This is a genomic window from Pseudomonas donghuensis, assembly GCF_000259195.1.
GTDB lineage: Bacteria > Pseudomonadota > Gammaproteobacteria > Pseudomonadales > Pseudomonadaceae > Aquipseudomonas > Aquipseudomonas donghuensis.
The window spans coordinates 183,219-238,450 of sequence record NZ_JH650760.1; the positions used below are offsets into that span (position 1 = coordinate 183,219).

56 protein-coding genes and 3 pseudogenes (1 of these 59 only partly in view) are annotated in these 55,232 nt (G+C 62.9%); 30 read left to right on the forward strand and 29 right to left on the reverse strand.

The genetic code is table 11. From position 1 onward, the window contains the following. The 5 genes and pseudogenes from UW3_RS29385 to UW3_RS0108645 form a co-directional block, all read left to right on the forward strand. Nucleotides 1–222: pseudogene (locus UW3_RS29385) on the forward strand (GTP 3',8-cyclase MoaA); the annotation flags it as partial. Between the two features lie 172 nt (nt 223–394). After that, on the forward strand, nt 395–2,407 hold the full coding sequence (locus tag UW3_RS0108630; RefSeq protein ID WP_010221952.1) for a ribonucleoside triphosphate reductase: 2,013 nt from the start codon (nt 395–397) through the stop codon (nt 2,405–2,407). Between the two features lie 31 nt (nt 2,408–2,438). Next, a complete protein-coding gene (gene nrdD / locus UW3_RS30070; protein WP_010221953.1) occupies nt 2,439–2,606 on the forward strand; it encodes an anaerobic ribonucleoside-triphosphate reductase in 168 nt (55 codons plus the stop codon). Continuing rightward, on the forward strand, nt 2,603–3,298 hold the full coding sequence (locus tag UW3_RS0108640; RefSeq protein WP_010221954.1) for an anaerobic ribonucleoside-triphosphate reductase activating protein: 696 nt from the start codon (nt 2,603–2,605) through the stop codon (nt 3,296–3,298). The genes nrdD and UW3_RS0108640 overlap by 4 nt, the downstream gene beginning before the upstream one ends. Before the next feature lie 12 nt (nt 3,299–3,310). Further along, entirely contained in the window at nt 3,311–4,930 is a 1,620-nt protein-coding gene (locus UW3_RS0108645) for a methyl-accepting chemotaxis protein (RefSeq protein ID WP_010221955.1), read from the forward strand. Here UW3_RS0108645 and UW3_RS0108650 read toward each other — a convergent pair. The 4 genes from UW3_RS0108650 to UW3_RS0108665 are packed head-to-tail and all read right to left on the reverse strand — an operon-like array spanning nt 4,927 to nt 8,019. Further along, nucleotides 4,927–6,306 (reverse strand): 4Fe-4S binding protein, encoded by a 1,380-nt coding sequence (locus tag UW3_RS0108650; RefSeq protein WP_010221956.1) that lies wholly within the window; start codon nt 6,304–6,306, stop codon nt 4,927–4,929. The genes UW3_RS0108645 and UW3_RS0108650 overlap by 4 nt on opposite strands. Beyond that, the gene (locus tag UW3_RS0108655; protein WP_010221957.1) at nt 6,294–7,148 is read right to left on the reverse strand and encodes an FTR1 family iron permease; all 855 of its coding nucleotides are present in this window, start codon (nt 7,146–7,148) and stop codon (nt 6,294–6,296) included. The genes UW3_RS0108650 and UW3_RS0108655 overlap by 13 nt, the downstream gene beginning before the upstream one ends. Before the next feature lie 19 nt (nt 7,149–7,167). Beyond that, complete coding sequence (locus UW3_RS0108660; RefSeq protein ID WP_010221958.1) at nt 7,168–7,488, reverse strand: cupredoxin domain-containing protein; 321 nt, start codon at nt 7,486–7,488, stop codon at nt 7,168–7,170. Continuing rightward, on the reverse strand, nt 7,489–8,019 hold the full coding sequence (locus UW3_RS0108665; protein WP_010221959.1) for an iron transporter: 531 nt from the start codon (nt 8,017–8,019) through the stop codon (nt 7,489–7,491). A 174-nt stretch (nt 8,020–8,193) separates the two neighbouring features. On the opposite strand from UW3_RS0108665, the gene UW3_RS0108670 reads away from it, so the two are divergent. Next, entirely contained in the window at nt 8,194–8,409 is a 216-nt protein-coding gene (locus UW3_RS0108670) for a DUF3079 domain-containing protein (protein ID WP_010221960.1), read from the forward strand. A gap of 16 nt (nt 8,410–8,425) precedes the next feature. Here UW3_RS0108670 and UW3_RS0108675 read toward each other — a convergent pair whose 3' ends face one another. The 3 genes from UW3_RS0108675 to UW3_RS0108685 form a co-directional block, all read right to left on the reverse strand. After that, complete coding sequence (locus UW3_RS0108675; protein WP_010221961.1) at nt 8,426–8,674, reverse strand: hypothetical protein; 249 nt, start codon at nt 8,672–8,674, stop codon at nt 8,426–8,428. Between the two features lie 105 nt (nt 8,675–8,779). After that, entirely contained in the window at nt 8,780–9,823 is a 1,044-nt protein-coding gene (locus UW3_RS0108680) for an LLM class flavin-dependent oxidoreductase (protein WP_010221962.1), read from the reverse strand. A 94-nt stretch (nt 9,824–9,917) separates the two neighbouring features. After that, entirely contained in the window at nt 9,918–10,403 is a 486-nt protein-coding gene (locus UW3_RS0108685) for a flavin reductase family protein (RefSeq protein ID WP_010221963.1), read from the reverse strand. A gap of 345 nt (nt 10,404–10,748) precedes the next feature. Between UW3_RS0108685 and UW3_RS26695 the strand changes: the two are divergent. After that, nucleotides 10,749–11,993: pseudogene (locus UW3_RS26695) on the forward strand (purine-cytosine permease family protein); the annotation flags it as partial. Between the two features lie 143 nt (nt 11,994–12,136). Here the strand turns inward: UW3_RS26695 and gloA are convergent. Further along, nucleotides 12,137–12,658 (reverse strand): lactoylglutathione lyase, encoded by a 522-nt coding sequence (gloA, locus tag UW3_RS0108695; RefSeq protein WP_010221965.1) that lies wholly within the window; start codon nt 12,656–12,658, stop codon nt 12,137–12,139. Nucleotides 12,659–12,874: 216 nt separating this feature from the next. Next, complete coding sequence (locus tag UW3_RS0108700; protein WP_010221966.1) at nt 12,875–13,234, reverse strand: histone-like nucleoid-structuring protein, MvaT/MvaU family; 360 nt, start codon at nt 13,232–13,234, stop codon at nt 12,875–12,877. A 365-nt stretch (nt 13,235–13,599) separates the two neighbouring features. Here UW3_RS0108700 and UW3_RS0108705 point away from each other — a divergent pair, with 365 nt between their 5' ends. Together UW3_RS0108705 and cobF are read left to right on the forward strand one after the other, a co-directional pair. Then, complete coding sequence (locus tag UW3_RS0108705; RefSeq protein WP_010221967.1) at nt 13,600–14,889, forward strand: OprD family porin; 1,290 nt, start codon at nt 13,600–13,602, stop codon at nt 14,887–14,889. Nucleotides 14,890–14,961: 72 nt separating this feature from the next. After that, on the forward strand, nt 14,962–15,711 hold the full coding sequence (gene cobF / locus UW3_RS0108710) for a precorrin-6A synthase (deacetylating) (protein WP_010221968.1): 750 nt from the start codon (nt 14,962–14,964) through the stop codon (nt 15,709–15,711). Here the strand turns inward: cobF and UW3_RS0108715 are convergent. Both UW3_RS0108715 and UW3_RS0108720 read right to left on the reverse strand, forming a co-directional pair. Then, nucleotides 15,677–16,996 (reverse strand): glycosyltransferase, encoded by a 1,320-nt coding sequence (locus tag UW3_RS0108715; protein WP_010221969.1) that lies wholly within the window; start codon nt 16,994–16,996, stop codon nt 15,677–15,679. The two genes, cobF and UW3_RS0108715, sit on opposite strands and share 35 nt — an antisense overlap. A gap of 52 nt (nt 16,997–17,048) precedes the next feature. Next, nucleotides 17,049–17,420, reverse strand: a complete 372-nt coding sequence (locus tag UW3_RS0108720) for a response regulator (RefSeq protein ID WP_010221970.1) — start codon at nt 17,418–17,420, stop codon at nt 17,049–17,051. A gap of 296 nt (nt 17,421–17,716) precedes the next feature. Between UW3_RS0108720 and UW3_RS0108725 the strand changes: the two genes are divergently transcribed. From UW3_RS0108725 to UW3_RS28670, 6 genes are all read left to right on the forward strand, one after another. After that, nucleotides 17,717–21,199, forward strand: coding sequence for a response regulator (locus UW3_RS0108725; protein ID WP_010221971.1), 3,483 nt, complete (start codon nt 17,717–17,719; stop codon nt 21,197–21,199). Next, nucleotides 21,196–22,017, forward strand: coding sequence for a CheR family methyltransferase (locus tag UW3_RS0108730; RefSeq protein WP_010221972.1), 822 nt, complete (start codon nt 21,196–21,198; stop codon nt 22,015–22,017). Before UW3_RS0108725 ends, UW3_RS0108730 begins: the two co-directional genes overlap by 4 nt. After that, complete coding sequence (locus UW3_RS0108735; protein WP_010221973.1) at nt 22,014–22,589, forward strand: chemotaxis protein CheB; 576 nt, start codon at nt 22,014–22,016, stop codon at nt 22,587–22,589. The genes UW3_RS0108730 and UW3_RS0108735 overlap by 4 nt, the downstream gene beginning before the upstream one ends. Then, a complete protein-coding gene (locus tag UW3_RS0108740; RefSeq protein WP_010221974.1) occupies nt 22,583–23,809 on the forward strand; it encodes a hybrid sensor histidine kinase/response regulator in 1,227 nt (408 codons plus the stop codon). The genes UW3_RS0108735 and UW3_RS0108740 overlap by 7 nt, the downstream gene beginning before the upstream one ends. Before the next feature lie 53 nt (nt 23,810–23,862). Continuing rightward, on the forward strand, nt 23,863–24,240 hold the full coding sequence (locus UW3_RS0108745) for a response regulator (protein WP_010221975.1): 378 nt from the start codon (nt 23,863–23,865) through the stop codon (nt 24,238–24,240). 81 nt (nt 24,241–24,321) lie between these two features. Continuing rightward, nucleotides 24,322–24,570, forward strand: a complete 249-nt coding sequence (locus tag UW3_RS28670) for a PAAR domain-containing protein (RefSeq protein ID WP_145997603.1) — start codon at nt 24,322–24,324, stop codon at nt 24,568–24,570. A 1-nt stretch (nt 24,571) separates the two neighbouring features. Here UW3_RS28670 and UW3_RS0108750 read toward each other — a convergent pair whose 3' ends face one another. The 3 genes from UW3_RS0108750 to UW3_RS0108760 are packed head-to-tail and all read right to left on the reverse strand — an operon-like array spanning nt 24,572 to nt 27,224. Next, nucleotides 24,572–25,165, reverse strand: coding sequence for a TetR/AcrR family transcriptional regulator (locus tag UW3_RS0108750; RefSeq protein ID WP_010221976.1), 594 nt, complete (start codon nt 25,163–25,165; stop codon nt 24,572–24,574). A gap of 11 nt (nt 25,166–25,176) precedes the next feature. Then, entirely contained in the window at nt 25,177–26,025 is an 849-nt protein-coding gene (locus tag UW3_RS0108755; protein ID WP_010221977.1) for a 3-hydroxybutyryl-CoA dehydrogenase, read from the reverse strand. Between the two features lie 14 nt (nt 26,026–26,039). After that, the gene (locus tag UW3_RS0108760; RefSeq protein ID WP_010221978.1) at nt 26,040–27,224 is read right to left on the reverse strand and encodes an acetyl-CoA C-acyltransferase family protein; all 1,185 of its coding nucleotides are present in this window, start codon (nt 27,222–27,224) and stop codon (nt 26,040–26,042) included. Nucleotides 27,225–27,394: 170 nt separating this feature from the next. On the opposite strand from UW3_RS0108760, the gene UW3_RS0108765 reads away from it, so the two are divergent. Further along, complete coding sequence (locus UW3_RS0108765; protein WP_010221979.1) at nt 27,395–28,426, forward strand: AraC family transcriptional regulator; 1,032 nt, start codon at nt 27,395–27,397, stop codon at nt 28,424–28,426. On the opposite strand, the gene UW3_RS0108770 is transcribed toward UW3_RS0108765, so the two are convergent. From UW3_RS0108770 to UW3_RS0108780, 3 genes are all read right to left on the reverse strand, one after another. Further along, the gene (locus UW3_RS0108770) at nt 28,395–29,924 is read right to left on the reverse strand and encodes a catalase (protein WP_010221981.1); all 1,530 of its coding nucleotides are present in this window, start codon (nt 29,922–29,924) and stop codon (nt 28,395–28,397) included. The two genes, UW3_RS0108765 and UW3_RS0108770, sit on opposite strands and share 32 nt — an antisense overlap. Before the next feature lie 160 nt (nt 29,925–30,084). Beyond that, nucleotides 30,085–30,969, reverse strand: coding sequence for a dihydrodipicolinate synthase family protein (locus UW3_RS0108775; RefSeq protein WP_010221982.1), 885 nt, complete (start codon nt 30,967–30,969; stop codon nt 30,085–30,087). Between the two features lie 36 nt (nt 30,970–31,005). Further along, nucleotides 31,006–31,788, reverse strand: coding sequence for an aldolase (locus UW3_RS0108780; protein ID WP_010221983.1), 783 nt, complete (start codon nt 31,786–31,788; stop codon nt 31,006–31,008). Nucleotides 31,789–31,947: 159 nt separating this feature from the next. Here UW3_RS0108780 and UW3_RS0108785 point away from each other — a divergent pair, with 159 nt between their 5' ends. Further along, nucleotides 31,948–32,484, forward strand: coding sequence for a helix-turn-helix domain-containing protein (locus UW3_RS0108785; protein WP_010221984.1), 537 nt, complete (start codon nt 31,948–31,950; stop codon nt 32,482–32,484). 5 nt (nt 32,485–32,489) lie between these two features. Then, the gene (locus tag UW3_RS0108790) at nt 32,490–33,275 is read left to right on the forward strand and encodes an AraC family transcriptional regulator (RefSeq protein WP_010221986.1); all 786 of its coding nucleotides are present in this window, start codon (nt 32,490–32,492) and stop codon (nt 33,273–33,275) included. On the opposite strand, the gene UW3_RS0108795 is transcribed toward UW3_RS0108790, so the two are convergent. Beyond that, nucleotides 33,264–33,851 (reverse strand): LysE family translocator, encoded by a 588-nt coding sequence (locus UW3_RS0108795; RefSeq protein WP_010221987.1) that lies wholly within the window; start codon nt 33,849–33,851, stop codon nt 33,264–33,266. The genes UW3_RS0108790 and UW3_RS0108795 overlap by 12 nt on opposite strands. Before the next feature lie 182 nt (nt 33,852–34,033). Here UW3_RS0108795 and UW3_RS0108800 point away from each other — a divergent pair, with 182 nt between their 5' ends. The 3 genes from UW3_RS0108800 to UW3_RS0108810 all read left to right on the forward strand — a co-directional run bounded on the left by UW3_RS0108800 (nt 34,034) and on the right by UW3_RS0108810 (nt 36,046). After that, nucleotides 34,034–34,744 carry an SDR family oxidoreductase gene (locus tag UW3_RS0108800; protein WP_010221988.1) on the forward strand — a complete coding sequence of 237 codons (711 nt, stop codon included), beginning with the start codon at nt 34,034–34,036 and terminating at the stop codon, nt 34,742–34,744. 85 nt (nt 34,745–34,829) lie between these two features. Further along, the gene (locus UW3_RS0108805; RefSeq protein WP_010221989.1) at nt 34,830–35,441 is read left to right on the forward strand and encodes a hypothetical protein; all 612 of its coding nucleotides are present in this window, start codon (nt 34,830–34,832) and stop codon (nt 35,439–35,441) included. Nucleotides 35,442–35,458: 17 nt separating this feature from the next. After that, nucleotides 35,459–36,046 (forward strand): hypothetical protein, encoded by a 588-nt coding sequence (locus tag UW3_RS0108810; protein WP_010221990.1) that lies wholly within the window; start codon nt 35,459–35,461, stop codon nt 36,044–36,046. A gap of 73 nt (nt 36,047–36,119) precedes the next feature. On the opposite strand, the gene UW3_RS0108815 is transcribed toward UW3_RS0108810, so the two are convergent. Next, on the reverse strand, nt 36,120–36,398 hold the full coding sequence (locus UW3_RS0108815) for a DUF7693 family protein (RefSeq protein ID WP_010221991.1): 279 nt from the start codon (nt 36,396–36,398) through the stop codon (nt 36,120–36,122). A 201-nt stretch (nt 36,399–36,599) separates the two neighbouring features. Between UW3_RS0108815 and UW3_RS0108820 the strand changes: the two genes are divergently transcribed. The 4 genes and pseudogenes from UW3_RS0108820 (at nt 36,600) to UW3_RS26700 (ending at nt 42,073) form a co-directional block, all read left to right on the forward strand. Then, nucleotides 36,600–37,961: a M16 family metallopeptidase gene (locus tag UW3_RS0108820; RefSeq protein ID WP_010221992.1), complete on the forward strand. Its 1,362-nt coding sequence runs from the start codon at nt 36,600–36,602 to the stop codon at nt 37,959–37,961. A gap of 104 nt (nt 37,962–38,065) precedes the next feature. Next, nucleotides 38,066–38,572 carry a sigma-70 family RNA polymerase sigma factor gene (locus tag UW3_RS0108825; RefSeq protein ID WP_026001245.1) on the forward strand — a complete coding sequence of 169 codons (507 nt, stop codon included), beginning with the start codon at nt 38,066–38,068 and terminating at the stop codon, nt 38,570–38,572. Continuing rightward, nucleotides 38,569–39,543: a FecR domain-containing protein gene (locus UW3_RS0108830; RefSeq protein ID WP_010221995.1), complete on the forward strand. Its 975-nt coding sequence runs from the start codon at nt 38,569–38,571 to the stop codon at nt 39,541–39,543. The genes UW3_RS0108825 and UW3_RS0108830 overlap by 4 nt, the downstream gene beginning before the upstream one ends. Before the next feature lie 88 nt (nt 39,544–39,631). Beyond that, nucleotides 39,632–42,073 (forward strand): annotated as a pseudogene (locus UW3_RS26700) (TonB-dependent siderophore receptor). Nucleotides 42,074–42,112: 39 nt separating this feature from the next. Here the strand turns inward: UW3_RS26700 and gcvA are convergent. Beyond that, complete coding sequence (gene gcvA / locus UW3_RS0108840; protein ID WP_010221996.1) at nt 42,113–42,982, reverse strand: transcriptional regulator GcvA; 870 nt, start codon at nt 42,980–42,982, stop codon at nt 42,113–42,115. Between the two features lie 150 nt (nt 42,983–43,132). On the opposite strand from gcvA, the gene UW3_RS26705 reads away from it, so the two are divergent. Further along, nucleotides 43,133–44,077, forward strand: a complete 945-nt coding sequence (locus UW3_RS26705; protein ID WP_010221997.1) for a DMT family transporter — start codon at nt 43,133–43,135, stop codon at nt 44,075–44,077. A 30-nt stretch (nt 44,078–44,107) separates the two neighbouring features. On the opposite strand, the gene UW3_RS0108850 is transcribed toward UW3_RS26705, so the two are convergent. Then, nucleotides 44,108–44,494, reverse strand: coding sequence for a hypothetical protein (locus UW3_RS0108850; protein ID WP_010221999.1), 387 nt, complete (start codon nt 44,492–44,494; stop codon nt 44,108–44,110). Nucleotides 44,495–44,638: 144 nt separating this feature from the next. Here UW3_RS0108850 and UW3_RS0108855 point away from each other — a divergent pair, with 144 nt between their 5' ends. Further along, nucleotides 44,639–45,343, forward strand: coding sequence for an MOSC domain-containing protein (locus tag UW3_RS0108855; protein WP_010222000.1), 705 nt, complete (start codon nt 44,639–44,641; stop codon nt 45,341–45,343). An 84-nt stretch (nt 45,344–45,427) separates the two neighbouring features. Here the strand turns inward: UW3_RS0108855 and UW3_RS0108860 are convergent, their stop codons facing one another. After that, nucleotides 45,428–46,243 carry a gamma-glutamyl-gamma-aminobutyrate hydrolase family protein gene (locus UW3_RS0108860; protein ID WP_010222001.1) on the reverse strand — a complete coding sequence of 272 codons (816 nt, stop codon included), beginning with the start codon at nt 46,241–46,243 and terminating at the stop codon, nt 45,428–45,430. Between the two features lie 366 nt (nt 46,244–46,609). On the opposite strand from UW3_RS0108860, the gene hpaR reads away from it, so the two are divergent. Then, nucleotides 46,610–47,032: a homoprotocatechuate degradation operon regulator HpaR gene (gene hpaR / locus UW3_RS0108865; protein ID WP_010222002.1), complete on the forward strand. Its 423-nt coding sequence runs from the start codon at nt 46,610–46,612 to the stop codon at nt 47,030–47,032. Nucleotides 47,033–47,193: 161 nt separating this feature from the next. Further along, a complete protein-coding gene (locus UW3_RS0108870; RefSeq protein ID WP_010222003.1) occupies nt 47,194–47,487 on the forward strand; it encodes a hypothetical protein in 294 nt (97 codons plus the stop codon). A 38-nt stretch (nt 47,488–47,525) separates the two neighbouring features. On the opposite strand, the gene UW3_RS0108875 is transcribed toward UW3_RS0108870, so the two are convergent. The 7 genes from UW3_RS0108875 to UW3_RS0108905 form a co-directional block, all read right to left on the reverse strand. Beyond that, a complete protein-coding gene (locus UW3_RS0108875) occupies nt 47,526–48,680 on the reverse strand; it encodes an acetyltransferase domain-containing protein (protein ID WP_010222004.1) in 1,155 nt (384 codons plus the stop codon). Between the two features lie 198 nt (nt 48,681–48,878). After that, nucleotides 48,879–49,667 (reverse strand): amino acid ABC transporter ATP-binding protein, encoded by a 789-nt coding sequence (locus UW3_RS0108880; protein WP_026001246.1) that lies wholly within the window; start codon nt 49,665–49,667, stop codon nt 48,879–48,881. Between the two features lie 18 nt (nt 49,668–49,685). Then, on the reverse strand, nt 49,686–50,927 hold the full coding sequence (locus UW3_RS0108885; protein ID WP_010222007.1) for an NAD(P)/FAD-dependent oxidoreductase: 1,242 nt from the start codon (nt 50,925–50,927) through the stop codon (nt 49,686–49,688). Between the two features lie 25 nt (nt 50,928–50,952). Next, nucleotides 50,953–51,663, reverse strand: coding sequence for an ABC transporter permease (locus UW3_RS0108890; RefSeq protein ID WP_010222008.1), 711 nt, complete (start codon nt 51,661–51,663; stop codon nt 50,953–50,955). Continuing rightward, nucleotides 51,660–52,379, reverse strand: a complete 720-nt coding sequence (locus tag UW3_RS0108895) for an ABC transporter permease (RefSeq protein ID WP_010222009.1) — start codon at nt 52,377–52,379, stop codon at nt 51,660–51,662. Before UW3_RS0108895 ends, UW3_RS0108890 begins: the two co-directional genes overlap by 4 nt. 104 nt (nt 52,380–52,483) lie before the next feature. After that, the gene (locus UW3_RS0108900) at nt 52,484–53,242 is read right to left on the reverse strand and encodes a transporter substrate-binding domain-containing protein (RefSeq protein WP_010222010.1); all 759 of its coding nucleotides are present in this window, start codon (nt 53,240–53,242) and stop codon (nt 52,484–52,486) included. A gap of 31 nt (nt 53,243–53,273) precedes the next feature. Beyond that, nucleotides 53,274–54,143, reverse strand: a complete 870-nt coding sequence (locus UW3_RS0108905; RefSeq protein ID WP_010222011.1) for a MurR/RpiR family transcriptional regulator — start codon at nt 54,141–54,143, stop codon at nt 53,274–53,276. A 150-nt stretch (nt 54,144–54,293) separates the two neighbouring features. On the opposite strand from UW3_RS0108905, the gene UW3_RS0108910 reads away from it, so the two are divergent. After that, nucleotides 54,294–55,232: the 5' portion of an Ldh family oxidoreductase gene (locus tag UW3_RS0108910; RefSeq protein ID WP_010222012.1), read on the forward strand. 87 nt of this gene lie beyond the right edge of the window; only the first 939 of its 1,026 coding nucleotides appear in the window; its start codon is at nt 54,294–54,296; the stop codon falls past the right edge of the window.

A 55,232-nucleotide genomic window follows, 5' to 3' on the forward strand; every position in this document is an offset into this window, starting at 1 on the left:
AGCTGCAACCGGGTGCGGATGACGGTGGAAGGGCGCTTGTTGCTGTGCCTGGGGCAGGAGGACTCGCTGGATTTACGCGGCTTGTTGCGCCGCTATCCGCTGGATGACCAGCCGATTGTCAGCGCGCTGCAACAGGCGTTGCGGCGCAAACCCTTGCGCCATGATTTCAACCCGCAGGGGGAGGTGCAGATCTTGCGGTTCATGAACATGAGCGGCGGGTGAGGGTGGCCGTCAGGGCCTCATCGCGGGGCAAGCCCGCTCCCACCCTGTAGGAGCGGGCTTGCCCCGCGATTCTTGATATCGATCAATTTCTTCCACCCGCTTTACCCGTAGCCTTCACTGCATATTGTGTCTCTAAGCAAATAAACACCTATATGTAGTGTCTGGAGGGCAAATGCACAGCACGCTGATCAGGGTAGGGCATAACCGGTTGCACAAGCGCGATGGCAGCCTGGTGGCCTTTGACGCGGACAAGATCCGCCAGGCGTTGATCGCCGCCGGCAAGGCCACCGGCGAATACGCCGAAGCCGAGGCGGACGGTTTACTCGATGCCGTGCTCGCCCATCTGGAGGGCTATTCGAAACTGCACGTCGAACAGATCCAGGACCGGGTCGAGCGGGTATTGATGGACGCCGGCCATTTCCTTTCGCTACGCGCCTATATCGTCTACCGCGAACAGCACGGGCGCCTGCGCCGCGATCGCAAGACCCTGGTCGAGGTGGCCACCTCGATGAACGAGTACCTCAACCGCGAAGACTGGCGGGTGCAGGCCAACGCCAACCAGGGTTACTCCCTCGGCGGGCTGGTACTCAATGTCTCCGGCAAGGTCACTGCCAACTACTGGCTCGACGAGGTCTACAGTGAAGCCATCGGCCGCGCCCACCGCGAGGCCGACCTGCATATCCACGACCTCGACATGCTCGCTGGCTACTGCGCCGGCTGGTCGCTGCGCAGCTTGCTGCACGAGGGCCTCAATGGCGTGCCGGGGCGGGTCGAGGCCGGGCCGCCCAAGCACTTGAGCAGCGCCTTGGGGCAGATGGTCAACTTTCTCGGCACCCTGCAGAACGAGTGGGCCGGGGCCCAGGCCTTCAGCTCGTTCGACACCTACCTGGCGCCCTATGTGCGCAAGGATCAATTGAGCTTTGAAGAGGTGCGCCAGGCCATCCAGGAGTTCATCTACAACCTCAACGTGCCGTCGCGCTGGGGCACGCAAACCCCCTTTACCAACCTGACCTTCGACTGGGTCTGCCCGCAGGACCTGCGCGAGCAGATCCCGGTGATCGGCGGTGAGGAAATGCCCTTTGCCTATGGCCAGCTGCAGGCCGAAATGGACCTGCTCAACCGCGCCTACATTGAAGTGATGCAGGCTGGCGACGCCAAGGGCCGGGTATTCACCTTTCCGATTCCGACCTACAACATCACCCATGACTTCCCCTGGGACAGCGACAACGCCGAGCGCCTGTTCGCCATGACCGCCCGCTATGGCCTGCCGTACTTCCAGAACTTCCTCAACTCGGACATGCAGCCCAACCAGGTGCGCTCGATGTGTTGTCGCCTGCAGCTGGATGTGCGCGAGTTGCTCAAGCGCGGTGGCGGCCTGTTCGGTTCGGCCGAGCAGACCGGCTCGCTCGGCGTGGTGACGATCAACTGCGCGCGCCTGGGCTACCTGTACAAGGGCGACATCAGTGGCCTGCTGCAACGCCTGGACGCGCTGATGGAGCTGGCCATGGAGAGCCTTGAGGTCAAGCGCAAGGTCATCCAGCACCATATGGATGCCGGGCTTTATCCGTACACCAAGCGTTACCTGGGCACCTTGCGCAATCACTTCTCGACCATCGGCGTCAACGGCCTGCACGAGATGCTGCGCAACTTCAGCGATGACCAGATGGGCCTGCACACCGCCCAGGGCCGGCGCTTCGCCCTGAACCTGCTGGACCACGTGCGCGCCACCCTGGTGCGTTTCCAGGAAGAAACCGGCCACCTGTACAACCTTGAGGCCACCCCGGCCGAGGGCACCACCTACCGCTTTGCCAAGGAAGACCTCAAGCGCTTCCCCGACATCCTCCAGGCCGGCTGCAGCCAGGCGCCGTACTACACCAACTCCTCGCAGCTGCCGGTGGGCTACACCGACGACCCGTTCGAGGCCCTGGAACTGCAGGACGAGCTGCAATGCAAATACACCGGCGGCACCGTCCTGCACCTGTACATGGCCGAGCGGATCTCCTCGGCCCAGGCCTGCAAGCAACTGGTGCGCAGGGCCCTGGAGCGTTTTCGCCTGCCGTACCTGACGATCACCCCGACCTTCTCGATTTGCCCGGTACACGGCTACCTGGATGGCGAACACGAGTTCTGCCCCAAGTGCGACGAAGCGCTGCTGCTGGCCCAGCAGCAGGGCAGCGTGCACTGACCCCTTACCCTCAACCGCAAGGAGCTTCATCATGACTGCACAGCAAACCCCGGCCGTGGCGCAACGCCAACGGTGCGAAGTCTGGACCCGGGTCATGGGCTATCACCGCCCGGTGTCGGCGTTCAACCCCGGCAAACAGTCCGAGCACCACGAGCGGCTGCACTTCAATGAGGGTGCGGCAACGGCCGGGCATCCATGAATCGAGCGCTACGGGTCGGGGGCATGGTGCCCCTGACCACCCTCGATTACCCCGGCAGGCTGGCCTGTGTGCTGTTCTGCCAGGGCTGCGCCTGGCGCTGTCGTTACTGCCACAACCCGCAACTGATCCCGCCCCGGGGCAGCGATGAACTGCCCTGGGCGCAGGTGCTGACATTTTTGCAGCGGCGTCAGGGCCTGCTCGACGCCGTGGTGTTCAGCGGCGGCGAACCGACCCTGCAAGACAGCCTGGCCGAGGCCATGGCCCAAGTGCGGGCCATGGGTTTTGCCATCGGCCTGCACAGTGCCGGGATCAAGCCCGCGGCCTTTGCCCGGGTGCTGCCCGGCGCCGACTGGGTGGGCTTTGACGTCAAGGCGCTGGCCGAGGACGGCCAGACGGTCACCGGCGTGCGCGGCAGTGGCCAGGCCAACTGGCGCAGCCTCGACTACCTGCTGGCCAGCGGCGTCGACTACGAATGCCGCACCACGGTGCACTGGCACCTGATCGATCCCCCCCGACTCATCACCCTGGCCCGGCGCTTGAACGCGCTCGGGGTCAAACGCTTCGTCGTGCAGTTGGTGCGCACGGCACGCATGCTCGATGCGCAATTGCCCAGTGCTTCGGCACAAAGCTTGCTGCCTGAGCTGTGGGGCACCCTCCACGCGCTGTTTCCCGCGTTCGAAGTACGCGACTAGTAAGGCTTTGAAATGACCAGATTGACCACAGCACAACGTATCCTCATCGGCTTTGCCATCGCGCCCCTGGCGCTCCTGGGCCTGGCCTTCTATGCACTGCACGACCTGGCCACGCTCAAGGAGCAGGCGGTAGTGATCGTCAAACAGGATTGGCCGAAGATCGAGCCGATCATGGTCATCGCCACCGGTGTGCGCGACAACGCGCGCAACACCCGCGACCTGTTGCTGGACAAGGACAACCTGCAAGTACAGCAGGCCATCGACACCACCAAGCAGCGCATCACCCAGGCCCTGGCGACGCTCGAGCCGTTGTTCTACCTGCCCGAAGGCAAGGCCGCCTATGCCGCCTTGAAAGCCAGCCGCGAAGCCTATGTCGCGGCGTTCACCCAGGTGCAGACGCTGATTCGCCAGGGCGACGCGCAGGCGGCAATGGCCCAGCTCAAGCAGCAGGTGGTGCCCGCCGAGCATGAGGTCTACAAGAACCTGGAAAGCCTGATGGCCCTGCAGGGGCAGATCTTCGTCGAGCGCGAACAGGCCGCCCAGTCCCTGTACAACGATGCCCGGCTGAACATGCTCGGGCTGTTCGTGCTGTGCCTGCTGGCGGTGATCGCCGCCGCGTTGCTGGTGACCCGCAGCGTTACCCGGCCACTGGGCGGCGAGCCGGATACCGCCGCGCGGGTGCTCAGCCAGATCGCCCAGGGCGACCTGACCATCGAGGTGCCGACCCACGCCAGCGCCGACGGCAGCGTGATGCTCAACATGCACCACATGCAGCAGAGCCTGAACAGCATGGTCAAGCATATCGCCGCCTCGGTGGAGCGGGTGGCCAGCTCCTCCGAAGAGCTCAGCGCGGTCAGCAGCCAGACCAGCAGCAGCCTGCAGTTGCAGGGCCTGGAAATCGAACAGGCGGCTGCGGCGGTCAACGAGATGACCGCCGCAGTGGACGAGGTGGCGCGCAACGCGGTGAGCACCAGCGAGGCCTCGAAAGTATCCGAGCAAACCGCCCAGCGTGGCCGTGAGCAGGTGCGCGAGACGGTCGCCTCGATCACTACGCTGGCCGACGGCGTCAACGATACCTCCGGGCGCATCCAGCAACTGGCCGGGCGCGTGCAGGACATCAGCACGGTGCTGGATGTGATCCGCAGCATCGCCGAGCAGACCAACCTGCTGGCGCTCAACGCCGCCATCGAAGCGGCCCGCGCCGGCGATGCCGGGCGCGGTTTTGCCGTGGTCGCCGACGAGGTGCGGGCCCTGGCCCATCGCACCCAGGTCTCGACCCAGGAGATCGAGCAGATGATCGGCAATATTCGTCAGGACACCGGCCAGGCGGTGACCGCCATGCTCAGCAGCAGCGAGTTGGTACACAGCACCCTGGAGGTGGCGCAGCGTGCCGGTGAAGCGCTGGAGGCGATCACCCAGTCGATCTCGCAGATCAACGAGCGCAACATGATGATCGCCAGCGCCACCGAAGAGCAGGCCCTGGTGGCCCGCGAGGTGGACCGCAACCTGGTGGGCATTCGCAACCTGTCCGAACAGGTGCTGCTCGGTGCGCAACACACCGACACCGCCGGCCATGACCTGGCGCAGATGGCCGGCAGCCTGAGCCAGACCGTGGCGCGCTTCAAGGTCTAGCTCCAGCCCCAGAACTGCAACCACCAGCCATGGCCCACGGCGGCGATGGCCAACAGCAGGCAAGCGCTGGCGCCGCAACGGCGCCAGCCACGGATGCGTTGCGCGGCCAGCAGCTTGCTCGCCAACAGCAGGCTCCAGCCCAAGGCCGCGATCAACAACGTGGCCCTGGCCGGCTGTACCCAGTCCAGCAGCAAGCCCTCAAAGCGCAGCAACTTCACCGTGGTGGCCGACAAGCCAAGGAACAGCCCCGCACCACCCAGGGGCGTCAGGCACAGGCTCAGGGGCCAATACAGGGCAGGATTGCCCGCCAGCCGCGCGGCCAGGCGCAGTAGGATCAGCAGCCCGCCGCCGAGCAGCAGGGCACTGCCACACAGGTACACGACGATGCAGAAACCGTCGAGCCAGCTGAAACTGTCGTTGAGTTGCGGGTAATGGGTCAGCAGCCACCAGGGCGCGTTGTCCTGTAGCGGCCAGAGCAGCTCATGCTCCACCAGCCAGTTGGCCAGCCATTGCTTGAGGGTGATGAACCAGGGGCTGACTGTCCATTGGAAGGCGCCCATGGCCAGGCCGATCACCCCGAACAGCAGCAAGCGGGTGTCCCAGGGCGAGGGGGTGTGGGTGGCCGCTTCAAGTATCTCCTGGTTGCTGGAACGGGCGATCAGCTGCACCGCGCCGCGTTGCCCGCTGCAGCGGCCACAGGCATGGCAATCACGGGCGCCGCGCATCCGCCGGATGTCCAGCAGCGGGGCGCAGTTGGGCGGTGGCAGGCGTGGCCCGGCGTTGGCTTGCCAGCGCTGTTCATCGACCTGAAAGTGCACCGGCGCCAGCCGCGCCAACAGGGCGAAGACGCCGCTGACCGGGCACAGGTAGCGGCACCAGATGCGCTTGCCGCGCACGAACAGCACACCGGCCAGCACCGCCGCCAGGGTCGAGCCACCGAGAATCAGCAGCGCCGCCTGGGCGTAGTCATAGACGCTGATCAATTGGCCGTAGAGGGTGGTCAGGCAGAACGCCAGGGTGGGCCAGCCGCCCCAGCGCACCCAGCGCGGTACGCCCATGCCCTTGCCATACTGGCTGGCCCATTCGCTGAGCGCGCCTTCCGGGCAGAGCACGCCGCACCAAAGCCTGCCGAACAGCACGATCGACAGCAGCACGAATGGCCACCAGATACCCCAGAACAGGAACTGGGCGAACAGCGTCAGGTTGTCCAGCATCCGCGCCTGGCTATCCGGCAAGGGCAGCAGCGCCGGCAGCACCAGCAGCAGGGCATAGAACAGCACTACCGTCCATTGCAGCGTACGAATCACCCCGGCGTTGCGCCGCATGCCATCGCCCAGGCGCTGCAGCCAGCGGTTGCCCAGGCTCAGGCCGGACATGCTTGGGCGCCTGTTCTGCGTTGCAGCAGCCAGCAGCCGACACTCAGCCAGTAGCCGCAGAGCACCAGCAGGGTGAGGGCGCTGGGGCTGGCCCGGTAGCCGGCTACACCTGCGAGAAAACCGCCGACACCATGGCTGTCGCTGAGCCACAGGCTGCTGTCCCAGAGCGCATCACCGACCAGGGTATAGGCCATTTCCGGCAGGTCCATGGCCAGTAACTGGCCGCTGATGCGTTCGCTGGCACTGACCAGCAAGGCAGCGGCGAGCAACAGCAGAACGCCCTCGCTGAGGGCAAAGAAGCGTTGCCAGGACATCCATCGGCGACTGCCCTGCAACAGGGCGATGGTCAGGCCCGAGAGCACCAGCCCGGCAATGCCGCCAATAGCAAACAGGCCCAGTTGTGGCCCCTGCAGACGGGCGCCAGCGCCATACAGGAAGACCACGGTTTCGCTGCCTTCGCGGCTGACCGCAAGCATTGCCAGCAGCAACAGGCCGAGGCCGCCCTGACGCGTCAGTTGCCGGTCGGCCTGGCGCTGCAACTGGCCCTTGAGCGTACGCCCATGGCGATGCATCCAGCCGACCATCTGCACCATCAGCAGGCTCGCGACCAGCGCCAGGCCGGCCTGGAACCATTCGTTGGCGGCGCCGCTCATGGTCTCGCCGGCGTACAGGATCAGCACCGCCAGCAGGCCCGAGAGCAGCACGCCCAGGGCCACGCCCACCCAGAGAAAATTGAACAGGCGCCGGGCGCCTTGTTGCTGGCCGGCCCAGGCCTGGAGAATGCCGATCACCAGCAAGGCCTCGACGCTTTCGCGCCAGACGATGAACAGTGCTTGATTCATGAAGCCTCCTGCACGCGGGTTATTTGGCCAGGATGCCGCCTTCGGGCAACTGCGGATTGAACTCGTCGAAAAACGGATAGTGGCCGGGGCGCAGCGGGTGGATGACGACAAAGCTGGTCACCCCGGACGACAGTACTTTCTCGACCCGCAGCGGCGTGCTTTCGAATTCCGCCGGGCCTTCGCCGAGGTTCTTCAGGACGATCTTGAAACGCTGCCCGGCTGGCACTTCGAGCAGGGCGGGGGTGAAGTGGCCGTCGCGCAGGATCAGCTCGAAGCTCGGCAACGGCGCGGCGCTCAGCGGCAAGGCCGCACAGGCGAGCAACAGGGCCAGGGCTTTCATTCAGTAACCGCCTTTCTTGCCGATCCCGGCATAGACGAACTCGTAGTGCAGTTCACAGCGTTCGAACCACGGCTCGACCCCGGTTTCCTTGTCGGTATGGCGGCCCAATGCACCATGGCCAGCCGGTGGCAGCAGGGTGAAGGTCAGCCGGTACTTGCCCGGGCCCTGGAGCTTGACGTTGTCGCCATAGTGCGGCCCGTCGTTGGCGACCATGGCGTGGAAATCGCCGCGGATGGGCGTGTCGCTGCCTTGCTTTTGCAGGCTGAAGGCGACGTTCAGGTAGGGCACGAAACTGCCTTCCTGAAAGCCCTGGCGATTGTTTTCGGTGGCCCGTACATCGGCTTCCAGGTGGATGTCGGAATCGGCGGTGGCGCGCATCATCCCGGCCGGGGCCATTTCGATCGGCTGCAGGTACACCGCACCGACCTCAAGGCCTGGGCACAATTGCGGCTCGCCAATGGGGTATTCCTTGGCGTGGGCAAGCGGGGCGATCAGGAGCAAGGCAAGAGGGAGCGAAAGGGCGCTACGCATGATGACGTCCAGGGCTGAGCAATGGGAGCCCGAGTCTAGGAAGCTTCTGTGCGAACAATAATGATTATTATCAATTTTACGGGATATCGGTCAGCGTCCTTGATCTGCATCAAGGGCAATGCCTGACCCGCGCAGTAGCGTGGAGGCTCGCCCATTGCCTGCCTGAGGCATTTCATGGCCAAGCCCTTTCCCATCAGCCCCAAGCACCCCGAGCGCATCTGCTGGGGGTGCGATCGCTACTGCGCAGCCAACGCCCTGGCCTGCGGTAACGGTGCCGACCGCACCATGCACCCGGCGGAAGTGTTCGGTGAGGACTGGAACGAGCAAGGTGATTACGGGCTGGCGTTGCCGGAGCAGCAGGGCCCCGCTCAGGATCAGGGGGCCACATAGGTGCACTGTTGTTCAGTCAAAACAGCTGTTGACGCTTATCCAGTTGCTGGTCGACCAGCCATTTGCCGTGCGCCAGTGATGCGTGCTGGGCGTTATCAAGGTCGGCCAGGTAGGCCATCTTCACCGGCAGCGACAAGCGCCGGCTGGTGTGGCCCTCGGGATCGGTAATCAGGCATCCGGCGTTGTAGGGCGTGGGGATGCCCGGGTGGGTTTCGACGCTGGCGGTGATGGTGTGGTTGCGATGCACGCATTGAAGGGTCTTCATCGTCCTTACCTCGCTGCTGTGGTATCGAAAGCGCACCAGTCAGGGCGCTTTTTTGGGTATACCACAGCAGCCGTGCGGCTGGATCCGGGCCGACGAACGTGACCGTCAGCGGAACGCCGGCACCACTTCGTTGATGAACAGTTCCAGGGACTTTTTCTTTTCGGCATGGGGCAGGCTGTTGTCGCACCAGAAGCTGAACTCGTCGACCCCCAGCTCCTGGTAGTAGCGGATGCGCGCGATGATTTCTGCCGGGGTGCCGATCATGGTGTTCTTGCGGATGTTGTCCAGTTCGAACTCCGGACGTTCCTTGAATTTCTCTTCCGGGCTTGGTGCCAGGAAGCCGTTGTTGGGTACCTGCTTGTTGCCGAACCAGGCATCGAAGGTCCGGTAGAAACGCGAGATGGCCTGGGCGCCGACTTTCCAGCCGTCGGCGTCATCCGCGGCATGCACGTGGGTGTGGCGTAGCACCATCAATTGCGGGCGCGGTACCTCGGGGTTGTTGGCCAGGGCTGCCTCGAACTTGTTCGTAAGGTCCAGGACTTCTTCATCGCCTTTCATCAATGGCGTGACCATGACGTTGCAGCCGTGCTTGACTGCGAAGTTGTGCGAGTCCGGATCGCGCGCGGCGATCCACATCGCAGGCATGGGCTGCTGGATCGGCTTGGGCACGCAGGTCGAGGTGGGGAATTTCCAGATCTCGCCATCGTGGGCGTAGTCGCCTTGCCACAAGGCGCGCACCACCGGCACCATCTCCCGCAGGGCCTGGCCGCCTTCGGACGCCGGCATGCCAGCGGCCATGCGGTCGAATTCGAACTGGTAGGCGCCGCGGGCCAGGCCCACTTCCATGCGCCCGTTGCTGATCACATCAAGCAGGGCGCATTCACCGGCCACCCGCAACGGGTGCCAGAACGGCGCAATGATGGTCCCGGCACCCAGGTGAATGGTGCTGGTGCGCGCCGCCAGGTAGGCCAGCAGCGGCATGGGGCTGGGCGAGATGGTGTATTCCATGGCGTGGTGTTCGCCGATCCATACGGTGCTGAAACCGCCGTCTTCGGCCATCAGGGTCAGTTCGGTGAGGTCTTCGAACAGCTGGCGGTGGCTGACCTGTTCATCCCAACGTTCCATGTGTACGAACAACGAAAATTTCATAACGCATTCCTCGGATCTTGTTGTAGGTCGCCTGTCGGATCAGGCGGCATGACTCTCGACCTGCGCCCTGCGCCTGTCGTAAGAATAGTGCGGCTCAGGCGAAGGCTGGCAGTTCGGCCATCTTGCCGCGGCAGTACACCAGCGGGCTGGGGGCTTGCTCGGAGGCGATGAGGTTTTTCACCGCGCCGACCATGATCGCGTGGTCGCCGCCTTCATATTCGCGCCACAGCTCGCATTCGATGATTGCCGTGGCGTTGGCCAGCAATGGATTGCCCAGTGCGCTCAGGGTCCAGTCGATGCCCTGGGCCTTGTCTTTGCCTTTGCGCGCAAAGGCATAGGCTTCGGCCTGTTGGGCACCGGACAGCAAGTGGATGGCGAAGCGCTTGTTGCGGATCAGCACCGGGTAGGAGTCGGAGCTGTAGTTGGGGCAGAACAGCACCAGCGGCGGCTCCATGGACAGCGAGCTGAAGGCGCTGGCGGTCAGGCCGACGACCTGGCCGTCGTCGTCCAGGGTGGTTATCACCGTGACGCCGGACGGGAAGGAGCCCAGGACGTTCTTGTAGACGGTTGCGTCGATCATGGCGTGGTCCTCGGAAGCAGCGGTGGTCCGCGTTTTTGTTTGATGTGTCTGATGGTATACCGTAATACCTGATTTGCAAGTGGAATTTTAAGTCGCGACGAGTGGCCCAGGATTACGCTAAAGGCCAGTAAACACGGGGCTTGCAGCGTTTTTCAAAGGAAAATGGCGAGGTCAAGATCAGATCAGTTGCAGGCAAAATAGCCGGATTAGTCTTGTGGAAAAGATGGAATACCATAATATGGTTCGCAGCTGAGAGGCCGTTTCGAACACTCCGCAAGCGGTTTCCTACAAAGATAAAAACAGAACCTTTCGAGCTTATTGCCCATGTCCCAGCCGTCTTCGCAACTCGACTTTTTCTGGGGAATGCTGGCGATCGTGCTGGGCCATCTGCTCGGGGGCATCGTCATCGCCCTGGCGTCGGCCCAGGGGCCGCAGATGGGCATCCCGCAAATGGTTCAGAGCCGCGGGCAGTTCGGCCGCTATGGCGCGCTGCTGATTGTGTTCTTTGCCGCCATCATCTATGTCGGTTTCTTTATTTCCAACATCGTCCTGGCTGGCAAGTCGATCCACGGCATTGCCCCGAGCGTGCCGATGCCGGCGGCAATCGTCATCGGCGCCCTGAGTGCCACGGCCATCGGTGTGATCGGCTATCGCTTCATACATACCCTCAACCGCATCGGTACCTGGGTGATGGGCTCGGCATTGCTGGCGGGCTTTTTGATGATCTTCGCCCAGGAGCTGCCGGCCGACTTCTTCAGCCGTGGCGGTTTCAACCTGTCGGGCTGGGTCGCAACCCTGTCGCTGGGGGTGATCTGGCAGATCAGCTTTTCCCCTTACGTGTCCGACTATTCACGTTACCTGCCGCGTGAAGTGGGCATCGCACGGCCGTTCTGGGCTACCTATTTTGGCGCGACCCTGGGCACCATCCTGTCGTTCGGCTTTGGTGTCGTTGCTGTGCTGGCCGTGCCAGAGGGGACCGAGGCGATGGCGGCGGTGGAGCAGGCCACCGGTTGGTTGGGGCCGATCCTGATGGTGTTGTTCCTGCTCAACATCATCAGCCACAACGCCCTTAACCTGTATGGCGCGGTGCTGTCGATCGTGACCTCGATCCAGACCTTTGCCAGCCGCTGGACGCCGAGCATCAAACTGCGAGTGGTGCTGGCCAGTGTGATTTTGCTGGGTTGCTGCCTGGTAGCGTTGAGCGCCTCGGCGGACTTCATCGGCCAGTTCATCGGCCTGATCCTGGCACTACTGCTGGTACTGGTGCCCTGGGCGTCGATCAACCTCATCGACTTCTACCTGATCAAGCGCGGCAACTATGACATTGCCTCGATCTTTCGTGCCGATGGTGGAGTCTACGGGCGCTTCAATGCCCATGCGATCATCGCGTATGCCTGCGGGATTGTGGTGCAACTGCCGTTTGCCAATACGTCGTTGTATGTCGGGCCGTATGCCAATTTGGTGGAGGGTGCGGACTTGTCGTGGCTGATCGGGCTGCTGGTGACGTGCCCGTTGTATTACTGCCTGGCGACCCGGGGGCGGGGTCAGCTGGTACAGATCCAATGCAGGAGCGGGCTAGACCCGCGATGAGGCCAATACAGCCAGCACATCAAGTGTTGCCTGGATTGCGACCGCTGCGCGCTCGATCGCGGGGCAAGGCCCGCTCCTACAGGGTCGGTGCTGTTCTCTGGATGGATACAAGACCTGTGGGAGCTAGTATCGAAAGGCCTTGATCAGAACTCGGTCGGCTGAATGATCTCGACCCAGTAATCATCCGGGTCCTTGATAAATGCCAGGTGCTTCATGCGGCCGTCGCTCAGGCGCTTCTGGAAGGCGACGCCCAGTTGCTCGAAACGCTCGCACGCTGCACGGATATCCGGCACCGAGATGCAGATATGGCCGAAACCGCGCGGGTCGGTGTTGCCGTTGTGGTAGGCAAAGTCGGCATCGTTCTCGGTACCGTGGTTGTGGGTCAGCTCGAGGATGCCAGGGATCGACTTCATCCACTCGGTGCGCTTGGCAGCATCCGCCGGAATCTGCGCCTTGTCGACCAGGGCGAGGAAGTACAGGCTGAACTCGGCTTGCGGGAAGTCGCGCTTCTCCACCAGGCTGAAGCCCAGGACGCGGGTGTAGAAGTCCAGGGACTTGGCAACGTCCTTGACTCGCAGCATGGTGTGGTTGAAAACGAAGTTGTGGGTCGCGGCATCCGGTTGCGCGGTGACACCGGGGAGGGTGTCGAGATGGTTCAGGCTCATGGGCTCTCCGCATTTGAGGCTGGCAACAGCGCTGCCAGCAAAACAGTCAGGGCGTCATGATACGGAACTGAAGCGATTGCGCAAACGATTTGCGCCCCGCCTTTGTGGGGCGGGGCGCAAGAATTAGAAGCCCGCCGAAGCGGGCGTATGGGGCGCTAGTCCGTTAGCAGCCTTCATCCTGATCCAGTCGATGTGAAAAATGTGTGAAGGTGTTTTCTACTTGCGCAACCAGCTGTCGACTGTCTTGGCACCGTACTGTTCCTTCCAGGCTTTCAGCCCGCGGTGGTTGCCGCCTTTGGTCTCGATCAGCTCGCCGGTGTGCGGGTTTTCATAGACCTTTACCACCCGTGCGCGACGCTGTTTGGGCGCGCTGACCGCGCCTTTATGGGCGGCTTTGGGGTCGAGGATCGCAATAATATCGCGCAGGCCCTTGTCGTAGTGTTTCATCAGGTCGACAAGTTTTTTCTCGAACTCGATTTCACGCTTGAGGCCGGCGTCCTTTTTCAGCGCCTCCAATTGCGCCATTTGTTCCTGAAGGGCCTTTTCGGCTGCGCGGAACTCTGCAAGTCTGGACACTGTCATCACTCCTTTAAGTCTGCAGTGGCCCGGCATGCGTGAAGATCAGCAACATTCTGTATAACGCAGCCGCCACCGGGTTGGGCACAACATCGCACTAATTAAGAGTGTAGTAGTCGGTGCGCAGCGGGTAAACATTAAACTTTTATATTGCTGGTTATGGAACTTTCTTAATTACGCCTCCTCCCCGCGTAAAGAACTAGTGGGTGCTGGGGTTGGTGCCTTAGACCATGGTCCAATGGCCCGTTCCAGAGCGGTTGCGAGATGATGAACGGTCAACGTCGACTGTCGTCGGCGCTGGGAGCATTGTCGGCGCCGGGATCTGCGCCGGCTGTTTTTTGCCTTTCTTTCGGATTTCGCTTCTCATGTTTGCCCCATACCCTCTCGCGCCCGGGCGCAGCCTTGTTGGCCTGCTCGCGATGTTTGCTGCTGTCTCGACTCAGGCCGCTGGTTTTCTAGAAGACAGCAGCGCCAAAGTCGAAGCACGCAACGTCTACTTCAACCGTGACTTCCGTGATGGTCATACCAGTTCCAATCAGGGCGGATCGAAACGTGAAGAGTGGGCCCAGGGCTTTATTCTGAATGTACAGTCCGGCTATACCGAAGGCACTGTAGGATTTGGTGTTGATGCATTGGGTATGCTCGGGTTTAAACTCGACTCCAGCCCGGCCGACAGTAACAGTGGTCTGTTGCCGTCCAGCGGGCACGATCCGCGTCGCTCGGTAGACCAGTACGCGAAGATGGGTGTGGCCGGCAAGATGCGTTACTCGCAGACCGTGCTCAAGGTCGGTTCGATGTTGCCGGACATGCCGTTGCTCAAGTACAACGACGGCCGTTTGCTGCCGACCATGTTCCAGGGCGCGATGCTGACCTCGGAAGAGTTCAAGGACCTGAAGTTCACCGTGGCGCGCCTGGACAAGTACACCGCCCGGGACTCTACCGACCGCCAGGACATTCGTGTTCACTGCAAGAACAAACGCTACGCCTGCGATACCACGGCCGATCATTTCGACATGGCCGGCGTCGACTACAAGTTCAACGATCGCCTGAGTGCGCAGTATCAGGTGGCCAAACTTGAAAACATCTACCGTCAGCACTTCTTTGGCCTGGTCGCCAGCCAGCCGCTGAGTGTCGGCAGCCTGTCGGCAGACCTGCGCTTGATCAAGAGCGATGACATCGGCCGCGCGCGTGCCGGCGATATCGATCACCGCGCCTTCAGCGGCATGCTCGGTTATAGCCTGGGCGGGCACAAGATCAGCGCCGGCTGGCAGCGCATGTACGGCGAGAATGCCATGCCATACCTGGATGGCAGCAACCCGTACCTGGTCAACTATGCCCAGGTCAACGACTTCGCTGCGGCCCAGGAGCGTTCCTGGCAGCTGCGCTACGATTACGACTTCAAGGCCATGGGTGTACCGGGCCTGAGCTTCTTTACCCGCTACATCAACGGCGACCATATCAAGGTCCCGGGCAGCCTGGCCGAGGGCAAGGAGTGGGAACGCGACAGCGAGCTCAAGTACCAGATCCAGAGCGGCACCTTCAAGGATGTCAGCGTACGCCTGCGTAACTCGACCTACCGCAGCAACTACGAGAAGTATGCCCGTGACATGGACGAAACCCGGGTGATCGTCAGCTACAACTTCTCGATCTTCTAACCAACAGTACGTTGCCATTGCGCGCCGGCCAGCCGACTATAGGGGCTGGCCGGGCCATGGAAACGACATGCGATGAAACAACTGCTGTTGATTGGGATCGGGCCGGGCAATCCGCGCCAGATCACCCTTGAAGCCATCGACGGGCTCAACCGTGCCCAGGTGTTCTTCGTGCTCGACAAGGGCGCGGTCAAGGATGAGTTGCTGCAACTGCGCAAAAACATCCTTGAGCGTTTTGTCGATCGGCCCGGGTACCGCCTGGTGCAGGTCGACGACCCGCTGCGCGATGGCGCGGCCAGCGACTATGTCGGCGCGGTGCAGGCGTGGCACCAGCAGCGTGCAGCGCTGTATGCCAACCTGATCGACAACGAACTGGCTGACGGCGAATGCGGCGCTTTCCTGCTCTGGGGCGAGCCGACGCTGTATGACAGCACCCTGCGCATTCTTGAGTTGGTACAGGCCGCAGGCTTGCCGCTGAGCCTTGAAGTGATCCCCGGCATCAGCAGCGTCCAGGCCCTGGCCGCCGCTCACCGCATTCCCTTGAACCGTATTGGTGAACCCCTGACCGTGCTGCCCGGGCGGCGCCTGGCTGAACAGCCACGCATCGATAACCTGGTGGTCATGCTCGATGGCCAGTGTGCCTTTGCGGCGCTGGATGACCCGCAGTTGCACATCTACTGGGGCGCTTACCTGGGCACCGCCGACCAGATCCTGATTGCCGGGCCGTTGCTTGCGGTCAAGGCGCAGATCCTCGCCGCCCGAGAACAGGCGCGGGCGCGCAAGGGCTGGATCATGGACACTTATCTGCTGCGTCGGCCGCTGTAGCCAGGCGGTTCTTGGCCTCGATCCACTGGGCCATGTACTGGGTGCTCTTGTGCTGGTGGTGACGGAGCATGGCGCCGGTGAAGTTGAACAGCCGGTGCTGGTCGAGGTCGGCCAGGGCGTATTCGATCCGTTCGACCAGGGCGCTGGCGTGCTGGCGTCGGTCGTAGCGTGCGCTGAGCAAGCGGCGCGCGTCCTGCTGAGCCTGGTTCCAGCGCGTTTCATCGCTGTACAGCGTTGCTGCGGCTTCGGCCAGGCCTTCGGCGGTGTCGGCGATCGCCCCAGGCCAGGGCAGGGCGCCATGCATGGCTTCGGCGCCGATGGGGGTGGTGACGCTGGGCGTGCCGCATTGCATGGCATCGGTAAGCTTGCCCTTGATCCCGGCGCCAAAGCGCAGCGGTGCCAGGCAGATGCGCGCGTTGCTCATCACTTGCAGGGCGTCTTCGGCCCAGTTCATGATGTGAAAGCCTTCGCCCGGTTTATGCAGGGCGGTGGCCTTGGGCGGAGTGTAGGCGCCGTAGATATGCAACTGCGCTTGCGGCAGGCGCCGACGGATCATCGGCCACAGGCTGTTCTTCATCCACAGCACGGCATCCCAGTTCGGTGCATGGCGAAAGTTGCCGATGCTGAGGAAATGCGCACGCTCGGCGAATGGTTTGAACGGCTCGCTGGGCGCATCGAGCATCAACGGGCACCAGTGCAGCAGGTGCTCGGGCACGCCGAAGCCATTGAGCAGCAGGTCGATCTCGACATCGGAGATCATCAGGCTCAGATCGCTGCGGTAGATGGCGGCGAGTTCGCGCAAGGTCAGGTCGGCGCTGGCCATCTGCCGATAGAGGTCGGGGCCGGACGTGTTGAATAGCGCGCGAAAGTCATTCGGGTCCAGGCCCTCGACCAGGCGCCTGCGCAGCAATTGCTGACGGGCATCGCGCAGGCTTTGCAGGTCGGAGGTTTCCAGCACGCGCAGGGCGTTGGGGCAGTGCTTTTCGACGCGCCAGCCGAACTGCTCTTCCATCATGAAACGGTCGAACAGCACCACGTCCGGGGCCAGTTCGCTGACAAAGCGGTCGAAGCTGCTGTCGTTGAGGGCGATGGCCTGTTCGGCAATGCCCAGGCTGGCCAGGTCGGCCTTGTGCTCGCCGATGGCTGCGGGGCTGCTGAAGGTAATGCGCCAGCCGCGCTGCACGAAGCTTTCAAGGATCTGCATCATGTGCGAGCCGGCAGCTGATGAGCGTGGCTCGGGCCAGACGTAGCCAATGACCAGGACGTTGAGGGCGCGGGTAAGCATGGCGATCGGGGACCTTGGCAAAAGCGCGTATTAAAGCAGATTCCACCTCCACTTATCCTTGAACTGCCGGGAGAATGCCCTGCACTGTGTCACGCAACTGATCAATGCTGAACGGCTTGGCGATCTGGTGCATGCCAGCCGGCACCTCCAGGTTGTCGCCATAGCCACTGGCAAACAGCACCGGCAATGCCGGGCGCAACTTCCGGGCCTCGACGGCCAAGGCCTTGCCGTCCATGTCCGGCAGGCCGACATCGGTCATCAGCAACGCCAACGGTTGTTGCAGATCTTTCAATGTCTTCAGTGCCGCTTGAGCATCGGCAGCTTCGAGCACCTGATAGCCAAGCTCTACCAGCACCTCGACCGTCAGCATGCGCACGATAGCGTCATCTTCGACGACGAGCAGGGGCTGGGGTGTCTGCGCCATGGTGGGTTTCCTGTACAAAAAGTCTGTGCATTATCTGTAAGCCGGGCACGCCTTGAGGTTCCCTCTACGCTGGATAAAGCTTCCCGAATGAGCAGCATAGCGGTCTATCAGAAAGCAGGGAACGTTTGCGCAAGGTACCGCTCAAATGCTGGCTAAATGCCCTACCAGAATGGCCAAAGGCGTTTAGACTCGGAGTAGGAAAGGCTGGCAGAGTGGCCTCTCCAGCGGAAAACAGAACGATTATTCGAAAATCCACCACACTCTTTCGTTTGCTTCCTTTGCTCGGGCGTCTTGAGATGATTCAACCAGCCTCAATCGATCAGCGTAGCTTCCGTAAACTGTTGGCCCGCAACATCGGCCTGCCCCTGGGGGTTGGACTGCTCAGTGCCGTGGTGTTCGTGACCATCATCAGTTACCTGTTGTCGGCCATCCAACGGGTCGAGCATACCGACCGGGTGATCAACAATGCCAACGAGACGATCAAGCTCTCGATCGACATGGAAACCGGCATGCGCGGCTTCCTGCTCACCGGCGAAGAGCGCTTCCTGGACCCCTATGCAGTGGCCAAGCCGCAGGTGATGGTCGGGATCAAAGGCCTGGAGCAACTGGTGGCTGACAACCCGCAACAGGTCGATCGCCTGGAACGTGTGCTGGGCCTGCAGGAAGAATGGAACGCCTTCGCCAACACGATGATCAGCCTGCGCCGTGACAACGGCAATTATCGCCAGGCTATCGGTTCGGGGCGGGGCAAGCGCCTGACTGATCAGATCCGCAAGGAATTCGACGCGTTCATTGCCATGGAGCAACAGTTGCGGGTGGCACGCAACGACAAGGTCAATACCACCACCCTGGTGTCGATCTCCGTGTACCTGGTGTTTGTCATCCTGCTCAGCGCCCTGCTGGCCTACCTGGGCCGCCGCGACCTGTTGGCGCTGTCCAGCCGCTATGCCAGCAGCCTTGAGTCGCAGCAACGTGCCAACCAGCGCCTGGAGCGCCAGGCCTGGTTGCGTACCGGGCAGACCGAGCTGGCCGGCCAGGTACTGGGACAGTTGACCCTGCCGATGCTCGGCAACAATATCCTGCGCTTCTTTGCCGGTTACCTGGGCAGCGCCGTGGGTGCCCTGTATGTCCGCGACGAGCACGGTGGGTTGCGCCGGATGGCCAGCTACGGGCTGTCAGCCGAACAGGCTGCGCAGGATCAGGTCGTCGGCAGCCAGGAAGGTATTCTGGCCCAGGCAGTGATTCAGGAGCGCCTGCTGCGCCTGGACGATCTGCCGGCTGACTATTTCAAGGTCAGCAGTGGCCTGGGCGAGGGTTTGCCGCGTAGCGTGCTGGTGATCCCGACCCGCAACGACGGGCAAGTCAATGGCGTGGTCGAACTGGGCTTTTTGCGCAGCCTGGATGAGCGCGAGCTGGAGTTCCTCGAGCTGGTTGCCGGCAACCTGGGCACCTCGATCGAAAGCGCGCGCTACCGCCAGCGCCTGCAAGAGGTGCTGGCTGAAACCCAGCAGCTCAACGAAGAGTTGCAGGTCCAGCAGGAAGAGCTGAAAACGGCCAACGAGGAGCTTGAAGAACAGTCGCGGGTACTCAAAGAGTCCCAGGCCCACCTGGAAATCCAACAGGCCGAGCTTGAACAGACCAACGAGCAACTGGCCGAGCGCACCGAAGCGCTGGCCGAACAGCGGGATGTCCTGGATCGCAAGAACGGCGAGCTGAACGAGGCCCAGGTCGAGCTGCAGGAGCGCGCCGAAGAGCTGCAGCGCTCAAGCAAGTACAAGTCCGAGTTCCTCGCCAACATGTCCCACGAGCTGCGTACGCCGCTCAACAGTTCACTGATCCTGGCCAAGTTGCTGGCCGAGAACGCCGAAGAGAATCTGACCGACGAGCAGGTCAAGTTTGCCGAGTCGATCTATTCGGCGGGCAATGACCTGCTCAACCTGATCAATGACATCCTCGATATCGCCAAGGTCGAGGCCGGCAAGCTTGAAGTGCGTCCGGAAACCACCCACGTGGCGCGACTGACCGAAGGCTTGCGCACGCTGTTCGAGCCGCTGGCCAATGAGAAGCAGCTGGGCTTCACCGTCTCGGTCGAGCCGCAGGTGCCGCCGACCCTGTACACCGACCGCCAGCGCCTGGAGCAGATCCTCAAGAACTTGCTGTCCAACGCCGTGAAGTTCACCGAGCGCGGCGAGGTGAGCCTGAGCGTTGGCTGGCAGGCCGGCGCGGGTATCGTTTTCTCGGTGCGCGACAGCGGCATCGGGATTGCCGCCGATCAGCAGCAGAGCATTTTCGAAGCGTTCCACCAGGCCGACGGCACCACCAACCGCCGCTATGGCGGCACCGGCCTCGGCTTGTCCATTTCACGGGACCTGGCGCAGCTGCTTGGCGGCCAGATCAGCGTCGACAGCAGTCTGGGCAAGGGCAGCGTGTTCAGCTTGACCCTGCCGGAGCGTTACGAGCCGATTGTTGATCAAGGCCCGGCGGTGATCGTGCATCAGCCAGCCGTGATGGTCGCCGCCCCCGCGCCTGAAGTTGAGCCAGCGCCATGCCAGGCGCCGGGTTTTGCCGACGACCGCGACCAGGCGCCGTTCAGCAACCGCTGCATCCTGGTGATCGAGGACGAGCCGAATTTTGCCCGCATCCTCTACGACCTGGCCCATGAGCTGGGCTACAGCTGCCTGGTCGCCCAGGCTGCCGACGAGGGCTTTGAGCTGGCGGCAAGCTTCATCCCCGACGCGGTGTTGCTGGACATGCGCCTGCCGGATCATTCCGGGCTGACCGTGCTGCAGCGGCTCAAGGAGCAGGCCAGTACCCGGCACATTCCGGTGCATGTGATCTCGGTCGAGGACCGGGTCGAGGCAGCGCTGCACATGGGCGCCATTGGCTACGCGGTAAAACCGGCCACCCGTGAAGAACTCAAGCAAGTGTTCGCCCGCCTTGAAGCCAAGCTGACCCAGAAGCTCAAGCACATCCTGCTGGTCGAGGATGACGACCTGCAGCGCGAAAGCATCGCCCGCCTGATCGGCGACGAAGACATCGAGATCACCGCCGTGGGCATGGCCCAGCAAGCCCTGGACCTGCTGCGCGAGAATATCTACGACTGCATGATCATCGACCTCAAGCTGCCGGACATGCTCGGCAACGAATTGCTCAAGCGCATGTCCGACGACGACATCCGCGCGTTCCCGCCGGTGATCGTCTACACCGGGCGCAACCTGACCCGCGAAGAAGAGGCCGACCTGCTCAAGTACTCGCGCTCGATCATCATCAAGGGCGCGCGCTCGCCTGAGCGCCTGCTCGATGAAGTGACGCTGTTTCTGCACAAAGTCGAATCCACGTTGTCCCATGAGCGACAGCGCATGCTCAAGACCGCGCGCAGCCGCGACAAGGTCTTCGAAGGGCGCAAGCTGCTGCTGGTGGATGACGACGTACGTAACATCTTTGCCCTGACCAGCGCCCTGGAGCACAAGGGGGCGATTGTCGAGATCGGGCGCAATGGCCGCGAAGCCATCGAGCGCCTGGAACTGCACGAGGACATCGACCTGGTGCTGATGGATGTGATGATGCCGGAGATGGACGGCTATGAAGCCACCCGCCTGATCCGCAAGGATCCGCGCTGGCGCAAGCTGCCGATCATCGCCGTCACCGCCAAGGCGATGAAGGATGACCAGGAGCGTTGCCTGCAAGCCGGGGCCAACGACTACCTGGCCAAGCCCATCGACCTGGACCGCCTGTTCTCGCTGATCCGTGTCTGGCTGCCGCAACTGGAGCGAATTTGAGTATTGAACGCAACACCGATATTGAAATCCGGCTGTTGATCGAGGCGATCTACCTCAAGTACAGCTACGACTTTCGCGATTACTCCGGCGCCTCGATCAAGCGCCGGATCCAGTACGCCTTGCGTCAGTTCGACTGCAAGACCGTCTCGGCCCTGCAGGAGCGGGTGCTGCACGATCCGAGCATGTTCATGCAGTTGCTGCAGTTCCTGACCATCCCGGTCAGCGAGATGTTCCGCGACCCCGAGCACTTGCTCGCGGTACGCCAGGAAGTGGTGCCGCTGCTGCGTACCTGGCCGTCGATCAAGATCTGGATCGCCGGCTGCAGTACCGGCGAGGAGGTCTATTCGATGGCCATCCTGCTGCGTGAGGAGGGCTTGCTGGAACGCACCATCATCTATGCCACCGACATCAACCCCAGCTCCCTGGAGAAAGCCAAGCAGGGCATCTACAGCATGCAGAACATGCGCCTGTATGCCGAAAACTACCGCAAGGCAGGCGGGCGGGGCGAGCTCAGCGACTACTACACCGCGGCCTATGGCAACGCCATCGTCGACAGCAGCCTGCGCGACAACGTGACCTTCGCCGACCATAGCCTGGCGACCGACAGCGTGTTCTCCGAAACCCAGTTGATCTCCTGCCGCAACGTGCTGATCTACTTCAACAAGACCCTCCAGGACCGCGCCTTCGGCCTGTTCCACGAGTCGCTGTGTCATCGCGGCTTCCTGGTGCTGGGCAGCAAGGAAACACTGGACTTCTCGGCCTATTCCGACAAGTTCGAGGCGCTGGTCAAGCCCGAACGGATCTACCGCAAATCATGAACGGGGTCCAGGCGATTGCCCTTGGCGCCTCGGCAGGGGGCGTCACTGCCTTGCTCACGGTGTTGCACGCCTTGCCGCCAGCGTTTCGCATTCCGATGCTATGTGTGCTGCACCTGCCGGACGACCGCCATAGCCACCTGGCCGAGGTTCTTGGCCGAAGGCTCAAACGCCCGGTGCATGAAGCCCGTGACAAGGAGGACATCGCTCCCGGCACCCTCTACGTCGCCGGGCCGGGGTATCACCTGTCAGTGGAACGCGACCACAGCCTGTCGTTGAGCCAGGAAGAACGCGTGCATTTTTCCCGGCCGTCGATCGACGTGTTGTTCGAGTCGGCGGCCGACGCCTACGGCCCGGGCCTGCTCGGGGTGCTCCTGACCGGCGCCAATGAAGACGGTGCCCACGGCCTGGCACGGATCAAGCAACAGGGCGGGCGCACTGTCGTGCAGGACCCCTCGCAGGCGCAAGCGTCGACCATGCCGCGTGCGGCGCTGGCGTTGCACCAGCCCGACTACATACTCCCCTTGAATGGCATCGGGCAATTGCTCGCCAGCCTGGAAGCCCCTGAATGCTAAGGCACATACAAGCAAAACTGCTGATCGTCGATGACCTGCCAGAGAACCTGCTGGCCCTGGAGGCATTGATCAAAGGCGAAGACCGCGAGGTGCACCAGGCCCAGTCTGCCGACCAGGCCCTGGCGCTGTTGCTCGAACACGAGTTCGCCCTGGCGATCCTTGATGTGCAAATGCCCGGAATGAACGGCTTCGAACTGGCCGAGCTGATGCGCGGCACCGAGAAGACCAAGAACATTCCCATTGTCTTTGTCAGCGCCGCCGGGCGCGAGATGAACTACGCCTTCAAAGGGTATGAAAGTGGCGCGGTGGATTTTCTGCACAAGCCCCTGGACAGCCTGGCGGTCAAAAGCAAGGTGACGGTGTTCGTCGACCTGTTCCGCCAGCGCAAGGCCCTTGGTCAGCAACTGGAAGCCCTGCAGCGCAGCCGCGAGGAGCAGGAACAGCTGCTGGCGCAGTTGCAGGTCACCCGCCGCGAGCTCGAACATGCTGTGCGCATGCGCGATGACTTCATGTCGATCGTCTCCCATGAAGTGCGCACGCCGTTGAACGGCCTGATCCTGGAAACCCAGCTGCGTAAGTTGCACTTGGCCAAGGGCAACGCCGATGCCTTCACCCTGGACAAGCTGCGCGCCATGGTCGAGCGTGACGAGCGGCAGATCAACAGCCTGATCCGCTTGATTGAAGACATGCTCGACGTCTCGCGGATCCGCACCGGCAAGCTCTCCATACGCCCTGGCCAGTTCGACCTGGGGCAATTGGTCGGCGGCTTGATCGAAAACTTCCAGGCCCAGGCCGTGGCCGCCGAGTCGCAGCTCGAATTCAACGCGGGTGTCACGCTGGCGGGGATGTGGGATGAGTTCCGGATCGAGCAGGTGGTCGCCAACCTGCTGACCAACGCCCTGCGCTACGGGGCGAAAAAACCGGTGCAGGTGCGCACCTTCGAGCAGGGCGGCATGGCCTGTGTGGAGGTGCGTGACCATGGCATCGGCATCAGTGAGCACAACCAGCAGCGGATCTTCCAGCAGTTCGAACGGGTCGCCTCCAGCCAGAGCAGCGCGGGGCTGGGCCTTGGCCTGTATATTTCCGAGCAGATCGTCCTGGCCCATGGCGGCAGCATCGGCGTGCACAGCGTCGAGGGTGAGGGCGCGACCTTTACCGTGCGTCTGCCGCTGCCGCAGGCATTGCGTGAAAATGGCCGGTCGCAGGCAACCTCTGCCTGAGGCCAGGGTCGTATGGCGATGTTATCGAGCATTTTAGAGAGCAAGGCATTGGCATGAGTGAAGATGCGCAGGACGTCGTACTGGTGGTCGAAGACGAGCCGGTGATTCGCATGGTTCTCGAGGACTACCTCAAGGGTGAGGGTTACCACGTGCTGGTGGCGCAAGACGGCAAGCAGGCCTTCGATATTCTGGCGCGCAAGCCGCACCTGGACCTGATCGTCACTGACATGCGTTTGCCGGGCGGGATCTGCGGGGTACAGATCGCCGAGCCCGCCGTCAAACTGAGGCCGGACTTGAAGGTGATCTTCATCAGCGGTTACCCGGCAGAAATCCGCGAATCAGGCAGCCCGATCGCCTTCAAGGCGCCAATCCTGGCCAAGCCGTTTGACCTGGACAGCCTGCGTGACCAGATTCAGGAGCTGTTGCGCTAGTGTCCTGGTGACACTTCCCACGCTATCCCTCACAGGTGGCTGATTTCCCTCACCGTGCAAAAAGCGTCCGATAGCTACCTTGTGAATCGCCACAGGGAACAGGCGCTGCGCTTTATCGTCCGGCAGGGGGACGCCACCAATACCGGTGGTGAGGCACGTGGTGGTTGTACACAACATCCGCTAGGTGGTCGGGCCATTGCACGAATCGGCGACCCGTCTATTGCCCGCGCTGTCGGTCGCATCGTGCCATCGGGAGACAGCTACCTGCCACTGGAACCCGAGTCCCAAGCCTGCATCGACGCCCATGGCATTCCCTACAGCGCCTGGTGACTCATGCCATCGAATTCAGGCTTTCACCGCGCAAGGTCCGCTCGATCCCGCCCAACAGCATGCTTTCCATCAGCGCCAGGCCCTGGGCCTGGGGCAGTTGCGAGGCTTGCAGCCAGCCAGGCAGGCTGTTGAGCAAGTTGGCGATGACATGGGCAGTGACTTCAAGTGCCTTGCCGCGCAAGGTTGCCTTGGGCACTAACAGACGCAGCAGAGCGCTTTCATACTGTTGACGCAATTGGCCGATGTGAACCTGTTGCTCAGCACTCAGGCAGCACAGGTCACGCTCGGCCAGACGAAACTGCAGCGGCCGCTCGGCATGCAGGCCCCAGTGGGCGGCAATCACCTCGCCCAAGGTCTGCTGCTGGGCTCGACGTCCCGGGTTGAGCGTGGCCAACAACTCCTCGAACAGCTCTTCGATCAGATCGAACAGCAAGTGCTGTTTGCTCGGAAAGTGGTGGTACAAGGAGCCTGCCGTCAGCCCCAGGTGCGCGGCCAGTTCACGCATGCTGACCTGGCCGAACCCCTTCTCGGCGAACAACTCCAGGGCCTTGTCACGCCGCTCTTCAAAGTTCGCACAGCGCAAAGCGGCGTCCATGGCAGGGCTCCCTAGTAGGTGAAGAAACCGCGACCGCTCTTGCGCCCCAGGTAGCCGGCGGCAACCATTTCCTTGAGCAGCGGAGCAGGGCGGTATTTGCTGTCGTTGTAGCCTTCGTGGAAGGCTTCGATGATTGCCAGCAGGGTGTCCAGGCCGATCAGGTCGGCCAGGGCCAGCGGGCCGATCGGCTGGTTGCAGCCCAGGCGCATGCCGGTGTCGATGTCTTCGGCGCTGGCCAGGCCTTCCTGGAGGACGAAGATCGCTTCGTTGATCATCGGCACCAGGATGCGATTGACCACAAAGCCCGGGCGGTTGCCGGCACTGATCGGCGTCTTGCCGACTTTCTCGGTCAGGGCCAGAGCCTTGGCGTAGGTGGCATCACTGGTTTGCAGGCCGCGAATGATCTCGACCAGGGCCATCATCGGCACCGGGTTGAAGAAGTGCACGCCAATAAAGCGCTCAGGCAGGCCGACCGCCGCGCCCAGTTGGGTGATCGACAGCGACGAGGTGTTGGTGGCAATCACGCACTGGTCGCTGACGCTGGCGGCGATCTGCTTAAGGATGCGCAGCTTGAGCTCGAGGTTTTCAGTGGCGGCCTCAATGACCAGCCCGGCCTGCTGCAGCTGCCCGTAGTCGGTGCTGGTGCGAATCCGCACCAGCGCCGCTTCGGCGTCTTCAGCGGTGAGGGTCTGCTTGCTGACCTGGCGCTCGAGGTTCTTGCGCAAGGTGGCGACGCCGCGCTCCAGGGCCGCGTCGGTCACATCGATCAGGGTGACCTGGTAACCGGCCAGCGCACAGACCTGGGCAATACCGTTGCCCATGGTGCCGGCGCCGATCACGGCAATATTTTCAATACTCAACTTAAACTCCTTGCTCAAACGCGTTCGAAGACGATGGCGATGCCCTGGCCGCCACCGATGCACATGGTTGCCAGCGCGTAGCGGCCCTGAATGCGCTGCAGTTCATGGATGGCCTTGGTGGCGATGATAGCGCCCGTGGCGCCGACCGGGTGCCCCAGGGAAATGCCCGAACCGTTGGGGTTGACCTTTTCCGGGTCGAAGCCCAGTTCACCGGCGACTGCACAGGCCTGTGCGGCGAAGGCTTCGTTGGACTCGATCACATCGAGGTCGGCGACGCTGAGGCCGGCCTTGTCCAGCACCTTGCGGGTTGCCGGTACCGGGCCCAGGCCCATCAGTTCGGGCTCGACGCCAGCGTGGGCGTAGGCTACCAGGCGCGCCAAAGGCTGCAAGTTATGGCGTTTGACGAAGTCACCGGTAGCCAGCACCAGTGCCCCAGCACCGTCGTTCAGGCCACTGGCGTTGCCGGCGGTGACGGTACCGTCTTTCTTGAACACGGTCTTCATGCCAGCGAGCTGCTCGGCGGTTACTTCGCCGCGTACGTGCTCGTCGACCTCGAAGCGTACCGGGCCTTTGCGGCTGGGAATCTCGATCGGCACGATCTGGCTGGCGAAGCGGCCTTCGGCGATGGCGCGGGCGGCGCGGCGCTGGCTGGTCAGGGCCAGTTCATCCTGCATCTGGCGGGTGATGCCATTGCGCTCGGCAACGTTCTCGGCGGTGATGCCCATATGAAAGCCGGCGAACGGGTCGTGGAGGATGCCGAGCATATAGTCGACGCCCTGCAGATCACCCATGCGCGCACCCCAGCGGGCTTGCGGCAGCAGGTAAGGGCCGCGGCTCATGGATTCGGCGCCAGCGGCGACAACCGCTTCGGCATCGCCCAGCAGCAGGCTTTGCGCGGCTGAAACGATGGCCTGCAGGCCCGAGCCGCACAGACGGTTGACATTGAAGGCCGGGGTTTCCTTGGGAATACCGGCGTTCATCGCCGCGACCCGGGCCAGGTAAGCGTCGCGCGCCTCGGTCGGAATGACGTTGCCCATGACCACATGGCCGATCTGTTCGGGTGCCACACCGGCGCGCTCGATGGCGGCGCGGGTCACGCTGCTGGCCAGATCCGCCAGGGGCAGGTCCTTGAGGGCGCCGCCGAAGCTGCCGATGGCCGAGCGTACGGCGCTGACTACGTAGATGTCCGGGGTATTCATGATCGACTCCAGTGTGCGAAAGCGTGGCGTGGCGGGGCTGGCGTCTGCCAGAATGCTGCCCACGGCCACCTTCAGGTTGGCTTTGAGTCTAGGCAAAGCCTGCGGGCGGGCCTATGCCATAACTGTCCAGTGACACTGGTATTTTTTGCCACACCCTTGCGGAAACCGCCATGCGGGAAAACGATACAGTCGCCGTTTACTTCGTCCATACCATGCTCCATGCCCTGCGCGCCCAGCCTGAGCGGGCCGTCGCGCTGCTGGTCGAAGCCGGTATCGATCCGGCAGTGCTGCAAGCGCCCGCCGCGCGTGTGCCGGCGCCGACCTTTGCGCGCTTGTGGTTGTTACTGATCGAGGCCCTGAACGATGAGTTTTTCAACCTCGACAGCCATGGCATGCCGCAGGGCAGTTTTGCCCTGATCTGCCGCGGCCTGATCCAGGAGCCAACCCTGGAAAAGGCCCTGCGCCAGTGCCTGAACAACTTTGCGCTGTTCTTGCGCGATATTCGCGGGCAATTGACGGTCAGGGGCGCACGCGCGGTGATCAGCCTGCGCACCGCCATCGACGACCCGCTGACACGGGTGTATGCCGAAGAAACCTTCCTCGCGCTGGTGATCAGCCTGCTGTGCTGGCTGGCGGGGCGGCGAATCGTGATTGACCGCACGGCGCTGACCGACAGGCGCCCGGCCCAGGAGGATGATCCGTTACTCTGGGGCGCCAACGTGCAACTGGGCAGTGGCCACACCGAGATCGAATTTGCGGCTGAATACCTGCGCTTGCCGGTGGTCCAGGACCTGACGGCATTGAAGACCTTCCTGCGCAGCGCCCCGCAATGGTTGGTAATCCGCTACCGCAACCAGAATGGCCAGGTGGCCCAGGTGTATCGCTACCTGCGTGCCCGCCAGTACGGCCAGTGGCCGACCCTGCTGGCCATGGCCGAGCGCCAGGGTTTGAGCCCCAGCAGCTTTCGCCGCCAACTGGAGCGTGAAGGCCGCTCGTACCAGCAGATCAAGGACGAGGTGCGTCGGGCCATGGCTTTTGAATGCCTGCGCCAGCCGCACCTGAGTATTGCCGAAGTCGCCGAGCACACGGGCTTCCAGGAGCCCAGTGCGTTTCACCGGGCGTTCAAGAAGTGGACTGGCGAAAGCCCCGGCAGCTATCGTCAGCGCATGCTCAGTCCTGCAGCCGCGCCGCCAGTTGCTTGACCCTGACCAGGTCGCCACCGGCTACCTTGGCCACGCCCTTGCCATATTCAGGATCGGCCTTGTACAGGTACGACAGCATGATGTGCTTGCTGTCGTCATCGCTGCTGGCCAATGACTGGCCGAAGCTGTTGATCAGGTCGCGGCGGTCTTTCTTGTCGTAGGAACGGAACAGTTCACCGGCTTGCTTGAAGTTCTGCTGGCGCTCGATGCCCTGTTGCTGGGTGCTGCCGCTCAAGGGTAGCCGGCTGTAGCGCGCCGACTCGGTCGAGGGGCGCGGCATCAGGCGGCTGGGTTCGTAGTTGACCCCGCCAACCGTGCGTGAGGCATTCAGGGCGCCATCCTGGTTGGCGTTGTTGACCTTGACCCTGGGCTGGTTGATCGGCAGGCCGCCAGCATTGGCGCCAACCCGGTACATCTGGGTGTCGGCATAAGAGAACAGCCGGCCCTGCAGCAGGCGATCCTCCGAGGGCTCGATGCCCGGAATCAGGTTGGCAGGCGCGAGCGCCACCTGTTCGGTTTCCTGGAAGAAGTTGCTGACGTTGCGGTTGAGCACCATCTGCCCGACTTTTCGTTCAGGTACCCCTGGCCAGATCTTGGTCGGGTCCAGGGGGTCGAAGTCAAAACCCGCCAGTTGCTCGGGCTTGAGGGTCTGGATGTACAGCTCCCACTTCGGATGGTCGCCGCGGTTGATGGCATTGACCAAGTCGCTGGTCATGTGGCTGAAATCATGCCCCTGAATCTTGGCCACCTCGCCAGGGGTGAGGTTCTTCTGGCCTTGCAAGGTTTTCCAGCGGAACTTCACGTAGGTGGTTTCACCGTCCCTGTTGACGAACTTGTAGGCATGCACGCTGTTGCCGTCCATGTGTCGATAGCTCAGTGGCGTGCCTTCGTTGGAATACAGCAGGGTCAGGGTGCGGGTGGCTTCGGGCATGTGCGAGAGCAGGTCGAAGCGCCGCGCGTCGTTGCCCAGATTGGTGCGTGGGTCGGGCTTGAAGGCGTGGACCATGTCGGGGAACTTGATCGCATCGCGGATGAAGAAGGTCGGGAAGTTGTTGCCGACCAGGTCCCAGTTGCCATCGGCGGTGTAGAACCGCGTGGCGAAGCCGCGCGGGTCGCGCAGGGTTTCCGGTGAATGCAGGCCGTGTACTACCGAAGAGAAACGCACGAATACCGGGGTGCGCTCGCCAGGGGTGAACACCTTGGCCCGGGTCAGCTCAGAAATGTCGCTGGAGGCGATGAACTCGCCATGGGCACCGGTACCGCGGGCATGAACGACACGCTCAGGTATGCGCTCGCGGTCGAAGCGCTGAAGCTTCTGGATCAACTGCACATCCTGCAGGAGGGCGGGGCCAGTACCGCCGGCAGTCTGCGAGTTCTGGTTGTCGCCAACCGGGGCGCCATTGTCGCGGGTCAGCGGAGCGGCGAGGGCGCTGCTGGCAATCAGCACGGCCGAGGCGAGTATGCCCAATGTGTAGCCTGAAAAACTGCGGGTGCTCATGATGACTGTCCTGTCATGGAAGGGGAGCAGCCGATGATAGAAACGACGGGACAGTGTACCCAGATGGGTTTTCATTACGCGGCGTCAGACTTCTCCGGAACTCGCTGGCGACTATGGGGGGGACCCGACACTGCCTCAGTGCCGGGTTGCTGCAGCGCCTCTACGGCATTTGCTTGAGCAACTGCTGCAAGCGCGCCTGGCCTGCAGTGTCGAGGGCGAATACCGGCCGCCGCGGTTCACCCACCGGCAAGCCGGTCATGCCCAGCCCGGCCTTGATGGTCGCCGGCAGGCCACCCTTGAGGATGAACTCCAACAGTGGCAGTTGACGGTAGAACACCGCCTTGGCCGCGTTCAGGTCGTTGGCCTGCACGGCCTGGTACAGCTGCTGGTTCAGCGCGGGGATCAGGTTCGGTGCGGCGGTGCACCAGCCGCTGGCGCCGGCCACGAATGCCTCCAGGGCCAACGGGTTGCAACCGTTGTAGAACGGTACCTTGCCCTCGCCGAGCAACTGCAGCTTGTGCATGCGCTGGATGTCGCCGGTGCTCTCCTTGACCATGGTCACGTTTTCGACCTCGCGCACGATGCGCAGGATCAGTTCCACCGACATGTCGGTACCGCTGGTGGCCGGGTTGTTGTAGAGCATGATCGGCAGCTTGATGCTGGCGCCAATGGCTCGGTAGTGCTCGAAAATCTCCGCTTCGGTGAGCTTCCAGTAGGCCGCCGGCAGCACCATCACCGCATCGGCGCCGTGTTCCTGGGCAAAGCGCGCACGGCGAATGGCGCCGGCAGTGGTCAGGTCGGAGACGCTGACGATGGTCGGTACCCGCCCGGCAATGTGGCGCAGGCTGAACGCGGCCACCTGTTGCCATTCCAGGTCGCTCAGGTAGGCGCCTTCGCCGGTGCTGCCGAGGGGCGCGATGGCATGCACGCCGCCGTCGATCAGGCGGTCGATCGAGCGGCCGAGGGCGTCGAGGTCAAGCTGCTCGCCGTCGGCACTGAACGGGGTGATGGTGTAGCCGATGATGCCGTGAAAAGTCTTGGACATGAAATCTACTCCGCAAGGTAAGCAAAAAAGCTCGGATCAGTTCAGGCAGTCGCCATGCACCCGCAGGCACTGGCGCGCATAGTAGTTGAAGGCAGCGCTGTGGCGTTTGGGCCGGGAGATCCAGTCATGGGCTTCACGGCCCAGCTCAGGGGCAATCGGCTTGATGCTGCCGGCGGCCATGGCCAGCAGTTGCAGCTTGGCGGCGCGCTCGATCAACTGGGCAATCACGCAGGCTTCCTCGATGCTGGCGCCGGTCGACAACTGGCCGTGGTGCGAGAGCAGGATGGCGCGCTTGTCGCCCAGGGCTGCACTGATGATCTCGCCTTCTTCGTTGCCCACCGGCACGCCGGGCCAGGCTTCGAGAAACGCGCAATCGTCGTACAGCGGGCAGAGGTCCATGTGCGACACCTCAAGCGGCACTTCCAGCATCGACAGGGCGGCGACGTGGGTCGGGTGGGTGTGGATGATGCAGTTCACATCCGGCCGCGCGCGGTACACCCAGCTGTGGAAGCGGTTGGCCGGGTTGGGCATGCCCTGGCCTTCGAGCACTTCCAGGTCTTCGTTGACCAGCAACAGGTTGCTGGCAGTGATTTCGTCGAAGCCCAGGCCCAGTTGCTGGGTGTAGAAGGTGCCCGGTTGCGGACCGCGGGCGCTGATTTGCCCGGCAAGGCCGGAGTCGTGGCCGTTGTCGAACAGAATCCGGCAGGTCAATGCCAGCTTTTCGCGCACAGTCCACGTATTATCGGCAAGCGAGCCTTGCATCTGCTTAAGGGCCTGCTGAATCAGCTGGTCCTTGGGGAGTGCCATTGTCTTGGCCATGGGGCTATCCTCGGTGGCGTGATGGGTTGTCACGGCTGACCACCCCGGTTGCTTGGAAGGTGACGGGGCGGTCAGGCTAATGACACAATCAAGGCTATATGACACAAAGTGTCATTAGCAAGAAAAAACTTGCCCATGGCATTGGGAAAACCGCGTCGCATGTCTATTCGATTGAAATTGTTAAGAAAAAAACTGGGTATCACCCTGGATGCGCTGGCTGAAAGCTCCGGCATGACCAAGAGTTACCTGTCCAAGGTCGAGCGCGGATTGAATACCCCCTCGATTGCCGCCGCGTTGAAGCTGGCGCGCGCCTTGAATGTCAATGTCGAGGAACTGTTTGCCGAAGACCAGCCAGGCCATGCGCGCTACAGCCTGGTGCGCAGCGGCGAGCGCCAGGCGGTGGTGGGGCAGGCGCCGGGTTATACGGTGCTGGCCAAGCAGATCGGCAGCCGCAGCCTGTTGCCTTTCATCATCAGCCCGCCGCCGGAATTCAGCGATGCCTCGTTCAAGGAGCATCTGGGCGAAGAGTTCCTGTTCGTCCATGAAGGCCAGGTGGAGGTCGACTTTGGCAATGAACGGGTCATTCTCGAACGTGGCGATGCGCTGTATTTCAACGCCCAGACGCCACACCGCCTGCGTTCGCTGGGCGAGTTGCAGGCCCAGTTGCTAGTCGTGGTGCACGACACCGAGAGCTGATCCCCATGGATGCACACTCCCGCTTCTGGCGTGACCCGGCGCTACCCTTCATCGAAGCACGTCGCGTCGCCGATGGCCGCAAGGTCTGTTATGCGGCGCATTCGCACGAGAGCTTCTCCCTTGGCGCGATCACTGGCGGACGCAGTACCTATGTCAGCGGCGAGCGCCACCAGCAGGTGGCGGCTGGCACCGTGGTCTTGATCAATCCTGGTGTGGTGCATACCTGCAATCCCATCGACGGTCAGCCCTGGTCGTACCTGATGCTCTATGTCGACTGGCCGTGGTTACAGGCGTTGGGCTTCTCGCCACTGGCGGCGATCAGCAGTACTTCGGCGTCGTTGTTCGACGAGGTGCTCAGGCTGTTTGACGTGTTGTTGGATGCGCAATACCCGGCCGCGCGCAAAGAGACCGCACTGCGGTTGTTTTTCGCCGGGCTCAGCCAGCGCATTGGCGGTTTCGAGTGCTCGGCGCAGCAACCTGACCCGCGCTTGCTGGCGGCTGCGGCCTTTATTCGCGAGCATTGCACCGAGCCTTTGCGCCTTGAGGCCATCAGCCGGGCCGCCGGGTTGTCGACGTCCTACCTGATCAGGGCCTTCAAGCAGCAGTTCGGTCTCACCCCTCATGGTTATCTGCTCGACCAGCGTGTGCAATATGCCCGTGCCCAGTTGCGGCGCGGGCGCTTGATTGCCGAGGTGGCGCTGGAGGCCGGTTTTGCCGATCAGGCGCATTTGCAACGCGCCTTCAAACAGCATCTGGCTGCGACCCCGGGGCATTACCGTTCAGGCCAGTAGCAGGTAGAGGGCGCTGGCCAGCAATATGAACGCCAGACTGCGATTGAACAGCCGCATGCGCCGTGGATTGCCCAGGTGCTGGCTGATCCTGCTGCCAGCCCAGGCCCAGGTGGCGATCGAGAGATAGCAGATAACCAGGTAGATGCCGGTGAACTGCCATAGCAGACGGGATTCACCGTTGTCGACATAGGCGCCGATCCCGGCCACGCAGGCCAGCCAGGCCTTGGGGTTGAGCCATTGCAGGGCGGCGCCGGCAAGCATCGACGGTGCATTCTGGTTGCCGGCTGCGGCCAGCTCACCGCCGTCGCTGGCCAGTTTCCAGGCCAGGTACAGCAGGAATGCCACGCCAGCCCAATGCAGCACCTGAGTCAGTGTCGGCCAATAGCGCAACAGCTCGTGCAGGCCGAGGCCGATCAGCACCAGCAGCACGCCAAAGCCCAGGGTTGCACCGCCGACATGCCGCAGGCTGGCGCGCAGGCCATGGCGGGCGCCAGCGCCCAGGGCAATGATATTGACCGGGCCAGGGGAAATGGAAGCGGCCAGCGCGAAGGCGGCCATCGATAGCATCAGGCTCATGGGATCAGTATCCGGTAGTGGGGAACCGGCACAGACTAAGGGGCGGGAGTGGGCGCGTATTGAAGAAAATTACCCTGATTATTTTCAAGTAAAAATTACAGGTGTTGTGCCGGGTTCGCTGTTTTTCTTTTATTGATAACCGATCAGCATGCAATCACTTTCAACCACAGGCAGTGATCGTCATGCACAACCCTCATCCGTCCTTATTGAACCAGACCGTCGTCGTGCTCGGCGGTGCCAGCGGTATCGGTGCGGCAGTCGCGCGCCAGGCCCGAGACCGTGGCGCACGGGTCATTGTCGCCAGTCGCCAGCCAGGTCCGGTTGGCGAAGGTATCGAAGCAGTGACGCTCGATATCACCGATACCGGGGCGTTGCACGCCCTGTTTGCCGACATTGGCACGGTCGATCACCTGGTGATCAGCGCCGGGCCTGCGGTACAGGCCAAGCCCCTGGCGCAAAGCGACCTGCAACAGGCCCGCGAGGCCTTCGAGGTCAAGTTCTGGGGCGCCTTGCAGACGGTCCAGGCGGCGCTGCCCTACCTTTCGCCACGCGCCAGCATCAGCCTGACGTCGGGGTTGCTGTCGCGCAAGTTCGTCCCCGGGCAGTTGATCAAGACCACGCTCAACGCCGCTCTCGAGGCCCTGGGCAAGCAACTGGCCAAGGAGCTTGCGCCGCGTCGCGTCAACGTCATCAGCCCCGGGCTGACCGATACCGAAGCGTACGCGGCGATGGATACCGCGCAGCGTGTGGCGATGTTTGACCGCGCCGCGGCCGGGCTGCCGGTTGGGCGGGTGGGGCAAGCCGATGAGGTCGCCGCGGGCTTTATCCTGGCCATGGAGAACGGCTTCATGACCGGCAGCATTGTCGATATCGACGGCGGTGGGCTGCTGTGAGCCGATGAGCGGGCGCAGGTCGTGCTCAAGTTTCACGACCTGCTGCCGAAGCAATATGGCACTGTGCCATATATCAGGACATCCCATGTTGAAAAAGCTGCTCCAGGCCACCGCGATCATCGCCACCCTGTCGATGACCGGCTGTGTGTCCTACAACGTCACCGGCCCTCTGGGCGCTCCGCAACATCCAGCCGCCACCACCAGCCCACGTACGGCGCAGGTCGCTGACGTGGCGGTCTCGGCACCAGGCATCGACGAGGCCACGCGCAAGGCCATCAGCCGCTCGCTGACTGCGCAACTCGACCAATACGTCGAGGCCGGCAAGTACTTCAAACAGGTCAGCCAATACCCGACACGCCTGGATGAGCAGGACGTCATGCTCAAATTCAACATGACCTCGCTCAAGGGCCATCGCGGCCCCCATCCGGGCTATGTGCCGGGCGCGTTGCTGACCCTGACCGTGTGGATCTGGGTCAACGGCCCGATCTACGTCGACACCTTCGATGTCGCCGGTGACCTGGTGATCGAGGACCGTAACGGCAAGGCCCTGGCCAGCTCCCGCCAGGAACTCAAGCTTGAGCGCAACGTCGGCCTCTACCGCCGTGAATACTGGGCGCCGACCCTGGGGGCACCGCAGCTCAATGAAGTGGTTGCCAAGCTGCTCGACGACGCCACGCTGAAACTGGCCAAACAGTAACGACAAGGACGATTCCCATGCTGCGTATCATCAAAGCCAACCTGCTGCTCGGCGCTGTGCTGCTGACCGGCTGCGTCTCCTATTCGCAACACGAACTGGCGCCAGTGCAGAGCTGGCCGCCACAGGCGCAAGCCCAGGCGGTGAAACCGACCGCCTATGTGCGCACCACCGCGCAATACCAGGTCAATCGCGGCCAGCCCAATGCCACCGCCGGCAAGCCGGCCGAGGCCTGGGAGCAGGCACTGGTCGACACCTACAAGCAGTCCGGGCGCTTTGCCCGGGTGAGCACGGAAAAGGTCACGGCGGATATCTACGCCGAATCGACCCTGACCAACCACGAACAGTACAACGTGGCGTCGGCGATCATCACCGGGGCGACCTTCTTCATCATCCCGTCCACGGCGCGCAACACCTTCACCCTTGATACGGTGTTCAAGGACAAGGACGGCAAGGAACTGGGGCGCATCAGCAAGAGCGAGTCGGTACGCACCTGGATGCACCTGGTGCTGATCGTCGGGATTCCCTTCCAGCAGGACACCAGCGAACTGGTCCGCCAGTTGACCCAAAGCACGCTGGACGAGGCGGTCAAGCGTCAGTTGTTGTAAGGCCTCATTGCTGCAAGCCAACGCCTACAGGCCCTGCACCAACCCTGTGGGAGCCGGCCTTGCCGGCGATGGGCTACGCAGTAGCCCCGCACAACAATCGCTCGACCTGCGCCAGCTCCCAGGTGCTGAGCAAACTCACCGGATCGGTGCCCCATTGCCAGCACTCGAGCGTGCCTTCGCGGCCGTCGCTGCTGCGGCACGTGAGGCAATGGTGCAGGTGGGTTCCGTCGAAATCCAGGCTCAGGCGCCAGCCGTCGATATCGACCTCAACGCCGACACGCCGCAACGGACGAACGCCGAGGGCGGCATCACGCAGTTGCTGGCACACCTCACGGGCACTCAGGGCTGGCATCTATTTCTCGCTCTCAAGGTACATGGCCTGGGCGACGGGGTCGCGAGGACGCTGAGCATAGTGCGTGCCGGCGCCGCTGTCAGCCGTTGTCCAGGCTTGATCTGCAGCGGTCTAGTGGGTAGCGTGCGCACCTTGGTCTTTTGAGTATCGGTTATGACCCTGATGGAACGACTCTTCACCTGCGCGTTTGGATTGAGCGCAATGGCCCCGGCCCTGGCTGCCGACAACCTGGCTATTCAACACTGGACCCAGCCCAGCGGCGCGCGGGTCTACCTGTTGCCTCAAAGCCAGGCCAGCGACCTGCAGATCCAGGTTGACTTCGATGCCGGCAGCCGCCGCGACCCACTGGATCAACCGGGCCTGGCGGTGCTCGGCGCAGCGCTTGCGGTGGAAGGTGTCCATGCCCAGGGCGATGCCCCGGAGCTGAACGGCAATGCGCTGCGAATGGCCTGGATGCGCCTGGACAGTGAACTGAATACCCAGGTCGATGCCGACCGCTTCAGCTACATCCTGAAAATCACCGACACCAGTGCCCAGCGCCAGGCCGAGGCCACGGCGTTGTTAGGTCGGCAGATTGCCGAACCGGCCTTTGCCGGCAGCATCTGGTTCCGGGCCAAGCCGTATTACATTCGCCAGGTCAACGGCGAAACCACCCGGCGTTTTGCCGGGGTAGGGCAACGCTTTGCCCAGGCGGTGTATGGCGACCACCCCTATGGCCGCGAGCTGACCCGCCCGGGACTGCAGCGCAACAAGCAGATCGACCTGGACGAGTACGCGCTGCCGTTCGGCTATGCCCTGACCCCGGCCATGGTCGAGCGCACCCGCATGGAAGATTTGCGCACGCATTACAGTGCAATGATGCTGCCATGCCGGGCCACGGTCAGCCTGGTCGGCAATCTTGACCGGGCTCAGGCCGATGCCGTGGCCAATGCAGTGCTTGGGCGCTTGCCGAGCGGTCATTGCCCAGCATTGCCAGCGCTGCCCAAAGTGCAGGCGTTGAGCCAGGCCAGCCGCCAGCAACTGGAACCGCAGCAGGGTACGATCTGGATACAGATCGGCCAGCCGGCAGTGCCACGCAGCGACCCGGACTTTTTCCCGTTGCTGCTGGGCAGCGACATTCTCGGTGGCGAGCACTGGCCGACGCGGCTCAATCGGGCCGTGGGCGCTGAGCTTGGCGGCGATGTCAGTTGGGAATCGGCCAGCTACTTCGCCATGGGCCAACAGGCCGGGGCCTTCGTGATCTCGCTGGAAGTCCCTGCCGGGCATCAGGAGCAGGCACAGAAGGCGGCTCATCAGGCGTTGACGCGCTTTGTCAGCGAGGGCCCGAGCGCCGAGGAACTGGCTGAGGCCAAGGCGCGGTTACTCGAGCTTTTTGCCGGCACCAGCCGCCACCGCCTGCTTGAGCATGTCGCGCAGATCGCCTTGAACGGCTTGCCGGACGATACCCTGGTGACCTGGCGCCAACAGCTTGAGGCGGTAACGCCTGCGCAAGTCAAGGCGGCGTTCAAACGCGTCGTTCAGCCACAGAAGCTGGCGACCGTAGTGGCGGGGCAAGATCTGTAGGAGCGGCGGTGCGGCGATCCGACTTGCCCCGCGAAAAGGGGATTGTGAAATTTCCCACGCATCATGATAATGAGAGTAATTACCATTAATGTGTGATCACCCTCGTGCCGAGCTCTGTCGACTCCAAGGCTATCGTCGCCCACCTCTATAGCGACCATCATCGCTGGTTGCGCGCCTGGCTGTACCGCCGGCTGAACTGCCCGCACGATGCGGCGGACCTGGCCCAGGACACCTTCGTCCGGGCCATGACCAGCAGCGCCTTGCCCGCCCTTGAAGAACCCCGCGCCTTTCTCGCCACCGTCGCCCGCCGCCTGCTGAGCAACTTGTTCCGCCGTCGTGCGCTGGAGCAGGCCTACCTCGACGAGCTGGCGTGCCTGCCCGAACACTGCATGCCCTCGGCCGAAGACGTGGTGCTGGTGCGTGAAGCGCTGGCCGAAATCGACCGCGTGCTCGATGGCCTGCCGGTGCGGGTGCGTCACGCCTTTATCCTGCATCGCCTCGAAGGCATGAACCAGCCGAGCATTGCCGAGCATCTGGGGGTGTCGCTGGCCACGGTCGAGCGCGACCTGCGCCGGGCCTTCGTGCATTGCCTGAGCGCGAGGCCGGAATGAGCAACACACCACTGGACCGCGCCACCCACGAAGCAGTGGACTGGCTGCTCAAGCTGGAGAATGTTCCTGCCGGGAGCCCGTTGCTGGTGGCGTTCAACAGCTGGCTCGAGCAGTCTCCCGGCCACCAGGCCGCTTGGCAGCGGGTCAATGCCTTGCTTGGCGAACCCCTGGCCGATCTGCAGCAAGCCGAACAGCGCAACCCCGGCCAGTTGGCCATGGCCAGCCGCAGTTTGCGTGCCTTGCCTTCGCCGTCGCGGCGCAAAGCGCTGGGCGGCGGTCTGGCGATGTTGTTGCTGGGGCTGGGCGCCGGTGCAATTGGTAATCGGGTGGCGCCGCTGGGCGATTTGCTTGCCGACCTGCGCACCGGCACCGGTGAACGGCGTACCTTCACCCTGGCCGATGGTTCGCGCCTGTGCCTGAACGCGCGCAGCGCGGTGGATGTGCGTTTCAGCGCCGGGCAGCGGTTGGTGCTGCTGCGCGACGGTGAGCTGCAAGCCAATGTGGCCGCAGAACCGGGCCGACCCTTTATCGTCGCTACCCGCGAAGGCCAGGTGCAAGCCCTGGGTACGCGCTTTAGCGTGCGCCAGGAAGAGCGCCAGAGCCTGGTTTCGGTACAACAGCACAGCGTCATGCTCAGCAGCGGCAGTGCGCCAGCCCAGCGCGTGGAAGAGGGCCAGGCCTTCCGTTTTGATGGCCACGGCAGCCAGCCTGTGGCGGCCTCACTACACACCCGTGCGAGCTGGGCCGATGGCCGCATCGATGTCCGCGACGAGCCACTGGGCGAGCTGATCGAGGCCTTGCGCCCGTACCGCGCCGGGCTGTTGCGCATCAGCCCGCAGGCCGCGCAGGTGCGCGTCTACGGCAGCTTCCCGCTGGATGACAGCGAGCGTACCTTGCGCTCCCTGGCCGAGACCCTGCCGATCCGGGTCGACAGCTTTGGCGGCTGGCTGACCCGTATCGATGTGATCTGAATAAAAATAATTAAGATTTCGCTGAGGGGGGTTCGGTTACTGGCGTGTCCTCGTTATGGACAACAACCTCGAACGAGCCAACACCTCCATGCCCGACTCCATGATCCGCCCCAGCCTGCTGGCCCTTGCCATCGCCCTGGGCAGCAGTGCGCCGCTGTACGCGCAGGCGCAAACCGACAGCAGCGTCAGCGCCAGCCAGCGTTTTGATATCCCGGCCGGGGACCTGGGCGAAGCCTTGAGCCACATTGCCCGCCAGTCCGGCCGAGTGCTGTCGGTCAAGCCGGCACTGTTGCAGGGCAAGCGCTCGGCAGCGGTCAGCGGTCAGTTCACTCCCGAGCAAGCGGCGACCCAGGCCCTCAATGGCAGCGGCCTTAATCTCAACATCACCGCCGGCGGCACCTGGAACCTGGTGCCGGCCGAGCAGAGCGGGGCGCTGGAACTGGGCCTGACCCAGATCGTTTCCAACGCCGGCGAAGATGCCTGGGGGCCGGTTCAGGGCTATGTGGCCAAGCGCACCGGCACTGCGACCAAGACCGACACCTCGGTGCTGGAAGTACCGCAGACCATCAACGTCATCACCCAGGATGAAATCAAGGCGCTCGGCTCGCAGACGGTCACCCAGGCCCTGCGCTACACCCCGGGTATCACCGGCGGTGGTTTCTCCGACCGGGTCGGGATTTTCGACGAGCCGACCTCCCGCGGCTTCAGCCCGACGCCGCTGTACCTGGACGGCCTGCACCTGCCTTATGGCGGCGGCAGTACTGGCGGTGCGCTGCAGATCGATCCGTACGCGCTGGAACGTATCGAGGTGATGAAGGGCCCGGCCTCGGTGCTCTATGGCCAGAACCAGCCAGGTGGCCTGATCAACATGGTCTCCAAGCGCCCGACCGCGACGCCGCTGCATGAAGTCAAACTCGGTGGCGGCAGCCAGGACCGGCGTTACGGCGCGTTCGACTTTGCCGGCCCGGTGGATGACCAGGGTGAGTACCAGTACCGCGTGACCGGCATGGGCCTGGACAAGAACGGCGAGGCCGACTACGTCGAGCAGTAGCGCTACATGATCGCCCCGAGCCTGACCTGGAGCCCCAACGAGCAGACGCGCCTGACCGTTTACGGCCACTACCAGCGCGACAACGGCGTGCCGGAAGCCCAGGGCCTGCCAGCGGTGGGCACGGTGTTTGCCAGCCCCAATGGGCGGATCAAGCGCAGCCGTTTCATCGGCGAGCCGGGGGTCAACTCCTACGATCGCGAGCAGTACACCTTTGGCTATGAAGTCAGTCATGAGCTGGACGACGTCTGGACCCTCAAGCAGAACACCCGCTACGCCTACGTCGATGACAAATACCGGGCGCCGCTGCACGGCTACGCCTTCGTGCCCAACCCGGTCACCGGGGCCGACGACCAGAGCGCGATGACCCGCTACGGGGTCGACTGGGCCCAGCGCAACAAGGTGTTTGGCATCGATAACATGGCCCAGGCCAAGTTCAACACCTTCGACGTCGCCCACACCCTGTTGATCGGCGTTGATTACTACCACTCCAACTCCAAATTCCTCGGCCTGTACGACCGCAATCCGCCGGTCATCGACCTGTATAACCCGGTGTACGGCAAGCCAATGAACTTCGGCCAGCCGTTCAAATGGGACCGCACCATCAATCAGACCGGCCTGTACGTGCAGGATCAGCTCAAGTGGGACAACTGGTTCCTGACCCTCGGTGGCCGCTACGACTGGGCCGAGGCCGATAACAAGGAGCCGATCGCTGGCACCCATACCACCGTCAAGGACGAGAAGTTCACCGGCCGCGCGGGGCTTGGCTATGCCTTCGACAATGGCGTGACGCCTTATGTCAGCTACTCCGAGTCGTTCCTGCCGCTGAGCGGTGCCGACTACGCGGGCAAGGCGTTCGAGCCGTCCACCGGCAAGCAGGTCGAGGCGGGTATCAAGTACCAACCGCCTGGCCAGGACAGCTTCATTCAGTTGTCGGTGTACGAGATCAACCAGCAGAACATCCTCACCGCCGACGTCGGCAACCCCGGCTTCAACAGCCAGGTTGGCGAACTGCGCTCGCGTGGCGTCGAGCTTGAAGGCAAGGCCAACCTCACCGATAACCTGGGCCTGATCGCTTCGGTATCGCGCAACGACGTGGTTTACACCAAGGACAACGATGGCCGTGAAGGTCGTCATCCGTCGGGCACCCCGCCGATGACCGCATCGCTGTGGCTGGACTATCACTTCACCGGTGATACCCCGATTGCCGGCCTGGGCATGGGTTTGGGTGCACGTTATGTGCGCGGCAGTGACGGCACCGATTTTGCCGATGGCCACTTCAGCATCCCGTCCTATACCGTGTACGACGGCATGGTCTCCTACGACTTGCAGCAGTCGCCATTGCGCCTGAAAGGGGTGAAGTTGCAGGTCAATCTGCAGAACCTGGAAGACAAGGTGTATGTCAGCCGTTGCACCAGCGACGTGGATTGCTACTACGGCGAAGGGCGGACCATTACCACTGACCTGACCTATAACTGGTAAGACCGACTTGCCCGGCGATGGGCTGCAAAGCAATCCCTGCTAGCGACAAGCCAGCAACCACTGACGAAACCCGGCCACCTGCGGCCGTTCCAGTGCCGTCGCCGGGTACACCAGGTAATACGCCAGCTCACTGGCGATGCCCTGTGCAAAGGGCGTCACCAGCATGCCTTCATCCAGCTCCCGCTGCACAAAGCCGCGGCGCACCAGCGCCACGCCCAGCCCCGCCTTGGCCGCTTCAATCGCGCCGTTGCTGTCTACGAACAAGGTACCGCCACTGGCCTCCACCTGTGGCGCCCCGGCTGCATCCAGCCACATCCGCCAGTCGTGGCGGTGCTCATCGTGCAGCAGGTGCACGCTGGCAAGGTCGTTGGGTTGGTGCAGGGCGTGGATGTTGCGCAAGTGCGGGCTACACACCGGCACCAGATCATCATCCAGCAAGCGTTCGGCGACCAGCCCGTCATAGCGGCCATAGCCATGACGCACCGCCAGGTCGATGCCGTCGCGGGCGAAATCCACCAGGCGCTTGCAGGCGCTGATGCGTACATCGACACCGCTCTGCTGCGCCTCGAAACCGCCTAGCCGTGGCAGCAGCCACTGTACGGCAAACCCGGGTGTGCAACTGAGCGTCAGTACCTGCTGTCTGGCGCGCGTAGTGAGGGCACTGGTGGCCTCACGAATCATGCGAAAGGCGCTGCGCAGGGTCGCGAAATAGTCCTCGCCCTCCGGGGTGAGGCTGAGGCTGCGCGGGCGGCGGACGAACAACTGCACGCCCAGGGCCGCTTCCAGTTCCTTGATCTGCAGGCTGACCGCACCGGGGGTGACGCACAACTCGCGGGCGGCAAGGGTGATACTGACATGCCGGGCGGCGGCTTCGAAGGCGCGCAAGGCGCTGAGTGAGGGTAGGGTCATGATGCTTTAATTCACCTCAATCATCTGGCGAAAAATGCTCGTTTGTCGTGGTGCTGGTGCCCATGAATACTGGCATTGAAGAGCTCCAGAGGCTGCCGATTGACCTTAGCAGAGCTCAATCTCGATCGCCCGTTTGAGGAGTTAGCCACGATGAATAAAGTCATGAGCCTGAGGGAGTGGGGCCTGTTGATTGCCCTGTCGATACTGTGGGGCGGTTCGTTCTTCTTCAATGGTATTGCCGTGAAGGAACTGCCGCCTTTCACCCTGGTGATGCTGCGCGTGGGGCTGGCGGCGCTGGTACTGCTTGCGCTGGTACGGCTACTGGGGCTGTACATGCCGCGCGAGTGGCGGATCTGGCGGGCGTTTTTGGCCATGGGGCTGCTCAACAACCTGCTGCCATTCTGCTTGATCGTCTGGGGCCAGGCCCGCATCGGCAGCGGCCTGGCCTCGATCCTCAATGCCACCACGCCGCTGTTTGCGGTGATCGTTGCGCACCTGCTGACCGAGGACGAAAACATCAGCGTCAACAAGTTGGCCGGTGTTGCGCTGGGCTTTGTCGGCGTGGCGATCATGATCGGCTCGGCGGCCTGGTCCGGCTTGGACGGCAACCTGTGGGCACAACTGGCGGTGTTGGCGGCGGCCTTGTCATACGCCGTGGCCGGGGTTTACGGGCGGCGCTTCAAGGTCATGGGGGTGGCGCCGCTGATCACTGCCACCGGACAGATCAGTGCGTCGGCCATCTTGTTGGTGCCGCTGGCGTTGCTGATCGACCTACCCTGGACGCTGGCCGCGCCAAGCCTGACAACCTGGGCGGCGGTGGCCGGTTTGGTGTTGCTTTCCACCGCGCTGGCCTATGTGGTGTTCTTTCGTATCCTGGCCACGGCCGGGGCGACCAACCTGATGCTGGTGACCTTCCTGATTCCGCTCAGTGCCATCGTGCTTGGCGTGCTGGTGCTGGGGGAGCGTCTGGAGACCAGGCACTTTATCGGCATGGGGCTGATTGCCCTGGGGTTGGCGGCGATCGACGGGCGCTTGCTGAAGTGGCGGCGGGTGGCGGTGGAGGATCCGGACAGTTTTATCGGCCGGGATATTTAGGTCGCAGTCAACTTGCCCTGCGCTGCTGTGTCAGGCATCGCGCAACAGGTCATGGGCATCGAGCAGCCGGTAGGCAATCTGCGGCTGCTTCTCCAGCGCCCGGCGGATCGCCGCCGGAATATTCTGCCGGGTCTTGCGACACAAGCCCGGCAGGTCCTCGATCTGAATGTTGATGCCGCGCATGGTCCGCACTTCATTGAAGCTCGGAGTGATCTGCACGCGAATGCCCAACTGCTCATACAAGCGTCGTTGCATGTGCTCCAGCTCCGACAGGCTCTGCAGGTTCTCCAGGCGCTCGAGTAGGCGCTTTTCTTCCTGACGCGTCAGCAGCAGGATGCGCGGGTCCTGCAGCGTCTCGCGGCCGCAATCGCAGGCGCCGGGCGGGCAGGGGGTGCGGGTGGGCAGGGTGGCGTTCATGCCTTGCAGCATAGCGAATCCAGCGCCCTCTGCCATGGGCTCGGTGCAGCGCTTTGTCGGTAGCGTATTTATCCGATACGCTCGCCACCTTGAGGCCGCCGGACGTGTTTGAGCTGGCCGAATGTGTAGAGGAGTGAATCGCTCATGCTGGGACAGCAACTGCAACTGCAAAGTGTATTGACCGGCCGCGCCGTGCCTTTTACCCGCCCGGGTTCAGCCAGCGCCATCGCCAAGGCCCCACGCGACGGCGAGGTGGCCGTGACCGAACTGGGCCTGGCCGGCGACGAGCAAGGCGACTTGCGGGTGCATGGCGGGATCGAAAAGGCCATCCATCACTATCCACGTGAACACTATGCTGCCTGGGCGGCGGAGCTGGGCGAACATCCCCTGCTGCAGGCACCGGGTGCTTTCGGCGAAAACCTCAGCACCTGTGGCTGGACCGAGCAGAGCGTATGCCTGGGCGACCGTTTTCGCGCCGGCACGGCCTTGCTGGAGATCTCCCAGGGGCGCATGCCGTGCTGGAAGCTCAACGACCGTTTCGGGGTCGGGGACATGTCCCTGCGGGTGCAGCAAAGCGGTCGCACCGGCTGGTACTACCGGGTGCTGGAGGAGGGCGTGCTGGCCGCCGGGATGAGTATCGAGCTGATCGCTCGGCCGCATCCGCAGTGGTCGGTGGCGCGCTTGTCGTCAGTGCTGTTCGACAAGCAGGTCGATCTCGAGGTCATTCGCCAGTGCCTGGAACTGCCGTTGGCTGCCTCTTGGCGCCGGACGCTTTCGCGGCGTCTGGAAAAGGCCGAAGTCGAGGACTGGGCACCGCGGCTGCAAGGGCCGGGCGTCGAAAGATCTTGAAAGGGGTTGGGCAACTAGTCAGTCGGCCATCGCTGGACAAGCCCGCTCCTACAAGGCAGGAGCGGGCTTGCCCGGCGATCGCAATCAGGCAGCCGTACCCAGCTGCTTCACCACCTGACCCTTGACGGCCTGCTTGCGGCACGCGTCGCCAAAGGCCTGGAACATCTTCACCGAGTCCGGGTTTTTCGCCGCTTGCCATTCCGGGTGCCATTGCACCGCGAAGAGGAAAGGCGACAGGCTCGGGGCGTGGATGGCTTCGACCAGGCCGTCTTCGGCGCGGGCCAGGGGCTCGATGCCTTCGCCGAGGTTTTTCAGGCCCTGGCCGTGCAGCGAGTTGACGCGGATTTCATCGCTCTGCAGCAGCTTGTGCAGCCAGCTGCCTTGCTCCAGTTTGACGCTGTGAACCGCGCTGTACTGCACATCGACCGGATCGTCCGGGTTTTCCCGGTGGTCGTTGAAGCCTGGCTCGGCGTAGACCTTCTGGTAGATGTCGCCACCCAGGGCGACGTTGATTTCCTGCATGCCACGGCAAATGCCGAAGATCGGCAGGCCACGGGCGATAGCCAGTTGTACCAGCGGCAGGTCGAACAGGTCGCGGTCGCGGTCCTGGGCCTTGCCCGGGGTTTCGTTCTCCTGGCCGTACAGGGCCGGGTCGATGTTGCTGCCGGCGCCGGTCAGGTAAACACCGTCGGCCATGTCCAGGTAGGCTTCGAGGTCGTCGGTGCCGCAGCAGGTTGGCACCAGCACAGGTACGCAACCGGCGTGTTCAACCAGCGGTACGATGTATTTGTGGGTCATGACTTGATAGTCGTGGCCTTTGCGCTCCTGGGAGCCCATGGTCATCAGCACGACGGGTTTGCGAGGGGTTTGATTCTTATTGCCAATGTTGCTGTTGGGCATATGTCACCTTGGGACAGGCGCAGCCTGTCATTATTGTGCAGGCGCGCTGCTGAAACCTTTGCGCTGCCTGAGGTTTCGAGCACTGCCGGTACGCCAAGCAAGGGGCTGTATCCGGTCGAAACCTGTCATATAGCTTGCCAGAGCCGTTTAATATGTCAAACGACTTCAGATTGCATGGGCGAAGCTTGAGATTGCCTGGATGCAATTATCGGCTTGCAGGCCCCGGTAACTGGCATGGCGCCTGGTGCGGCCAGTTCATTATATTTAACAAGGTCCGGTGAATGGCCGAAGCAGCGCCTGCGCGGCTTTGCTGCATCGCGCGGTTTCTCTTAAGCTGGCTGTCACCGATGACTACCAGCCTGAACCATGCCCACTCCAAGACCGTCCCTGACCCTGACCCTGTTGCAAGCCCGCGAAGCCGCCATGGCCTTCTTCCGCCCCTCGCTCAATGCCCATGGCCTGACCGAACAACAATGGCGGGTGATCCGCATCCTGCGCCAACAAGGCGAACTGGAAAGCCATCAACTGGCCGAGCAGGCCTGCATCCTCAAGCCAAGCATGACCGGCGTGCTGGCGCGCCTGGAGCGTGACGGCCTGGTGCGGCGCAAGAAGTCGACCCAGGACCAGCGCCGGGTGTTCGTGGGCCTGACCGAACAGGGCCAGCAGTGCTTCGTCGACATGAGCGAAGACATGGAACACAACTATCAGCGCATCCTCGAACAGTTCGGCGAAGACAAACTGCAAGCACTGCTGGGCCTGCTCAACAGCCTGAAAAACATCAAGCCCTGAGTGCCGTTTTGGCGCACTGGCCGCTTGCTACCTATACTGTGCCCATCCGCAACAGCGTGCCGTCGTTGACTGGAGCCAGGCGTCTCTGTTCCCGTGGTCGTGACTTTCTGAAGTAGCAGGACGCGAGTCGTCAATTCATAACGCTACAAAGGGGTTGGATCATGGATATTGTCAGTCTGATCATTCAGATTGTTGCCGGTGTGGTGGGCGGCAACGCAGCCGGTATGAGCAAGCAGAGCATGGGCCCGTTACTCAACTCGATCTTCGGTGGAGTGGGTGGGGTGATTGTCGGGCAGATACTCGCAGCCTTTACCGGTGAACCCGGTGCGGCGGTGGCCGCGGGCGGTTCGCTGGACCTGCCGGCACTGATCAGCAGTATTGTCGGTGGCGGTGCGGGGGGCGCGGTGCTCACCTTCATCGCCGGCCTGATCAAGTCGAAAATGCACCCTCAGTAATATACCCGGCCTGCCCCTGCTGGCAGGGGCAGGCCTGTTCAGAAGTACTTCAGCCAGCTGATATCGCGGCGCCGCGCCTTGAGCGCGGCGAACCAGCGCACCGGCCGATAGAGCGCAACGCTCAGGACGATTGCTGTCAGCCACACTGCCCAGACCCCGTCGAAACCAAAGTAGCTGCCCTGGTTCAGGCCAAAGCAGGTGACGGCGATCAGGTACAGCAGCTTCAGCACATATAAATGCAGCAGGTAGAAGAACATCGGCGCGGCGCCGAACACGCTCAGCACCTGGATCGCACGGCTGTCTTGCAGCTGCTCGAACCTGCGCAGCAGCAACAGGCCGACGCCCAGGGTCAGGGCCAGAAACAGCAGCGAAGGTGGGTACTTGGTAATGTTGAAAAAGCTCATCAGGGTGCGCAGCGTGGTTTGCGCCACTTGCCACGGCGCCTCACCGTAGCCATTGAGCAGGCGTAGCAGCAGGAAGCCCACGAGGGCGCCAGTGCCACTGAGCAGTAGCTTGCGTTGGCGGGCCCGCGCGTTGGCATCACGGCCAAACCAAGGGCCCATGGCATAACCCAGGGCAATCACGCCGATCCATGGCAGCAGGGGGTAGGAAGTGCGCAGGCGCAGGCTGCCCGACAGGTCGATCCAGCCACGATCATGCAGCACGGCCCACGGGAGGTGCAGCGCTGAACCTGGCGCGAAGTGCAGCGGATCGAGCAGGTTGTGGCCAACGACGATCAGCGCACCGAGCACCACCAGCAGCGGCCGCGGCAACCACACCAGGCCGGCCAGGGCGATCATGCTCAGGCCGATGGCCCAGATCACTTGCAGGTAGATCACCTTCGGCGGCAACTCCAGGGTCCAGGCCAGGCTGACCAGGGTGAATTCCAGCAACACCAGCACCAGGCCACGTTTGAACAGGAAGGCCGAGACCGCGGCTTTGCCCTGATGCTTTTCGCCGTACAGGTAGGCCGACAGGCCGGTGAGCAGGACGAACACCGGCGCACACAAATGGGCGAGGGTACGGCTGAGAAACAGCCAGGGGTCGGTGCTGGCGACGTCCATCGGGTCGCTGACCTGGCGGTGCAGGAAGAAGGTTTCGCGCACATGGTCGAGCAGCATGAAGACGATGACCAGGCCGCGCAGGGCGTCGATGCAGAGCAGGCGTTGGTTGGCGGGTGGGGCGGTTGGCATGGGTGAGGTCGCTGGCGTGGGATTGCTAAGTTATGCGTTATAACATAACCAATATGCCAGGCAATAAACAAGGGCTGCTGTGCAGCCCATCGCCGGCAAGGCCAGCTCCCACAGGATTGGCGCTGGCCTTGGGAACTGCTCAGAACTTGTGGGAGCTGGCTTTGCCAGCGATGCAAGGCGAAGCCTTGCCCAAAGGCCTCAGTGCAGTATCTGCGCCAGGAAGCCCTTGGCCCGTGCGCTCTGCGGGTTGTTGAAGAACGCCTCGGGGCTGGCGTCTTCAATGATCTGGCCGCCATCGAGAAACAGCACCCGCTCGGCCACCTGGCGGGCAAAGCCCATCTCGTGGGTGACGCAGAGCATGGTCATGCCGGTGTCCGCCAGTTTCACCAGCACGTCCAGCACTTCGGCGACCATCTCCGGGTCCAGCGCCGAGGTTGGTTCGTCGAACAGCATGATCTTCGGCTTCATGCACAGCGCCCGGGCAATCGCTACCCGTTGTTGCTGGCCGCCGGACAGTTGGCTGGGGTACTTGCCGGCCTGGCTTTCGATGCCCACCTTGTTCAGGTAGAAGCGCGCGCGTTCCTCGGCCTCCTTGCGCGACAGGCCGCGTACGCTCATGGGCGCCAGGGTGCAGTTGTCGAGCACGCTCATGTGCGGGAACAGGTTGAAGTGCTGGAACACCATGCCGATTTCGCTGCGCACTTCGGCGGCCTGGCGGGTGGTCAGGGAAAGGTCGGTGTCGTTGACGCGGATGTTGCCCTGTTCGGCAATTTCCAGGCGGTTGATGCAGCGGATCAGCGTCGATTTGCCTGAACCGGAAGGGCCGCACAGGACGATGCGCTCACCCTCGCGCACGTTGAGGTTGATGTCGCGTAGCACATGGAAGGCGCCGTAGTGCTTGTTCAGGCCCTCGATGGTCACCACGACCTTGCGCGGGTCGGCCTGAGGGGCAGGGGTTGGGGTAGCAAGGCTCAGTGAAGCGGTCATGTTGTTATTCTCCCGCGATCAGTTGAAGCGGTCCGCGCGATAAGGCGCAGGATCGGTAAATGGCGTTTCGCCGGTGATCAGCTCCGCCAGCAGGCGTCCGGTCACCGGGCCCAGGGTCAGGCCGTGGTGGGCATGGCCGAAGTTGAACCACAGGCCCTTGTGGCGAGCGGCCGGGCCGATCACCGGGCGCATGTCCGGCAGGCACGGGCGGCGGCCCAGCCAGGGCTCGGCATCGACCCGCTCACCCAGCGGGAAGACCTTGCGCGCCAAGGCTTCGCAGCGCTGCAGCTGGATCTGGTTGGCGGCATCGGTGCTGGCGGCGAACTCGATGCCGGTGGTCAGGCGGATGCCCATGGCCATGGGCGCGAGCACGTAACCGCCCTGGGCATCGCAGATCGAATGCTTGAGCTCGGCGCCGTCACGGGCGCGGTAATGCATGTGATAACCGCGCTTGATCTCCAGCGGAATGCGATAACCCAGCGGCTTGAACAGCTCGGCCGACTGTGGCCCGAGGGCGACCACCGCCTCGGGTGCGGTGATTGGCCCCTGGCGGCTGTCGACCTGCCACTCGCTGCCGATCTGGCGCAGGGTGCGGGCGTCGCCGTGGATGAACTGGCCGCCACGCTGGACGAACAGCGCCGCATAGCCGCGGGTCAGGCCGCCGGGGTTGCTGACGGTCTTGGGGTCGAGCCAGTGAATGCCGCCGACCACGTTGCCGCTGAGGTCCACTTCGCGTGCGTGCAGTTGCTGGCGATCGAGGATTTCGTACTTCAAGCCATAGGCTTGCAGCGCATGGGCGTCGGCCACGGCTTTTTGGTAGGCGTCTTCATTGCGGTACACCTCGATCCAGCCGCTGGCCTTGACCAGCTCGCCGAGGCCCGCTGCTTCGATCAGCGCGTCGTGCTCTTCGACGCAGCGCTGTACCAGCGGCAGCATGGCCTGGGTGGCCACGGCCAGGCCCGCTGGCGAAGAGTTTTTCCAGTACTTGAACAGCCATGGGCTGATCTTCGGCAGGTAGGTGAAGCTGTAGCGCACGTCGGGCTGACGGTTCAGGCCATAGCGCAAAAGGCTCGACAACTCGTGGGGGAAGGCATAGGGGATGACGCTGGAGCGCTCGATCAGCCCGGCGTTGCCGTGGCTGGTGCCGCTGCCAGGCTCTTGGTGATCGATGAGGATCACCTTGCGCCCGCGTGCCTGCAAATGAAGGGCCGTGCAGACGCCGACGATGCCGGCACCCAGAACGATGGTTTGACAATGCATTGGAACGGTCCTCACAAGCAGGCAATCAGCGCAGGTGGCGGCCCAGGCGGGCTTCTATGTGTTTCAGGCTGCGTCGCACGATCTCGACGATCAGCAGGTAGAGCACGGCGGCCCACAGGTAGATCTGGAAGTCGAAGCTGCGCGAGAACGCAAGCTTGGTGACCCCCATCAGGTCGTAGATGGTCACCAGCGAGGCAATGGCGCTGGCCTTGATCATCAGGATCAACTCGTTGCCCAACGGCCCGATGGCAACGATCAAGGATTGCGGCAGGATCACCTTGAAGAACGTGGTCGAGCGCTTCAGGCTCAGGGCCTTGGCGGCCTCGTACTGGCCGGGGGCGACCGCCAGCAGGCTGCCACGGAAGATCTCCGCCTGGTAAGCGGCGGTGTTGAGGGTGAAAGCCAGGACCGTGCAGTACCAGGCGTCGCGGAAGAACCACCAGAGGCCGACGTCCTGCCAGAAACCCTTGAGCGAACCCAGGCCGTAGTACAGCAAGAACAGCTGGGCCAGCAGTGGCGAGCCACGGAAGAAGTAGATGTAGCCAGCGCTCAGACGTTGCAGCATCAGGTTGTTCGACAACCTGGCCAGGGCCAGGAGCATGCCGAGCAGGGCGCCGAGGGTGAACGACAGCGCCACCAGCTTGCCGGTTACCAGCAGGCCGTCGATAAAGCGCGGGCCGTAGCGTTCCAGCAGGTCGGGGTCGAGCACCAGCGCCAGCAATTGATCGAAACTCATGTCCGTGCCCCCCGCAGATGGCGGCTGAAGTACCGCTCGATGAAAGTGAACACCCGTCCCGACAGCGCCGAGAACAGCAGGTAGCCCAGGCAGGCGACGCCGTAGAAGAACATCGGCTCCTTGGTGACGCTGACCGCAAGATTGGTCTGGCGCATCAGGTCGACCAGGGAAATGGTCGACACCAGCGAGGTGTCCTTGAGCAGCGACAGCCAGTTGTTCGACAGGCCCGGCAGGGCAATGCGCACCAGTTGCGGGAACACCACCTTGCGAAAGGTGGTGGCCTTGCTCAGGCCCAGCGCGGCCGATGCTTCGTATTGGCCTTTGGCGACCGTTTTGAACGCGGCCAGCCAGATTTCGCTGGAGAATGCGGCGAACACCAGGCTGAAGGCGATCATCGCCGCCAGGAAGGTGTTGATCAGCACCTCGCCTTCATAGCCCATGGCCAGGAGGATTTTCTGCGCGGCGATCTGGCAGCCGTAGTAGATGATCAGCAGGGTGAGCAATTCCGGCAGGCCACGGAACACCGTGGAGAACACCGTCGCCGCGGCGCGCGGGAAGCGCTTGGAGGAGCGCGCGGCGAGGGCCACGCCCAGGCCCAGTGGCAAGCCGATGGGCAGGCAGGCCAGGGCCAGGGAGATGGTCACCAGGGCGCCGGCCAGTAATGCCTGGCCCCAGCCGCCGCTGGCGAAGGAAAGCAGTGACAGTTGTTCGAGCATGGGCGAACCCTCTCGGTTCAAGAGTGATGGTGCTTTGGAGGGCCTCTTCGCGGGTCAAGCCCGCTCCCACAGAGTTTGTGGGAGCGGGCTTGACCCGCGATCAGTCACTGATAGATATCGAAGTCGAAGTAACGACTGGCGATCTTCTGGTAGGTACCGTTGGCGACGATTGCGTCCAGGGCCTTGTTCAGGCGCTCGCGCAGGGCTTCATCTTCCTTGCGCACGGCAATCGAGGCGTCGGCCTTGGTGCCGTTGACGTCGCCAAGGATCTTGCAGCAGTCCTTGCCGGCCTTGCCCAGCCATTCGGTCAGCGGGAACTTGTCGGCAATCACCCCGTCCAGGCGCCCGGCGGCGAGGTCGGCGTTGGCTTCATCGAGGGTCGGGTAGAGTTTGACGTCGGCGCCGGCCTTGCCGTAGACGTCCTCGGCATAGATAGCCTGGGTCGAGGAAGATTGCGCGCCGACCGTGTAGCCTTTGAAGTCGGTTTGCGCGTCGGTGATTTCACTGTCCTTGGCCACGGCCACCGACAACGGGGTCTTGTAGTAGTGGTTGGTGAAGGCGATCTTCTTGCGCCGTTCTTCGGTATTGATCATCGACGCCACCACCGCGTCGTATTTCTTCGCCATCAAGGCCGGGATGATGCCTTCCCAGTCCTGGGCCACCAGGGTGCATTCGACCTTCATCTGCTCACACAGGGCGTGGGTGATGTCGACGTCGAAGCCGTGCAGCTTGTTATCCGAATCGACGTAGTTGAACGGTGGATATGCGCCTTCGGTGGCGATCTTCAGGGTTTCGGCCTGGGCCATGGTCGAGCCGGCGAGCAGCAGGGCGCAAGCCCCTGCGAAGCGGATAACGGGTTTCATGACACACCTCGATCTGTTGTTTGCACTCTTGCTATTGTTTGCTCGTTGACGTGTAGCCAACGAATTCGTTGTGTAGAGCTGCAGTTGCTTCCAAGCGTTTTTCAACATCCGGTCCTAGCTTCTTGCAGACCTCGTTGACCATCAGGTGTACCCACGACAGCATCGTCGCGGTGGACTCCCAGAACAGATTGAATTCGGTGGGGATGCGAAACACCTCACTGGCGTTGGCATCGGCCCAGTCACAAAAAGTGTCGGTAACCAGGGTTACCGGAATGCCTGCCGCATACGCCTTGCGGCACAGGGTCAGGGCATGGCGGGAATAGCGGCGCGCCTCGAACACCACCAGGGCGCAATCGGCCGGAGCGCTGAGCAGTACCTCGCCAAAATGCCCGGCACTGCCATCGACCACCTGCACGCCATCGCGCAGGTATTGCAGCAGGTGGGCCATGCACTGGGCGATGCCGCGCTCGGTCTGAAAGCCGGCGACGAATACCTTGCGTCGCTGTGCCAGACGCTGGCTGACGGTGTCCCACGCCGGGGTGCGGCTGTATTCGTAAACCCGCACCAGCGCGCCAACTTCCTGTTCAAGGCTGCGCGCAAGGCCGGCGGCATCCTTGCCGTGCTGCTGGCGAAATTCTTGCAGACGATCACCGACCAGCCACGGGCCTTCACCCAGATCGTCCTTGAGGTCATGTTTGAGAGCCTTGAGGTGCTCGTAGCCCAGCGAGCGGCAGAAGCGCCCGACACTCGACTCGCTGACGCCGATTTTGGCCGCAAGGCTGGCGGAGGTTTCGAAGGGCAGGTCGGTGAGGTGGGCGAGCATGTAGCTGGCGATCTTGCGCCCGGACGCTGCGGCGTTGTGCAGGCTGTGTTCCAGGCGCTGTTTGATCGGTTGGCTCACAGGGCGACTCTCGAAGGCGGCGACACGTTGAAACAGAAAATGAATGTTTTCTGTCATCAAGTCAATATTTGACAGTTTGCTGTCACTGGGGGAAAGTCTGGCCATTGCCCATCGCTGTCGCCCATTCCAAATCCAATAAGGGAGCTACAGATGTCCGCACGTCCCGACACTGCTGTCGCGCAGATTGCCTTTGCCGACCTGCAGGCCTTGTTGCAGCGAATTTTCCTCGGTCATGGTTGCAGCGCAGCGGTGGCCCAGGCCCTGGCCTTCAACTGCGCCAGCGCCCAGCGCGATGGCGCTCACAGCCACGGTGTGTTCCGTATCCCCGGGTATGTTTCGACCCTGGCCAGTGGCTGGGTCAATGGCCAGGCTGTGCCCGACGTCGAAGACGTTGCCAGCGGTTTTGTGCGCGTCGATGCCAACGGCGGCTTTGCCCAGCCGGCCCTGGCGGCGGCCCGTGCGCTGCTGGTAGAAAAGGCCCGCAGCGCCGGTATTGCCGTGCTGGCGATCCATAACTCGCACCATTTCGCGGCCTTGTGGCCGGACGTCGAGCCGTTTGCCGATGAAGGCCTGGTGGCCCTGAGCGTGGTCAACAGCATGACCTGCGTGGTGCCCCATGGCGCCCAGCAGCCGTTGTTCGGCACCAACCCGATTGCCTTCGCCGCACCGTGCGCCGGTAGCGACCCGATTGTCTTCGACATGGCCACCAGCGCCATCGCCCACGGCGATGTGCAGATTGCTGCGCGCAAGGGCGAACTGCTGCCTGAAGGCATGGGCGTCGACAACCAGGGCCAACCGACCCGCGACCCGCAAGCGATTCTCGATGGCGGCGCCTTGCTGCCGTTCGGAGGGCACAAGGGCTCGGCGCTGTCGATGATGGTCGAGCTGCTGGCGGCGGCACTGACCGGCGGCAACTTCTCGTTCGAGTTCGACTGGTCACAGCACCCGGGTGCGAAAACGCCCTGGACCGGCCAGTTGATCATCGTCATCGACCCGGCCAAGTCGGTGGGTAATCGCTTTGCCGAACGCAGCCGCGACCTGGTGCGGCAGATGCAGGCAGTGGGCTTGCAGCGCCTGCCGGGCGAGCGC

Coding starts and splice junctions, on each gene's coding strand:
- UW3_RS0108850 (WP_010221999.1), bottom strand. CDS start 44,494: ATGAACGCCACCCTGCCCACCCGCACCCCCTGCCCGCCCGGCGCCTGC.
- UW3_RS0108745 (WP_010221975.1), top strand. CDS start 23,863: ATGAGTGAAGATGCGCAGGACGTCGTACTGGTGGTCGAAGACGAGCCG.
- UW3_RS0108665 (WP_010221959.1), bottom strand. CDS start 8,019: ATGCGTAGCGCCCTTTCGCTCCCTCTTGCCTTGCTCCTGATCGCCCCG.
- UW3_RS0108875 (WP_010222004.1), bottom strand. CDS start 48,680: ATGCCAACCGCCCCACCCGCCAACCAACGCCTGCTCTGCATCGACGCC.
- UW3_RS26705 (WP_010221997.1), top strand. CDS start 43,133: ATGAATAAAGTCATGAGCCTGAGGGAGTGGGGCCTGTTGATTGCCCTG.
- UW3_RS0108720 (WP_010221970.1), bottom strand. CDS start 17,420: ATGGCGCAGACACCCCAGCCCCTGCTCGTCGTCGAAGATGACGCTATC.
- UW3_RS0108685 (WP_010221963.1), bottom strand. CDS start 10,403: ATGATCGACGCAACCGTCTACAAGAACGTCCTGGGCTCCTTCCCGTCC.
- UW3_RS0108765 (WP_010221979.1), top strand. CDS start 27,395: ATGCGGGAAAACGATACAGTCGCCGTTTACTTCGTCCATACCATGCTC.
- UW3_RS0108860 (WP_010222001.1), bottom strand. CDS start 46,243: ATGCCCAACAGCAACATTGGCAATAAGAATCAAACCCCTCGCAAACCC.
- UW3_RS0108890 (WP_010222008.1), bottom strand. CDS start 51,663: ATGAGTTTCGATCAATTGCTGGCGCTGGTGCTCGACCCCGACCTGCTG.
- UW3_RS0108675 (WP_010221961.1), bottom strand. CDS start 8,674: ATGAAGACCCTTCAATGCGTGCATCGCAACCACACCATCACCGCCAGC.
- UW3_RS0108645 (WP_010221955.1), top strand. CDS start 3,311: ATGACCAGATTGACCACAGCACAACGTATCCTCATCGGCTTTGCCATC.
- UW3_RS0108735 (WP_010221973.1), top strand. CDS start 22,014: ATGAACGGGGTCCAGGCGATTGCCCTTGGCGCCTCGGCAGGGGGCGTC.
- UW3_RS0108655 (WP_010221957.1), bottom strand. CDS start 7,148: ATGAATCAAGCACTGTTCATCGTCTGGCGCGAAAGCGTCGAGGCCTTG.
- UW3_RS0108895 (WP_010222009.1), bottom strand. CDS start 52,379: ATGCTCGAACAACTGTCACTGCTTTCCTTCGCCAGCGGCGGCTGGGGC.
- UW3_RS0108805 (WP_010221989.1), top strand. CDS start 34,830: ATGTTGAAAAAGCTGCTCCAGGCCACCGCGATCATCGCCACCCTGTCG.
- UW3_RS0108630 (WP_010221952.1), top strand. CDS start 395: ATGCACAGCACGCTGATCAGGGTAGGGCATAACCGGTTGCACAAGCGC.
- UW3_RS0108790 (WP_010221986.1), top strand. CDS start 32,490: ATGGATGCACACTCCCGCTTCTGGCGTGACCCGGCGCTACCCTTCATC.
- UW3_RS0108900 (WP_010222010.1), bottom strand. CDS start 53,242: ATGAAACCCGTTATCCGCTTCGCAGGGGCTTGCGCCCTGCTGCTCGCC.
- UW3_RS0108815 (WP_010221991.1), bottom strand. CDS start 36,398: ATGCCAGCCCTGAGTGCCCGTGAGGTGTGCCAGCAACTGCGTGATGCC.
- UW3_RS0108775 (WP_010221982.1), bottom strand. CDS start 30,969: ATGTCCAAGACTTTTCACGGCATCATCGGCTACACCATCACCCCGTTC.
- UW3_RS0108770 (WP_010221981.1), bottom strand. CDS start 29,924: ATGAGCACCCGCAGTTTTTCAGGCTACACATTGGGCATACTCGCCTCG.
- UW3_RS0108750 (WP_010221976.1), bottom strand. CDS start 25,165: ATGGACGCCGCTTTGCGCTGTGCGAACTTTGAAGAGCGGCGTGACAAG.
- UW3_RS0108855 (WP_010222000.1), top strand. CDS start 44,639: ATGCTGGGACAGCAACTGCAACTGCAAAGTGTATTGACCGGCCGCGCC.
- UW3_RS0108785 (WP_010221984.1), top strand. CDS start 31,948: ATGTCTATTCGATTGAAATTGTTAAGAAAAAAACTGGGTATCACCCTG.
- UW3_RS0108705 (WP_010221967.1), top strand. CDS start 13,600: ATGTTTGCCCCATACCCTCTCGCGCCCGGGCGCAGCCTTGTTGGCCTG.
- UW3_RS0108680 (WP_010221962.1), bottom strand. CDS start 9,823: ATGAAATTTTCGTTGTTCGTACACATGGAACGTTGGGATGAACAGGTC.
- UW3_RS0108820 (WP_010221992.1), top strand. CDS start 36,600: ATGGCCCCGGCCCTGGCTGCCGACAACCTGGCTATTCAACACTGGACC.
- UW3_RS0108800 (WP_010221988.1), top strand. CDS start 34,034: ATGCACAACCCTCATCCGTCCTTATTGAACCAGACCGTCGTCGTGCTC.
- UW3_RS0108715 (WP_010221969.1), bottom strand. CDS start 16,996: ATGCTTACCCGCGCCCTCAACGTCCTGGTCATTGGCTACGTCTGGCCC.
- UW3_RS0108810 (WP_010221990.1), top strand. CDS start 35,459: ATGCTGCGTATCATCAAAGCCAACCTGCTGCTCGGCGCTGTGCTGCTG.
- UW3_RS0108640 (WP_010221954.1), top strand. CDS start 2,603: ATGAATCGAGCGCTACGGGTCGGGGGCATGGTGCCCCTGACCACCCTC.
- UW3_RS0108760 (WP_010221978.1), bottom strand. CDS start 27,224: ATGAATACCCCGGACATCTACGTAGTCAGCGCCGTACGCTCGGCCATC.
- hpaR (WP_010222002.1), top strand. CDS start 46,610: ATGCCCACTCCAAGACCGTCCCTGACCCTGACCCTGTTGCAAGCCCGC.
- UW3_RS0108795 (WP_010221987.1), bottom strand. CDS start 33,851: ATGAGCCTGATGCTATCGATGGCCGCCTTCGCGCTGGCCGCTTCCATT.
- UW3_RS0108880 (WP_026001246.1), bottom strand. CDS start 49,667: ATGACCGCTTCACTGAGCCTTGCTACCCCAACCCCTGCCCCTCAGGCC.
- UW3_RS0108650 (WP_010221956.1), bottom strand. CDS start 6,306: ATGTCCGGCCTGAGCCTGGGCAACCGCTGGCTGCAGCGCCTGGGCGAT.
- UW3_RS0108740 (WP_010221974.1), top strand. CDS start 22,583: ATGCTAAGGCACATACAAGCAAAACTGCTGATCGTCGATGACCTGCCA.
- UW3_RS0108830 (WP_010221995.1), top strand. CDS start 38,569: ATGAGCAACACACCACTGGACCGCGCCACCCACGAAGCAGTGGACTGG.
- UW3_RS0108780 (WP_010221983.1), bottom strand. CDS start 31,788: ATGGCCAAGACAATGGCACTCCCCAAGGACCAGCTGATTCAGCAGGCC.
- nrdD (WP_010221953.1), top strand. CDS start 2,439: ATGACTGCACAGCAAACCCCGGCCGTGGCGCAACGCCAACGGTGCGAA.
- UW3_RS0108725 (WP_010221971.1), top strand. CDS start 17,717: ATGATTCAACCAGCCTCAATCGATCAGCGTAGCTTCCGTAAACTGTTG.
- UW3_RS0108670 (WP_010221960.1), top strand. CDS start 8,194: ATGGCCAAGCCCTTTCCCATCAGCCCCAAGCACCCCGAGCGCATCTGC.
- cobF (WP_010221968.1), top strand. CDS start 14,962: ATGAAACAACTGCTGTTGATTGGGATCGGGCCGGGCAATCCGCGCCAG.
- UW3_RS0108870 (WP_010222003.1), top strand. CDS start 47,194: ATGGATATTGTCAGTCTGATCATTCAGATTGTTGCCGGTGTGGTGGGC.
- UW3_RS0108885 (WP_010222007.1), bottom strand. CDS start 50,927: ATGCATTGTCAAACCATCGTTCTGGGTGCCGGCATCGTCGGCGTCTGC.
- gcvA (WP_010221996.1), bottom strand. CDS start 42,982: ATGACCCTACCCTCACTCAGCGCCTTGCGCGCCTTCGAAGCCGCCGCC.
- UW3_RS0108660 (WP_010221958.1), bottom strand. CDS start 7,488: ATGAAAGCCCTGGCCCTGTTGCTCGCCTGTGCGGCCTTGCCGCTGAGC.
- gloA (WP_010221965.1), bottom strand. CDS start 12,658: ATGAGCCTGAACCATCTCGACACCCTCCCCGGTGTCACCGCGCAACCG.